This window comes from Nocardiopsis alborubida (genome assembly GCF_012396365.1).
In the GTDB taxonomy this organism is placed as follows: domain Bacteria; phylum Actinomycetota; class Actinomycetes; order Streptosporangiales; family Streptosporangiaceae; genus Nocardiopsis; species Nocardiopsis alborubida.
This window is the reverse complement of record NZ_JAAXPG010000040.1, coordinates 1-57671: the sequence shown is the minus strand read 5'-3', so window position 1 is coordinate 57671 and position 57671 is coordinate 1. Positions and strand designations below refer to the sequence as shown.

The window sequence follows — 57671 nt, the reverse complement described above, 5'->3', positions numbered from 1 at the left end:
GGCGTGTGCTACATCCACGATCCGTTACCCGACGTGGGACAGGCCGTCCAGAACCAGGTTGAGGGAGTGGACGCCCGACCGCTCCAGGGAATCCCGGATGAGCCGTATCTGTTCGTCATCCTCGTACAGAAGGTGATCATCGAACTCATCGATGCCGACGGCACCTGTTTCGACCAGCAGCGCCGCACCTCGGAGGGCTACCGTCAGATTGACGGTGTCGGGATGCCCCACGACGACGGCCTCGGGGGCCTCGCCAGTGTCCTCTCCAGGTGAGGGGAGAACGTCCGCCACCGCTTCGATCCCCCACAGGTCCGCCCCGAAGGTCCCGCCATCCTTGTCGGACAGGTAGAGGTAGTTCGAACCGAATTCTCCCGAGAGGGTGCGGGCGTAGGCGTCGGTGTCCGTACCGTAGTCGGTGCCGTAGTCGGCCAGGAGGAGCTCGGGTGGGGAATCCAGGCCTTCCGCAGTGAACTCCCGTTCCCACACCAGGTCACCGGTTCCGAAGTCGAGTGCCGCGATTCGCGCAGCCCCCTGTCCGTGACACAGAACGGACAGATAGGCGTTCGATGAACCACTGGCGAGACGGACGTCGTCTTCGGACGGCGGATCACCGCCGCAGAGGTCCGCTGGATCCAGACGCCAGAGCTCTTCCTGGTCCTGCCGCCGTTGAGCGACCAGGAACGTTTGCCCCTCCTCCTTCAGGAACAGGAGACGTGAGTGTTCGCTGCCGTGGGCGACCACGTCCTCCGGGGTCGTGGTTTCCCCTGCCGGGCTGAGGACCGTCCGGTTCTCTATCTCTCCGGTCAGAGGATCGAGGAGCACCTCGTTCACCTGGTCCTCGAACAGGCCTTCCTCGGTGTGGGCGACGGCGATGTACTCGCCTCCGCCAGGAAAACCCACGGCGACGTCGGTACCGGGAACGAGGTAGTGCCATCGCTGCTCCCCGTCGGATGGCCCGACGCCGGTCACTCCGTGGGGTGTCACGGCGACGGCGGACGCTCTCGCCCACACCAGTCGCGTGATCTCCACGTCGGTGTTCGGTTCGATGTCCTCAAACTCGCGTAGGTATCTGACCTCACCCGATGCACGGACACCGAGGTCGTCCGCAGTACGATGATCGATCATTGGCGGTTCCGGTGATAGGCGGGGAACCACCACCAGCCCGGCTACCAGGGCGGCTACGCTGACACCAGAAGCACCCGCTATCAAAGCGAGGTTCTTTTTTCTCATCGGTATCCTTAGTTGTTGCGCGCCTCGTAGGTGTTCTGGTAGGAGTTTATGTATTCCTCGATCACCTCTGACAGATTTTCCTGCCGAGAGGCTTCGATAATAACATCGAGCACTTAGTTTCTCCTGCTCGGGTGCCCTTTCGGTCAGTCGAGGATGGATTGCGGGAAGGTTTGGTTTCCGTTCTCGTCTGTTGCAAGAGCGGTTGTCCCGGTGAAGTCATTAACGTCGATCATCCCTTCCTTCCTCCTCATCGCTGTACACGTTCGGCGCATAATCGCCAGAGAGAAGTGCCCCGTTCAAGCTCCGATGCTCGTGATCGATGGCCGAGGTCAGGATATTGGGTGCCAGTTATTCGTTGATGAGCAGGATCTGTAGGAACTCCTGGCGTGCCTCTGAGTTTATCCTGAGAAGTGCGTCCCCAGGTTCGTGTATGGGAAGGTCATCGGCGATTTGTGCCTCTCCTCCCACGAGTGGGGTTCCGTAGCTTTGATCTCCGTTGTAGGAAGTGCAGGGATGTTCTGGGTTGGTCCCGCCCGCCTCTTCCAATGCATCATAGAAACCTGTTAGGAACTGGAGTTCCTCGCTGCTGAAGGTGCCTCCGTTTTTTTGTCCATCAAAGGCGACCAGGCCGATGTTATTGAGTAGGGCGATAGCTTCAGGGAGTTCACCCTTGTGCTCGTCGGGGTTTCTAGGGTATTCGACGAGAACATCTGCTATTTCATCAGGATCGACATCGGTGGGCATGGCCCCCACGTCTCCATCGAGGTTGAAGCAAGACCAGTTGATATATCCTTTCCCGATGAGTCGTTGAACTACCTCGGGGGTTGGTCCGTTGCTGAGGTCATTAGCCAGCTCAGTGGCTCTGGAGTCGAGTTAGCCATATTCCGTGGCCTCCTCAGTCTCAAGTTCTTCCTTGAGAGATGAAATCTGTTCTGCGGCTTTTTCGGAAGGCTTTTGTATTTGGACGCCCGCTTGGTTGCCCCTCCGGTGTGACTACGCAGACCACACGGGTTCGCGTGGCCACATCCGGCCACGGCGGCGGGTCCGCGCCCTGTGCGGGCCTCCTCGTGCCGAGCGAAGACACGTGTCGCGCGAAGGCCCGCGCCGCGTGCCACGGCGCGGGCCCCAGGGTCACGCGGGCGGCTCGCTCCACCCCACCTGGACCAGGTCCGGGCGCTGGCCGCGGCGGGCCAGCTGGGCGCGGCCGACCGGCAGCTGCTTGGACGCCGTGCCGTTGGCCAGGCGCCCCTCCATCCGATCGCCGGAGAAGAGCACGCCCGGCGTGGCCATGTCGCTGAGCGCCTGGAGCACCGGCTCGAACATGGCCCGAGCCGAACCGCCCGTGCGGCGCGCCGCGATGATGTGCAGTCCCAGATCGGAGCCCTGCGCGATGAAGGGCACCAGCGGCGCGAGCGGGTTCGCCCTCGCCCCCAGCATGTCCATGTCGTCCACGACGACGAACAGGTCCAGGCCCTTCCACCAGCTGCGCTCCCGCAGCTGTTTGGGGGTCACGTCCGGTCCCGGCAGGCGCTGCTTCAGCGACCCCGCGAGGTTCGCCGCGACCGCCTGGGTCTGCTCCGCGCTCGTGCAGTAGGCCAGCAGGTGGTCCTCCGGGACCAGCTCCAGGTGGCTGCGGCGGAAGTCCACCATGACCACGCCGATCTCCGTGGGCGGGCGCTGCACGACCTGCTTGACCAGCCCGCGCAGGAGGGCGGTCTTGCCGGTCTGCGGGTCGCCGTACACCACCAGGTGCGGGTCCCGGGACAGGTTCGTGGTGACCGGTGCCAGCGTGCTCTCGGCCAGGCCCACCACCAGCTCCGTGCTGCGGCCCTTCGGCGCCCGGCGGCCCTTGAGCAGGTCGGCCAGGTCCACCTTGGAGGGCAGTGTCTTGACGCCCTGGACGGCCTTCTGCGGCCAGCGCTCCCCGACGCGCTTGATCAGATCCCGGATCCCGTCGGTGACGTCCTCGTCGCTGGCCACCGCGTCCACCCGAGGCAGGGCCACGTGCGTGTGGTGCTCCTCCGCGGTCAGGCCGCGCCCCGGGGTGTCCTTGGGCAGCGCCTCGGCGGCCTTGCGTCCGATCCCCGAGTCCATCGGGTCGCTCAGCCGCAGTTCGAACCGGCCGCCGAACAGCGCCTGCAACCGGGACCGGATCTGCGAGGACGCGGCTCCGGTCAGGATCGTGTGCACGCCCAGGGACGGGCCCCGGGTGGCGATGTCCATCAGGACCTCGTCGGCCTCGTCGAAGGTGTCGCGCACCGATGACCAGCCGTCGACCAGCAGGAACAGGTCGCCCACCACGTTCGCGGGCACCGTCCCGTCCGCGCGCGCCTGGCGCAGCGCGGCGGGGGAGTCGAGCCGGTACTTGCGGAACACGCGCTGGCGCCGGTCCAGCTGGGCGCGCACGTCCACCAGTACCCGCTGCACCTTCTCCGGGTCGGCCCGCCCGGCCACGCCCGCCACGTGCGGCAGCTCCTCCATCGCCTGGAGCGCGCCACCGCCGAAGTCGATCGCGTACACGCCCACGCGGCCCGGCGGGTACCGCCACGCCAGGCTCGCGACCACCGTGCGCAGCAGCGTCGACTTGCCGGACTGGGGGCCGCCCAGGACGATGACGTTGCCCTCTGCGCCGGTGAAGTCCATCTCGGCCGGAACGACGCGCTGCTCCCGGGGGATGTCGGTCAGGCCGATGACGGCGCGCACGTCCGACGGGCGCGGTTCGGTTCCGGTGCCCTCCAGGTCCTCGCCCTCGCCCAGGTCCTCCAGCACCCTGTCGAGGGTGAGCAGCTCCGGCAGCGGCTCCAGCCAGATCGGCCGGACCTTCTCCGCACCGGAGGCCACCAGCCGGTCCACCGTGACCTGGAGCGTGGTGCGCTTGTCCGCCTTGGGCCCGGACTCCTCGCTCCTGCCGCGGGCCGACTCCATCAGCGACTCGACCAGCGAGCCCGCCCCGGTCACCTTGTTCAGCCCGTTGAAGGACAGCAGGGGCAGCACCGGTTCGTGCTCCTCCTGCTTCTCCTGGACCGGCGGTTCGTAGGGCTGCGACACCATCGCCGCCTTGAACCGCTCGAAGACCGACGTGTCCACCTTCAGGTAGCCGGAGCCCGGCTCGGGCGGCAGGTGGTAGGCGTCGCCCACGCCGATGGCCTCGCGGCTCTCCGCCTCGGAGAACGTGCGCAGGCCCACCCGGTAGGACAGGTGCGACTCCAGGCCCTTGAGCTTGCCCGACTCCAGGCGCTGGGTGGCCAGCAGCAGGTGCACGCCGATCGACCGGCCGATGCGCCCGATGGCCACGAACAGCTCGGCGAAGTCGGGGTGCGCCGTGAGCAGCTCGGAGAACTCGTCGATGATGATCAGCAGGTGCGGCAGCGGCTCCATGCCGGGGTCGTTCTCCCGGGCCGCCTCGTAGGCGTGCAGGTTGGGCAGGTTGCCCGCGTTCTTGAGGATCTGCTGGCGGCGCACCAGCTCGCCGTAGGTGGCCTCGCGGAACCGCAGGACCAGCGAGTCGTCGTCGGCCAGGTTGGTGATCAGGCCGGTGCTGTGCGGGAGCCGGTCGGTGTCGGCGAAGGTCGCGCCGCCCTTGAAGTCCACCAGCAGCAGCGCGAGCGACTCCGGCGAGTGGTTGATGACCAGCGACGCCACCATGGTCCGCAGCATCTCCGACTTGCCCGAACCGGTCGCGCCGACCACCAGGCCGTGCGGGCCCATGCCGCCGAACGCCGACTCCTTCAGGTCCAGCAGGACCGTGTTGCCGCTCGGTCCGACGCCGATCGGCACCCGCAGGTAGTCGCCGGTGCTGCGCCTGCGCCAGGTCTGCCGCGTGTCCAGCTGGGCGACGTCGGCCACGCCCAGGATCTCCGGGAGTCCCACGGTGGCGTGCATGGCGTCGTCGCCGTCGGTGACGGCGATGCCGTACGGGGCCAGGACGCGGGCCAGGGAGGTCAGGTGCGCGACGTCGGAGCGGTCCGCGCGACCCTCCAGCGGGACGCGCGGGGAGTCCTCGGAGGCGTCGGCGTGCTCGGTGACCTCGGTCAGCGTGCCGTCGGCGTCGATGCGCAGCCGCAGGTCCACCCCCTCCGGCTCCTCGCGCCGGTCCGCCACCAGGGCGATCACGTGGATGCCCAGGTCGGCCAGGGAGGTCACCGGCGGTTCGGCGTGCAGGCCGGACAGGGTCGACTGGTACTCGCCGTCCAGGACGACCACCAGGCGCTGGGTGCCCGGACCGGGCGGGGCGCCGCGGCGCCGCTGGAGGTCGACGGTGCGCCGTTCGATCTCGTCGGAGAGCAGTTCGGCGATCTGCACGGTGTTGACCGCGACGAACCGGGCGGGCATCGGCCCGTCCTTGGCCTCGTCGAAGGTGTTGTGCGGCAGCCACTTCAGCCACTCCCAGTGGGGGCGCAGCTTGTTGTCGCGCACCACGCCGATCCGCAGGTCGTGCGGGGAGTGGAAGGTGGCCATCTGCGCGACGAGCGAGCGGGCCAGCCCCCGCGCGGCCTCGCGGTCGCCCACGACCGACACCACGCCGTGCTCGCGCAGCGGCAGCACCAGCGGCATCTCGGAAACGTCCGCGTACAGCTCGATGAGCTGGTCGGCCGCACCCTGGCAGACGGGGTCGTAGACGATCAGCGGCGAGGAGGTGTCGACCTTGAGCCGGAGCCTCCGGGCCAGGGGGCGCGTCCCGGTGCCCGCGCGCAGGTCCAGGAAGTCCGGGTCGGAGGCCCGCCGCTCCCACCGGCGCGCCCGCGACCGCGCCGGATCGATGAGCAGTTGCGGGTCGGGGTGGCGGAACGCGCTGTCGGCGCGCTGGAGGGAGGCCACGTCCCGGACGATCTCGCGGAGCTGGTCGAGGTAGTCGACGTAGCGTTCACGCTGTTCGCGGATCCGCTGGCGCGGGCCGTTGTGCTGGGCCACGAACATGATGATGCCGACGACCACGCTGGCGATCATGATCATCACGCCAGCGACGGCCATCAGCGGCCGGTGGCCCATGGTGATGGACATCAGCAGGGAGCCCGAACCGGTGATGATCGGCATGATGATCATCGCACCGGAACTCGACGAGGGCGGGTTCTCCGGCATCTGGGGAGGGGTCGCGATGACGAGCGGAGTGTTCCCGGGGGCAGTCGGGACGCTGCGAGCTGGGCGGGGTACGGGTCTCGTCGCCACAGGGATCTCTTTCGGTCCGCCTACGGGGGCTGGTGTCTGGGTGGCTACGCTAGGAATGATCTCGCGATCCCCGCGAATCGCCTAATTCGCGTCCCTCCCTCCCCCCGAGGGCGACAACCGCCCATGACGAACGACAAAGGAATTCTTGGTGTGAGTGGATACTGCCGGGTCACGGTGACCGGACCGGAACGCTGGGCCGATCTGGCACTCCCCGGAACGGTTCCCGTGGCCACGCTGATGCCCCGGATCCTCGAGGTCTGCGCACCCGAGGAGGGGGGCACCGAGCCCGCCGGGTGGACGCTCACGACCGTGGAGGGCGACCCCGTCCACCCGGACCAGCCGCTGGAGAGCGCCGGCGTCTACGACGGCGACGTGCTGACGCTGGGCCGCCGCACCGCGCCGGGCAGACCCGCGCACGTGGACGACGTCCGCGGCGCGGTCGAGGACCGCGTCGACGCGACCGCGCACATCTGGAACCCGGCGACGACGCTGTCCTTCGGCCTCCTCGTCGCGGCCATCGGCCCCCTCCTGCTGTTGGGGCTGATGATGCGGCTGAGCCCGTCCGCCTGGCACCTGGGGATCGCCTCGGCGGGAACCCTGTTCACGGTCGCGGTGATGCTGCTCGCCGCGCGCAGGCCGCTGCCCGCCGTCGCCCACGTGCTCTTCGCGACGGCCTGCGCGTGGGGCGCGGTCACCGCCGTGCTCGCCGGCAACCTGCTGACCGACGCGAACCCCCTGGTGCTGGCGGCCTTCGCGCTGTCCGGCGCCCTGCTGGTGGCGGTGATCGGCTGGACGATGCACGAGACGGGGCTGGCCTACATCTGCGCGCTCGGCGTGGTCGCGGTGACGGCCGGAGTGCTCGTGGTGGTGGGCGTCTTCGTGGAGCCGGTGCAGGGGGCCCGGGCCATGGGGCTGGTCCTGGCGCTGTGCGTGGGCGCGCTGCCGCGCGTGGCGATGGTGATGGGCGGGCTGTCCGGGCTCGACTACGAGGTGGGGCGCTCGGGTCAGGTCACCACGGACCGGTTCGAGGACACCTTCGGCAACACCGACCGCATCCTGCTGGGCATCGTGCTGGGCGCGGCGGTGAGCGGCGGCGCGACGACCGTGCTGCTGGCCTACCTGGCCACGGGCCTGCCCGACCTGCTGCTGTGCGCACTGCTCTCGCTGCTGCTGGTGCTGCGCTCGCGGCTGTTCGACCGGATCCGGCACGTGCTGCCGCTGCGCCTGGCGGGGGTGCTGGGCCTGGGCGCGGCTGGTGTGGCGACGGTCGGCGAGTACGCGTTTCTGGCGCCGTGGCTGCCGCTGGTCGTGCTCGTGGCGGGGATCGCGCTGGGCGTGCTGAGCTGGGTGCGGCTGACCGACGTGCCGCGGGCCTCGCTGCGCCGCCTCCTCAACTGGACGGAGATCCTGGTGATCATCGCGATGTGCGCGGTGTTCGCCTGGGGGATGGGCCTGTTCGCGTTCGTGGAGCGGATGACCTCGTAGCGCTGACGGCCGGTTCCGCCACCTCGTCGAGAATCCGCGTCCGGCGCGACGCGGTTCCCGGTGAGGGGCCGGGGCCTCGGAGCGGCCCGGCGCCGTCCGGGGGGTGGTTTCCGGGGCGGCGTTCAGTCGGTGTGCTCGGCCCCGCGGGAGGTCCGCGCGGCCTCGCAGGACTTCTGCATCGCGGTCAGGGCGCGGCGGCGGCGCGCCTCGCGCAGCGACACGCCCACGATGCGGGTGGCCGCGGCGGCCGTCACCACGGCCAGCGGGATGACGAGCAGCGAGGCGGGCTGCCGGATGGGGCGGTACCGCGCTCCCTCCCGGTCGATCAGCAGGAAGCCCGCGGGCCGGACCCGGACGAAGCCGGTGCCCCCGGCGCCGTCCCCGCCCGCGGTGAACAGGCGGCTGGAACCCCCGCCCATCATGGTCAGCGCGGTGACCCGGGCCACCGGGACGACCGCGGACCCCTCCGCGACCACCGGTTCGCCGAACACCGACGAGGACCGCGCCGAGGCGCCGGTGTTCTCGATCAGCCTGGCCAGCGCGGACAGGGCGGGACTGGTGCGGCGGGCGCGGCGGCCCAGGACGTTGTCCGGCATGGCGGCGGGTCCCTTCGTGGCGGTTGCTTACCCGCCCCATTGTGTAACGCGGCCGCGGTGCCCGGGACGTTCCTGGCCTGTTCCGGACACCGGGTCGCAGCCGGTGGGAGGGTGCGTTCTCCGGGACGCTGTGTGACGGAATGTGAGGGGAGGGCGATATGGTGTCCGCCGTCCGCGTTCCCCAGGAAGGAAACCCCCGGTGTCCCCTGCGCCCCACACGACGAAGACCGCGACCGCGCTGGTCCTGGCCCTCCTGCTGACCGCCTGCGGCGGCGGCGAGCCCGAGCAGGCCGCGGACGCTTCCGACGCCGCCGCGGCCGACGCCCAGGACTCCCCGCCCGAGGGGACCTCAGAGGCGGCGGTCGAGCTGGTCGACCCGATGGATCTCGCCCCCGACGACCTGTGCCAGGTGCTCTCCGAGGAGACCAGCACCGAACTGCTCGGTCCGCCCGAGGACCGGGCCGGCAGCCAGGAGTCCGACGCCGGTATCCCCGACCCCGAGGACGTGGAGAGCTTCGGCGGCCTCTCCATGACGTGCATCACCGTGGCCACGAGCATCGGTCCGCCGCCGCGCAGCCACAGCATCACCTACCGCCTGGAGATCAACGAGGGCCTCTACAGGGAAGACACCTCGGCACCCGCGGAGGAGGACGCCGACCCCTCGGTCGAGATCGGTGACTACGCGGTCGTGGAGGTCGACCCGGAGGGCACCGACGTCGACCTCCAGGTGGTCCAGGGCCAGGTCGGTGTGAGCATCGACTACTCGGCGACGGAGGTCGTCGACTACGAGGGCGTCCCCTACGTCGACGAGGAGGAGATGGTCGCGCGCGCCCTCAGGGCGGCGGAGGAGATCCTCGCCGCCACCGGTGCCTAGTGGACCAGCCGGAACCGTCGCCGGTGTCGCGCGCGGGTTCTGAACTGCGATGACCTTGTACTCATAGCCGATGTCGGCGCTCGAACCCCGCTACAAGGACAAGAAGCGTCACGGCGCGTGGGGCGGGCCACCGGTGCGTAGCGTCTCCGGAGGTCACCACAGCGGCGGCCCCAGCGCCTCCAGGGTTTCGGGGTCCACCAGGACGACCCGCTCCTCGGGGGTGGTCACCGCCAGCACCTCGCCTTCGGGGTGGACGGACACGCGCCAGAAGGGGACGGCGTCCGGGTTCCCCGCGGCGAGGTCCTCGCCGGTCGCCGCGTCCCACACGTGGCTGGCGTGGTGGGTCTCCCCGTCCGCGGGATCACCCCCGACGCGCAACCAGCTGGCGTGGACCCTGGACCGGTCGGGGGAGAGCACGAGGTCCAGGAGGTGGGGCTCCTCCGCCTCGGCGAACCCGGGGATCGGGAAGGACGCCACCTCGGCGCGCTCGGCGTAGTCCCACCACACGATCCGGTCGCCGTCGAGGTGGAGCACCTCGTCGCGGCCCGGCACGACCTCGAACTCGGTGCCGGAGGTTCCGCGCACGGTGTACAGCTCCTCGCCGGTGCCCGCGTCCCAGACGGTGATCGTGCCGCCGTTGCCGGTGACAACGCGCCCCGCGCCCGCGAACGCCGTCCCGTAGGCGAGGTCGGGGACGAGGGAGCCGCCCCGCTCCCCGGTCCGCGTGTCCACCAGGCCCACGCTGTCCGCGTTCACGTCCGCGTTCCGTTCCAGGGTCACGCCCAGCAGCGAGCCGTCGGGGCTGAACGACACCCGCTGGGCGTCGCGCGGCGTGCCAGGCCAGTTCCCGTCCACCGGTCCCCGCTGCGGCCCCAGGTGTCCGGTGGTGGTCCCCGACGGCAGGTCGAAGGCGGTGGCCACCGCCACCGGGTACTCCTGGTCCCCGTACGCGGTGGGCACGACCGCGGCGACCATGCAGCCGACCGGGGCGAACACCGGGCCCGTTCCGAGGGCCGCCGCGTCCGAGAGCCGCGCGACCTCCTCGCGTGCGCGCCAGTCCCACACCATGAGTCCGGGGCCGGAGGCGGTGACGGCCAGCAGGTTCCCGTCGGGGCTGAACGCCGTCTCCCACGCGTTGACGGCCTCCCCGTCCAGCTCCTCCTCGGGCGGCGGGTACGCCGTGCCGTCCCGGCACGCGGCGTCGGTGATCATGCCGGTCCCCCGCTCGGAGCCCGCGGCCTCCTCCCCGGTGGGCTCGCGGTACCTCCACACGGCGATCCCGGCCACCACGGCCAGGGCCAGTCCGGCGGCGGACAGCGCCAGGAAGCGCCTGCGCCGCTTCTGTCCCCCGGCCGCGTCGGTGTCCCTGGAGGCTCCAAGGACTTCGGGGTCCTCGGGGGCGGTCCCGTCCACATCGCTGGCCGCGGGCCCGCTGGCGGTCCCCCTCCTGTCCGCGGGCGCACCGGTGTTCGGCCGGGTCGCGTCCGCGTCACCGGACTCGCCCGTCGCACTGTCCGCCGCACCGTCCAGGGCGCCTCGCTGGCGCTCCGCGACCCCCTGCACGGACGCGAGCACCTTCGGCGGCCACGGCACCGCTCCGGCGGTCCCCCCGCCGCCGAGCATGCGCACCAGGTCCGCCGAACTCGGCCGCAGCTCCGGCCCCCGCCGCAGGCAGGCCTCGACCAGCCCGCGCAGCTGGAGCGGGACCCGGGGCAGCCCGGACGCGCCCTCCACCCCGCTCGCCGCGAACGACACCGTGCCCGCCCAAGCGAACACGTCCGCTGCCGGAGAGGCCCCGCCCTCGGGAGCGGCGAACGACGGGTGGGGCGCGCGCTGCCAGAGCTCGGCCACGGCCCACTCCAGCCCGGGGTCGGCGAGCAACGCCGACCCGGGGGAGAGCACCACGCCCTCCGGCCACAGCGATCCGTGGACGCGGTCCGCCGCGTGCAGGTCGGCGATGCCCGACGCCAGTGCCAGGGCGAGGCCGTGCAGCGCGCCCGCGGGCAGCGGCCCGCGCTCGCGCACCAGGTCGGCCAGAGCGGGGCCGAGCGGCCGGTCCACCGCGGCCCACGGGACCGCGCCCTCGGTGTCGGCGGCGCGCACCCGGCACACGAACCGCGCCTCCAGGTCGTACGCGTCCTCCACCAGCCGGGCGAACGCCGCACGGAAGTTCGGGTCGACCGCGTACTCCGAGCGCACGACCCGCACCGCTACGGGGTCCTCCCCGGGAGCAGAGGCCAGGTACACGCGTGCGTACGCGTCCTCCCCGAGGCGTGCGCGCAGGCGGAAGGGGCCGACGGAGGGCGGGTCGTGGGGGTGCAGAGGGCGCATGGCGTCTCACGGGTCCGGGATGGCGGGCGACGGGGTCGGGGAGGCTGAGGACGGCGGGACCGCTGGTGGGATCGGGACAAGCGGGACATAGGGGGAGCGCGGGGCCACCACCGCTCCCATGGGAATCACCCGATGCTGTCGCGCAGGCTCAGGTCCTCCGGCTCCATGATCCACAGCGGCGCGTGGTCCAGGGGCAGCCCCGTGACCACCTCGCCCTCCGGGTGCACGGTGATCCAGCCGACGTACTCCGCGTCCTCCCGCGCGGTCAGCTCCCGTCCGGTGGAGAACTCCCACACCTTCGTCCCGTAGTGCTCCTCGCTCTCCTCCGTGATGATCACCTCCCCGGAGGTGTAGCTGGCGTACAGGCGGTCGGCCGCGGGGTTCAGGGCGATCTCGCTCAACCCGTTCTCCGGTACCTCGGCGGGTTCGAGGACGCGCGGCTCCCCGTCGTCGAGGAAGTTCTCGTGGACGACGCCGGTCCCGGTCATGTACACGACGTCTCCCTCGTCGTTGGGCAGCTCCAGGTTGTCGCCGAAGCCCGCCTCGGCCCCCTCGGCGGCCATGACCCGCTCCCCGCCGTCCGCCTTCCACACCTTCACCCCGCCCGCGTAGCCGACGGCGGCCACGTACGCCCCGCCCGGCGAGACCGTGAGGCTGAGGGCGTCGCCGCCCCCCTCGTAGGTGTCGGTGACCTCGCCGGTTCCCAGGTCCACCCGGAGCAGGTCGGAGTCGGCGCCTGCCCCGCCGTCGGTCAGCAGCAGCGAACCCCCGTCCCGGGAGAAGGCCATCGCGCCGATGTCCGTGCCCTGTTGGAAGACCGTGTGCTCGCCCGTCTCCAGGGTGTACACGTGCGCGCCGTCCCGGGCGGCGTACCCGATCCGGCACCCGTCTGGGCTGAGGACGGGCGTGCCGCCCATCGGGTCGATCTCCGCCTCGATCCGGGCGATCTCGGTCCCCTCGCGCCAGTCCCACAGGGCCAGCCCCTCGGTGCCGCCCGCCGCCACGACCCGCCCGTCGGCGGAGAACGCGGTGCTGACCATCGAGGTCGACGGCAGGCTCGGGGGGTCCTGGGCGGCCCGCGCGTACTCCGGCGCGATGTGCTCGGTGATCTCGCACCGCTCCCGCCCGCCCGGCCGCTCCGGCGCGGGCGGCTCCTCCGCGCCCAGGTTGGCCGCCGCCCACGTGCCCACACCGGCGGTGAGCACCAGCGCGGACCCCGCGGCCCCGGCCGCCAGCAGCCGACGTCCGGGACGCCGGCGGCCGTCCCCCGCGAACCCTCCGTCCCCTGCGGACTTCCCGCTCCCCGCGGCCCCTCCGCCTCCCGCGGACCTCCCGTTCCCCGCGGTCTCCGCCTCCGCCGCCCGCAGGGCCTCCCCGACGGCGGACCGGTACTCCCGGCCGATCCCCTCCAACACCTCGACCGCGGACGGCGGCAGCCAGGTGTCGGCGGAGGGCGCGGGTTCGACCGGCCCGCCCAGGGCGCCCAGCACCCGGGCGGCGGAGGGCCGCCGGTCCGGGTCCTTGTCCAGGCACGCCGAGACGATGGCGCGCAGCGGCCCGGGCACCCCCGTGAGCACCGGCTCCTGGTTGGTGATGCGGTACATGACGGCCGAGGGGTGTCCCTCGCCGAAGGGTCCGGTCCCGGTCAGCGCGTACACGACCAGCCCGCCGAGCGCGAAGACGTCGGAGGGCGGACCGCCGGGCTGCCTCCGGATGTTCTCGGGCGCCATGTAGCCGGGCGTGCCGATGATCCGGCCGTCCTCCCCCGCCTCGCCCAGCACACGGGCGACCCCGAAGTCGATCACCTGCGGACCGGCCGCGGAGACCATCACGTTGCCGGGCTTGAGGTCGCGGTGCACCAGCCCGCTCGCGTGCACGCGCTCCAGGGCCTGGGCGACGCCCCGGGCGGCGAACCGCACCGTGTGCTCGGGCAGCGGACCGGTGGCGTGCACGAGGTCGTGCAGGGAGGGCCCCGCCACGTACTCCGTGGCCATCCAGGGCGTCCGCCCGACGGGGTCGGCGTCCAGGACCCGCGGGGTGTGGGGGCCGTGTACCCGGCGCAGGAGTTCGAGCTCGCGGGCGAAGCGCTCCCGGAAGTCGGGGTCGTAGGCGTACTCGGCGCGCACCTCCTTGACCGCGGCGCAGGCGCCCTCCCCGTCCAGGCCGAGGTAGACGCGGCCCATGCCGCCGACGCCCAGCAGGGCGGCGGTCCGGTACGGGCCGACCCGGCGCGGATCCCGGGGGGAGAGGTCTCGCATGGGGCTCCTCCGGTCAGGTCAGCTCGTTGACGACGGTGTAGTCGGAGTCGAGGACGAGCACGCGCCCGCCGCCGTCGGCCACGGTGGCCAGGTACTCGTCCTCCGGATGGGCGCCCATGGGGGAGTACACCGTCACGTCGGCGTCGCGGAGGAGTTCGCCGCTCCGCGCGTCCCACACGCTGCCCCGGTCGTCGGCCCAGCCGTACTCCCCCGCGTACACCCGGCTGCCGTCGGCGGAGTACCCGATGCCGCTGATGCTCTCCTGGCCGGCGGAGGGCTCGGCGAGGGGCACGACCACCTCACCGGTGGCGAGGTCGACGACGTCGACCCGGCGCGCCCCGCTCTGGAGCGCCATGGTGCGGCTGTCGGGGGACAGCGCGAACGCGTAGTGGTCCCCGCCCCCGAACATGCGGAGCCGTTCACCGGTCGCGGGATCCCACACGGCGACGCCGACGTACTCCTCGTACCCGTGCTCCATGACGACCCCGACCAGCAGGGAGTCGTCCGGGGTGTAGTGCAGGTCGGTGAGGACCCCGTCCACCGGGAACTCCACGTCGGCGGTGCCCGACTCCACGTCCCAGACCTGGATCACCCGATCCTCGCGGGGGTCGCCGTTCTCGGCGGCGAGCACGGCGACCCGGGAACCGTCGGAGGTCAGCGCGGGCATGTCGTAGAAGCCGCGGCCGCCGTTGTCCTCGCCGAAGGTGTTGACCTCGTCGTCGCTGCCGCCGTCCCAGACGCGGATCACGTCGTCGTAGGTGGCGGCCACGTGGTCGTCCGCGCCGACCTGGGCGCCCCCCGGAGTGGGATCGAACACGTCGACGGGCTCGCCCGTGCGCCAGTCCCACGCGGACAGGGACATGCCGAACACGTAGAGGGTCTCGCCGTCGGCGGAGAAGTCCACGTCGTAGATCCACCCCTCCAGGTCGACCTCGGGGGCGGCGTCCGGGGAGGGTGCGGTCGGGGGGTCCCCCGGGGCGCCGGCCGCCGCGCCGGTCCCGTGCGCGCCGTCGGAGCCCCCGAAGGGCCGGAAGGTGAGGGCGAGGGTGCCGCCGACCCCGATGACCAGCGCGGCCGCCGCGGCGGCGGAGACGGCGGCGGCGCGGTGCCGCCACCACGGCCGGTCGCTCCGTTCGGAGGCGTCGCCCGGTGCGTCGGCGGGACCCCCGCTGTTCGGAGCGCCCGCGGGGCTCTCCCCGCCCGGAGCGCCCGCGGAACCCCCATCGCCCGCGTCCGGGCGCGGCCCGCGTCCGGACATCGGCACGGTCGTGCGCTCGGCCTCCTCCGCCCTGCGGGTCTCGTCCTCCCGCACGTCGATCTGCCGGGCGGCCGGGGAGGGCAGCCAGCCGTGCTCGGCCGGGGGCAGCGGCAGCTCGGACAGCACGCGGTGCACCTCCTCGGCGTCGGGCCGCCACTCGGGGTCCTTGGCGAAGCAGCGGGCGAGCAGGTCGCGCACCGGGCCCTCGGGGACCGCGTCCAGGTGCGGGTGCCCGGTCATGACCCGGCGCAGGGTCTCGGCGGAGTCCCCCGAACCGAAGGGCGCGCCGCCTCCGGCGGCGAAGACCACCACTCCGGCGAGCGAGAACACGTCGCTGCGCGGCGTGACGCCCTCGCCGACGACCTGCTCGGGCGAGGTGTAGGCCGGTGTGCCGAAGGTCTGGCCCGTGCGGGTGAGGACGGTCCCCTCCACGGCGCGGGCGATGCCGAAGTCGATGACCTGCGGTCCGCGGGGCGACAGCAGCACGTTGCTCGGCTTGAGGTCGCGGTGCATGAGACCGGCCGCGTGCACGGTGACCAGGGCGCGGGACAGTCCCAGGGCCAGGACCAGCAGCGACGGCGCCGGGAACGGGCCCCCGTCGTTCACGGCCTCCTTGAGGGTGGGGCCGGGCACGTACTCGGTGGCCATCCACGGGGGGTCCCCGTCGGGGTCGGCGTCCACGACGGCGGGGGTGAAGGGCCCGGTGACGCGCTGGGCGGAGCGGACCTCCCGGGCGAACCGCGCCCGGAACCGGGTGTCGTGGGCGAGGTCCTCCTTCACCACCTTGAGGGCGCACAGGTGGCCGCCGGGGGTTCGGGCCAGGTACACCCTGCCCATGCCGCCCTCGCCCAGGCGGGCCAGGAGGCGGTGCGGGCCGATGCGCTGCGGTTCGTCGGAGGCGAGGGGGGCCAGCACGGCGGTACGTGTTCCTCACTGCGTCGAGGCACGGGGCGGGTGCCTGTTCCAGCTGGGCCGGGGGCGGGGGAGCGCCCTCCAAGATAGCGGTTCGGCCCCGGGGCGTCCGGAGGACGGGTTCACCGTGCGCCCGTGGCCCGGCTCAGGGCGTGAGCACGTTGAGCAGGCTCAGTTCGGTGTCGTAGACGGCGATGTCACCGGTCCCCGTGCGCAGGCCCGCCACCCGGGAACCGTCCGGGGACAGCGCCATGGGGAACACACGGGGCAGGTCCGGGCCCAGCGCGACCTCGGTCGCCGAGGAGCGCTGCCACGCCACCATGTCGCCGCGGCCGGTGGCGGGGTCCAGCCGGGCGGCGAACACGCGGCCGCTCGCGGCGCTGTACGCGACGTCCACCAGGACGCCCTCGTCCGATTCGGGAACGAACTCGCGGATGATCGCCCCGGTCCCGGGCGCGACGAGGAACACGGAGCCGGAGCGGATGAGCAGCACGGCCGAACCGTCCGGAAGGAGGTCGAACGAGGCCGCGCCGACACCGGCGCGCTCGCGGATCAGGCCTCGCGGCGAGAGGCTCTCGGTGTCCCACACGGCGATCCCGCCGCCGTCCTCGCCGCCCGCCACCACGCCGCCGTCGAGCGAGTACCTGATCGAGCCCAGCACGCCCGAACCGGACAGCCGTGCCTCCAGCTCCCAGGTGCGGGTGTCGTGCAGGTGCAGGAGCCGTCCGTCGGGGTCGCTGCGCACGCCCAGCGCGAGTGAGGAGCCGTCGGGACTGAAGGCGATCGACCGCACGGCCCTCTCCTCACCGACGACCCGCCTCCTGCCGGTCTCCAGGTCGACGACGGAGGCGCCGTCGAGGGTTCCGTAGGCCAGCAGGCACCCGTCGGGGCTGAACGCCACCGGGGTCGGCGGCACGGCCGAGGAGTCGTGGTCGATGCGGGCGATGGCGCGCGACTCCCGCCAGTCCCACAGGGTCACCGTGTCGATCTGGGAGACGGCCAGGACGGAGCCGTCGGGGGAGAAGGACAGCGCGAGCGGAACGTCCCTGGAGAAGGCGGCCATCGGGTCCCCGGTCGGCGCGAGGCGGTCGGAGACGGCCGCCCCTGTCGCGGTGCAGCCGTCGGTGCCGTCGGCCGCCTCGGGGTCCCAGGAGGGAGCGGTGAAGGCGTACAGGCCCACACTCACCAGGAGCACCACCACACCGGTCAGCGCGAACGCGCGCAGCAGGGAGCGGCGGCGTCGTTCCCCGAGGCGTGAGGGTTCTTCGGGGTGGAGGGGGCGCATGGGTCCTCTGGGGGGTGTTACAGGGGTGAGCGAGGACGGCCCGCTGGCTCCGGGCCGGTGCGTGTGTGGTTGTCAGCAGCCACCGTAACGCGGGAAGACCGCTGGTGGGGAATGGTTCTGGAGGGTTAGGACAGGTTATGTGCCTGTCTGTCAGTTTTTGGTGCCTTAGGTCCGAAGATCTCTCGGCTGGAGGGGGCCGGAGGGGCACGTGGCGGGCGAAAGGTCCGCCGGGGCCCGCGGAACCGGGACGCGGGACGGCCCGCGTGCCAGGGGATCCCGGGCTTGTGCCGGATCGGGGCGTGTCGAGTCCTTCCGCACGGGTAGGGCGGAGAAGGAAGGAAACGTCCGCACGCGCGCCGGACAGGTGGCCGAGGTGCGTGTGCGGGGAGAGGGGGCCGTTCTCGCGGGACGGCGGCGCCGCGCGGGCGACGGTCCGTGCGCGGGGTCCGGAACCGCTGACAGGCCTCCAGGGCGCGTCCGGCGCTCGTACGAGGGCCGTGCACCGGGCAGGGGAGCGCACTGGCGGGTTCGCGTGCGGGGAGAGGGTCGCCGGGCGGGACCCGGTCCCTCGACGGCTCAGTCGGCCGCGGGGTCTCAGAGCTGGACGCGGAGCCTCAGGCGGCGACCGTGTGGCTGATGACGCTGCCGTGGCCGTAGACCGGCTCGGGCCCCTGTGCGAAGGGGTTGAGGAGTTCGGCGGCGCCGACGGGGTCGCTCGCGGGATGCGAGACGGGGCCGCCGTGGAACAGGTCGTTCCAGAAGAAGCGACCGTCGCGACACCAGACGTTGACGTCGCGCTGGACCGAGACGACGGCCAGCTCGGAGCTGCCGGACCAGTAGAACTGGCGGGAGGTCGCGGAGGCGAGCTCGCCCAGGAGCGCCGTGATCGCGCGCTGGGCGCAGAAGGCGTGGCGGGGCTTGTGCTTGATTCGCCTGGCGAGGGCCGATTTCGCCCGGGAGGCCCGGGGGTTGTTCAGGCGCCAGTGACTCAAGGTCGTCTCCAGTGGTCTAGGTTGCCGCGGTGCCGTGTTCGCTTGTGCGGCCACGTCGCCGCGGTTCGAGGTGCTCCGCCTCAGGTGGCCTTGGCGGGTCCCCTCCACAAAGTTGGTGAGGCGTGAACGATGTCGTTACCTCGTAGTTATTCTTTGCGCTCCGGATGCTAGCAGCAACTGACCCCCGGTAGTCGAGGCTTCTGCAAGTGACCAATATCACATTTAACGAATGTGTCTCGACTTCGCAAAACTAAGAACCAGCAGCTCAGGGCATGTATTCCGAACGTGTGGCCGGTTTTCGGGCGTCGCGAAAAGCCCGTCTGATTGCGGGGGAGATGTCGCCAGTGTCACCTGTTGTGGCAACTCTTGGCGTGTTTGTCGTGACTCTCGGCGACTTCGTGCAGGTTACGGGCCCTTGGCCCGGTCAAACCCCGGCTTTGCCGTCTGCGCGTCCTTCCGGCACGCCGGTGTTCCTGTCGGTTTTGCCCGCGCTTTCACCCCGGTGTATGGGCTGGTCCCGTATGTGGAGGACACTGGAACGGTCGTACGAAACGGAGAGAAGTCGCCCAGTGACACAGACCGAGACATCCGGTGACCGGACTACTGCACGGGAGGGCGTCATGGCCTCCGAACCCGCGGGCGGTGCCAGGGCCTGGCTCGTGTGGGGCGTCGCCGTGGGCGGGTACTTCCTGGCGATGCTCCAGCGCAACGGTCTCGGGGTGGCCGCCCTGGAGGCCCAGGCCCGCTTCGACGTCGGACCGGCTCTGCTTTCCCTGCTGCCGATGCTGCAACTCCTGGTGTACGTGGTCCTCCAGGTGCCCGCCGGACTGCTGGCCGACCGGCTCGGGCCCCGCTACACGCTCGTGATAGGCATGGCGGCGATGGCGATCGGGTCGTGCCTGTTCGCGCTCGCCCCCGGCATCGAGGTGGCGGTGGCCGGGCGGTTCCTCATCGGCCTCGGCGACGCCCTGGTCTTCCTCAACGTCATCCGGCTGGCGGCCCTGTGGTTCCCGCGTGCGCGCTACGCCCTCGTCAGCGGGCTCACCGGCGTGGTCGGCGGAACGGGGCAGGTGGCCAGCGCCGCGCCGCTGGCGTGGGCCCTGGAGGGGTTCGGCTGGGTGGCGGCCTTCCTGTCCACCACGGCCCTGACCGCGCTGATGGCCCTGCTGATGCTGGTGGTCGTGCGCGACCGCCCGGCCGGGGCGGCGGGCCGTTCCACGGTCGCCGACCCGATCTCGGTGTGGGCCGCGCTCAAGGAGGCGCTGCGCTCGCGCGGCCCGCAGATCGGCATGGCCCACCACGCGGCCGTCATGGCCCCGTTCACGATGATGATGGTGCTGTGGGGCTACCCGTTCCTCGTGAGCGGCCTGGGGCTGTCCGAGGACACCGCCGCCCTCACCCTCACCGCCCTGGCCGCGGGCGGGCTGTGGATAGCGCCGCTCGCGGGCGTCGTGATCGGTCGCAACCCCGGCGTGCGCCGATGGCTGGGGCTCACCCTGAGCACGGCGCTGAGCCTGGGCTGGCTGCTGCTGGTGGCGTGGCCCGGGGGAGTTCCGGTGGCCGTGGGGCTGACGGTGCTGGCGGCGAGCGCGATCGGGCAGACCCTGGCGCCGACGGTCTCCTTCGACTTCGCGCGCGACGGGATCCCCGCGAGCCGGACCGGCGTCGCCTCCGGGCTGGTGAACATGAGCGGGTTCACGACCGCCGTGGTGTGCACGGTGGCGGCGGGCGCGCTGCTCCAGACGCTGCCGGAGGGGCCCGAGGCCTACCAGCTGGCGTTCGTGCCGATGGCCGTCGCCACGGTGTGCGCGACCGCTGCGCTGTACTACTTCGTCCTCCGCCGCCCGCGGGCCTAGATCGTTGACGGGGGTTGTCGCGTGCCCTGGTCAGCGGTCGCAAGCGATCGATGACCGCTTGACCGGGGCGCTGACCAGCCAGTTGTGCCGGATCGCGGTATCGGGTACCACGACGATGCGCCGACACACCCGTGCCCACAACCCCTCCGCGGCCCACGCCGGCCCGACCTCGAACGGGGGTTCACGGCGCAGCGCGGTCCGTGCGGGGACATCACCCCGACCCTCAACGTCGACGCCGTGCTCGGCCTCCCATGATCTCCACGTCGCCTGCGCCGACGGCCTCTGCGCCGAAGACGGTCCGTTGCCGGGGCTGCGTGACGCGGACGGTTCCAGGCATGACCCGGGCCGGACGGGGCTCACCCGGCCTCTGGACAGGCGCTCAGCCCTGCGCCCGGTCGATCTGCTCCCTGAGCCAGTCGGAGAGCGCGTCGCCGTTCCGGGGGAACTTCCCCAGTTCGAAGGCGTAGCTGCCCGGTGACGGGGGGATCGGGTGGACCCCCAGTTCCTTGTCGTAGTGGAATTGCGCGTTGAACTTCCCCGGCCTGGTCACCGAGATCGACATGCCGAGCCAGGTCCCCTTGCCCTCCTGGTACATCTCACTCTTGAGGGACTTGGCCTTCTTGTCGACGGAGCGCGGATGGCGCTTCCTCTCCGTCTCTCCGTTCTCGAAGGTCACGAGGTTCTCACTCGCCGCGCTGCCCCCGATGTAGTCATACCTGTAGTTCATCGAGGTCCAGCCGTCCGGAGCGGCCTCGACCAGTTCAAGTGCCATGTCGCGCACCAGCTCCTGCTGCCGGGCAAGGTCCATCGAACTTCCTTCCACTCCTTCCTCGGGTTCCGCGTGGGACGGTTGTCGTAGTCCGGAGCCGCCTGCTCCACCCCATTGAGTGTCCAGTCCACCGGGGTTTCCGAAGGTAGGGCTCCCGTTCCATTCGTTTCCTCGGGGCGGTTCCTGCCGTGCCGCTCCGCGTGACTGTTGAGGTTTTCCTGCCTCCCCTGGCATCCCTTTCGGTCGAAATCCGGGAGTGAAAGGAGGGAGGGGGTTCGGTGGCGGGGCCGTGCGCCGGGCGTACGGCACCGGGGGGCAGCCGCCGACGCCGTCGAGGGCGTCGAGCCCGGCCTCGGTCTCGGGAGCCCTGGGCTCGTCCCCGAGGTGGTCGGGGAGCCTGCCCCGGTACAGGCCCGCCGTGTCGATGTCGATCGTGCCGGTGGTCGACAGGGAGAAGCCGCCGCCGCGCTCGTACATGCGGATCAGCGGTTCGAAGGGATCGGGCAGGTCCGGCAGGGGCACTCCGGCATCGCGGGCCGCTGCCAGGTGCAGCGCCCACACACAGCTCCTGCCCACCGTCGGGTACTGATCGATGACCACGGGGCTCTCCAGCACACCTTCGACCACCTCGTCCGCGGCGCGCACGCCCGGCGCCGCGAATTCCGCGATGTCGTAGAACGGCCATCCCCTGGTACCCAGGGCACGTGTCCACACGGCCGAGCGGCGCAGGTACTCGCGCATCAGCGCGACCCGCGACCGAGTGTGCTCCACGTCGCCGTCCCAGTCGATCGCGTGGATGCGGGCGGCGAGGTGGCTGACCGCGGTGGTGGTGCTCATCGGAATCCCTTTCGCAAGGGTCGGGGCGGCCGTCGGAGGCCGCCGGGGGACGGCTCCTGCTCGTCGTGAGCGGTCTGCGGCGGTTCCTCCGAGCCAGGGGGTTCGACCGGTTCGAACTTCATGGTGGCTCCTCCGGCGGCGCCTCTGTGCCCTCTCATCGGTCGTCCGCTCCCGGACGCGGGCACAGGTATGTGATGTTCCGACCGCGTTGGTGGTTCCACCGCCCGCGGACGAGAGGAAACCGCCTGTGCGAAAGGGTTTCGGCCGATCCGCATCCGACACCTGCCGGTGGACGTTCCAGGGTGGCCTGGTCCTGTCCGCGCGCGCGTGCGCGTGCGGACCGACCTGTACCGCTGTGGGGGGCACGGGGGCGTCCTGTCCGCGCGCGTGCGCGTGCGCGCGGGGACAAGGGGAGAAAAAGGGCGTGTGCGCCTCTTGTGCCGTCCGGGGCCGCGTGGGATTTTCTCTGTCATGAGGTGGAGTCCCGAACGGTCCAGGGAGATGTTCGCGCGGAGCCGCGTCGCCAGGCTGGCCACGGTGGGCGAGCACGGGCAGCCCCATCTGGTGCCCGTGGTGTTCGCGGCCTACGGCGACACGATCGCGATCCCCGTGGACCACAAGCCCAAGACCACGTACCGGCTCAGACGGCTGCTCGACATCGAGGGCAACCCCCGGGTGTCGCTGCTCGCGGACGAGTACTCCGACGACTGGGACCGGCTGTGGTGGGTCCGCGCGGACGGTGAGGCGCTGGTCCTGCACGGCGGCCCGGCCTGGACGGAGGCCCGCGGCAGGCTGGTTGAGCGCTATCCCCAGTACCGGGACACGCCGCCCGAGGAGGCGATCATCCTGGTGGAGGTCCGCCACTGGTCAGGGTGGTCGGTCGCGGAGGAGCCCGACGCGGAGCCCAGTACGTCGGGACACTGACGACGCGCCGGGACAGTCGGCATGCCGGGACATTGACGGCACGTCGGAACACTCGGCCCGTCGGAACGCTGACGACGCGCCGGAGCAGTGACGGCACGGGGCGCTGAGGCGCGCCGAAACAGCGACGGCGCGGTGCGCGTGCGTTCGGCGGCGGTCCCGTCCCCGGCGCCGCCGTCGACCGCCGACGGTAACGCCGGGGACGGGACCGCCCCCTGAGCGGGAGGAACCGCCGCGCACGGCCCACGGGGTGGCGCCGGGGCGGGCCGGAGCCACCCAGCGGGCCGCGGCGGCGGGTTCCGGGTGCGGGCGGGGTCAGCCCGCGCGCCAGGTGGCGTCCTGGAGCGCGCCCCCGGCCTGCGGGCCCATCAGGGAGAGCCCGCCGTCCACGAACAGCGAGGCGCCGGTGACGTAGGACGCCTCCGGTTTGGCGAGGAAGGCCACGGCCTCCGCCACCTCGTAGGCGTGGCCCGGCCGGGGCAGCGGGTACCCGGCGCGCGAGTCCAGCGCGGGCTCCTCCTCGTGCTGGCCGGTCATTGGCGTGGCGATCTCGCCGGGCGCCACCGCGTTCACGGTGATGCCGTACAGGCCCAGTTCCAGGGCCAGGACGCGGGTGAGCAGCTTCAGGCCGCCCTTGGCGGTGCAGTAGGCGCCCGCGGTCACCCGGGGGAACTCCTCGTGCACGCTGGTGATGTTGACGATGCGGCCGCCGCGACCGGCTTCGCGCATGTGCGTGGCCGCGATCTTCGAGCACAGAAAGGGCGCGTCCAGGTCCACGGACAGCACCTCGCGCCAGCGCTCGTAGCTGGTCTCCAGCAGGTGCTCCCCGGAGCCGGTGCCCGCGTTGTTGACCAGGACGCCGATGCCGCCGAGGTCATCGATCAGCTCGGCGACGGCCTCCGAGCCCCGCACGGGGTCGGAGAGGTCGTGCTGGCGGACGGACACCCGGCGGCCGGTCTCGCGGATCTCGGCCTCCGTGCGGTGCACGCCCTCCGCATCGCTGTGGAAGGTGACACCGATGTCGAAGCCCTGCTGCGCGAGGCGGATCGCCGTCGCCCGGCCGATTCCGCTGTCCGCGCCCGTCACCACCGCCACGCGGTCGTAGTCGTCGAACTCCCCTGCTCCCTCGACGCGGTCGTCGCGTGCCATGCCCTACCCCCTTCCGTGCGCCTCCCGGCGGCGCACGCGCTCGGGTGAGCGGCTACCCAGCGCCACCCCCCGTACACGTGGGAGCGGGGCCGCGGGCGCGCAGCGGAGCTGTCCGAGCGGGCGTGTCCCGTGCACGTGGGACCGGAGCCGGTGAGCCTCGCCCGGCGCGTCCCGTGCACGTGGGACCGGAGCCGGTGAGCCTCGCCCGGCGCGTCCCGTGCGCACGGGACCGTGGCGCGGGGCGTCCCGCTTGTCCACCGTCACGCTCCTTCGGCGATGGAACTTCGGGATGATCCTCGGATACCGCTTGGAGGTGGTCCCATGGCCGACGTGCTGATCCGGAACGTGCCGGAAGGCGTCCTGGAAGTCATCGACGCGGATGCCAGGAGACAGGGACTGTCGCGTAGCGAGTACCTGAGACGTCTGCTGGAGCGGACAGCGCACCCCTCCGGCGGTGCGGTGACCGTGGACGATCTGGCGCGCTTTTCCGAAGCCTTCCCCGACTTCGCTGATCCGGAGGCCATGAAACGGGCGTGGGAATGATCCCGGGGATCACGGGGCAGCCGGTGGAGCGGCTGAGAACGGTCTGACCTAGGCATCTGCCGGAGGCGGGATGACCGGAGGGCGGGGCGGCCCGGTGGCCGCCCCGCCCTCCCGCTGGGTCCGACGTGGTTAGAAGGCGGACTCGGGGACGTCCATCAGGTCCACCGTCACGCCCTCCGCGATGCGGCGCTCGGCGGCGATGCGCGGCAGGAACTGCTCGGCGAAGAAGCGCGCGGCGGCGATCTTGCCGGTGTAGAAGTTCTTGTCCTCGTCGCTGGCGCCGTCGATGCTGTTGAGGGCCACCTCGGCCTGGCGCAGCAGCAGCCAGGACAGGACGACGTCACCGAAGGCCATGAGCAGGCGGGTGGAGTTCAGGCCCACCTTGTACAGCTCGCGCGCGTCCTCGGTGGAGCCCATCGCGTGGCCGACCATGAGCTCGACGATCTTCTCGACGTTCTCGGCCGCCTCCAGGAGCAGCGCGCGCTCCTGCTTGAGCTGGCCGTTGCCCGCGTCGCTCTGCGCGAAGGCCTTGATCTCCCCGGCCAGCTTGCCCAGGGCCTGGCCGCCGTTCCTCACGATCTTGCGGAAGAAGAAGTCCTGGGCCTGGATCGCGGTGGTGCCCTCGTAGAGGGTGTCGATCTTGGCGTCCCGGATGTACTGCTCGATCGGGTACTCCTGGAGGAACCCGGAGCCGCCCAGGGTCTGGAGGGACTCGGCGAGCAGCGCGTAGGAGCGCTCGGAGCCCACGCCCTTGACGATCGGCAGCAGGAGGTCGTTCATGGCCTCAAGCTCCGTGGCGTCCTGGCCCGTGCGGTGCGCGATCTGGATCGCGTCCTGCTGGGTGGCGGTGTAGAGCACCAGGGCGCGCATGGCCTCCACGTAGGACTTCTGCGTCATGAGGCTGCGGCGCACGTCCGGGTGGTGGGTGATGGTCACCTTGGGGGAGTCCTTGCCCGCGGCCAGGTCGTTGCCCTGCACGCGCTCCTTGGCGTACTCCAGGGCGTTGAGGTAGCCGGTGGACAGGGTGGCGATCGCCTTCGTCCCGACCATCATGCGCGCGTACTCGATGACGAGGAACATCTGGCGGATGCCGTCGTGCTTGTCGCCCACGAGGTAGCCGACGGCGGGGTGCTTGTCGCCGAAGGTCAGCTCACAGGTGGTGGAGGCCTTGAGCCCCATCTTGTGCTCGACGTTGGTGACGTAGGCGCCGTTGCGCTCGCCGGGCGAGCCGTCCTCGTTGATGAGGTACTTGGGGACCAGGAAGAGCGAGAGGCCCTTGGTGCCGGGGCCGGCGCCCTCGGGACGCGCGAGCACCAGGTGGAAGATGTTCTCGGTCATGTCCTGCTCGGCCGAGGTGATGAAGCGCTTCACGCCCTCGATGTGCCAGGTGCCGTCGCCCTGGTCCACGGCCTTGGTGCGGCCCGCGCCGACGTCCGAACCGGCGTCCGGCTCGGTCAGGACCATGGTGGCGCCCCAGCCGCGCTCGATGGCCAGCTCGGCGAACCGCTTCTGCTCCTCGTTGCCCTCCGAGTGGAGGATGCTCGCGAAGCCGGGACCGGCCGAGTACATGTGCACGGCGGGGTTGGAGCCGAGGACCAGCTCGGCCGCGGACCAGACCAGGGAGCGGGGGGCGCCCAGGCCGCCCAGCTCCTGGGGGAGGTCGAGGTTGTACCAGCCGGCGTCCATGTAGGCCTTGTAGGACTTCTTGAGGCTCTCGGGGACCGCGACGGTGTTCGTCTTCGGGTCGAAGACCGGGGGGTTGCGGTCCGCGTCCTCGAAGGACTCCGCGATGACGCCCGTGGCGAGGCGGTTGACCTCGTCCAGGATCGTGCGGGCGGTCTCCTCGTCGAGCTCCTCGAAGGGGGCCTGGCCCAGTACGTCCTGGCGCCTGAAGACCTCGAAGAGGTTGAACTCGATGTCGCGCAGGTTGCTCTTGTAATGCGTCATGGACAGCTCCGCTGTGTCCCTGGCCGCGGTGTCTGTACACGCGGATCTACCGACTAGTAACAAGTCAATGTTACTACCCAGTAGCCACGGGCGCCAGTAGGGGGGAGGGAGTTGTGTCCCAGGGGATACCAAAACGGGGGGCGAGTTCCCGTGAGCCGCGCGGGGCGGGCCGGGCCGTCATCCCGGAGGCGGGCCGCCCTGGGTGCGGCGCCGCGCCCAGGGCGTGCGGTAGATGGCGAAGAAGGCCAGAAGCACCGTGAGCAGGAGCAGGGCGCCGCCGTCGGTCACCGCGGTGGGCAGCAGGCCGACCGGTCCGTACAGGTCGACCGAGGTGTGGAAGACCTCCGGCGGGATCAGTACGACACCCGCGGCCTGTCCGGCGTTGACCGCGACGACCAGCCAGAACACCCACGTGCGGCCCAGCGGGGCGAGCACCCCCAGTGCGTTGCCGACGATGAACAGGCAGCCGACCGCGCGGAACCCGAGGAGGAATCCGGGGGCCTCCCGCGCTGCCTGCGCCCCGCTCATCCCGGCCGCCTCCATGGTGTGGCGCATCATCTCCCCGTCCACGACGGCGAAGTTCTGGAGTGCGGTGCCGACGGCGAAGACGGCTGAGCAGACGGCGGTGAGCACCTGTAGCCGCCGTGTCCAGACGGTGTCGGTGGTCGGTCGTCGCTTCGGGGCGGAGGTGGTCTCCATGGCGTCTCCCGCATTGCCCTCTATCAGTGATAGAGAACTCTACCAGTGATAGGTTGCCGTGTCATGGACGCGCTCCCCGCCCCGGAACCCCGAAGACAGGCTCTGGACAGGCAGCGGATCATCCGGGCCGCCGTCGAACTGCTCGATGAGGCGGGGCTGGAGGGGCTGAGCACGCGCCGCCTCGCCGACAGGCTCGGTGTCCGCTCGCCCACGCTGTACTGGCACGTCCGCAACAAGGACGAACTGCTCGACCTGGTCGCCGAGGCCGTCTGCGCCGACGCGATCCGCATCGACGAGACCCTGCCCTGGCCCGAGCAGCTGGTCAGCGGGCTGAGACAGTTCCGCGCGCTCCTGCTCGCCCACCGGGACGCCGCGGCGCTGTTGCGGGAGCGCCCGCCCGTGGGGCCCCACCGGCTCGGGCACATCGAGACGACGCTGCGCGTCCTGCTCCGCGCGGGCTTCACCGAGGACGAGGCGGCGGCGGTCTCCCAGCTCCTCACCGCGCACGTCCTCTCCTCCGTCGAGGGCTTCACCTCCCGAAGGGACTCCGCTGGCCGGGAGGAGAAGACGGAGAACGCGGGCACGCAGAAGAAGACGGGTACGGGGAAGAAGACGGACGCCGGGCCCCGGCCCGGCCTCTCCGCCGAGCACCTGGCGGACCACCCGCACCTTCGGCGCACGCTCCCGGCCTTCGCGCGGCTCAGCGCGGAGGAGGTCTTCGAAACCGGTGTCGAGGTCATCGTCGGCGGCCTCGTCCAGCGCGCCAGCGGACGCGGGTGACGCCTGGACGCGGCCGCCGATGTTCTTTCCAGCCCTCATCGGCCTCCGGTCTCAGCGGGTGAGGACGTAGGGGCGCGTGACGGGTGGAGCACCGCCCGGGGGGACTGTGAAGGTGGCCCACACGTGGGTGCCCAGGTCGGCCCAGGGTGCGAGGCGGAAGTGTCCCCAGGCTGTGGACAGGTTCTGCACGAGCAGCAGCCCGCGCTGGCCCTCGGCCCAGCTCCACTCGTCCTCCGTCCGTTCCTTCGGGACGGCCGGGACTGCGCCGCCTCCGCCGCAGTCGCTCACCGAGAAGCGGAGCGTTCGCGCGTCGGGCATCGACAGCGCGCGGACGACCTCGCCGTCCCTCTCTCCTGAATCCGTGTACTTGACGGAGTTCGCGAACAGCTCGCTGGCGCACAGCCGCACGGTCTCGACGAGGTCGCCGTCGAAACCGGCCAGGTCGGCCGCGAGGTCGGCGCGGACCCGCGCGAGCTGGTCCAGCGCTCCCGGGTAGACGCGGTGCTCCCAGCGGACGAGGGGGCGCGGAATCTTGGGTGTGCTCAGGAAGATCATGCCGGGACCGCCTGTCGGTGGTGCTCCGCGCGGGGCTGAGGTGCCTGCCGTGCTCGCTGCGTCAGCTCGGCTCGTTGCTGCTGCTGGTCGAGCCAGACGCGGGCGAGCCGGGTGAACGCGCGCCAGTCCTCGGGGTCCTCGCACGCGGGGGACGGAGGACGGGGGGCGGGTACCGGGGCGGAGTCGGTCGCCAGGAGGTCGCCGGAGAACGGGGTGTTCGTGCTGGTTCGCTGGTCGAGGCGGATGGTCACCTCGCGCCGGACCCGCGCGGCTCCGGGCTCGCGGGTTCCCGCGCGAGCCTCTGCGCGGGCCTGTTCTCGGGCCGCGTAGTAGGGGCGGACCAGGGCGATGTCCTCGGCGGGGAAGCGCGCGCTCGGCGGGGCCAGACGGGGCGAGAGGGCGGGAGCGGGAGCGGCGGGGCGCTCGGGGTGCCTGGGTCGCTCGGGGCGTTCGGGAGCCCGGTCGTTTCGTGCGGGAGGCGTGGCGGCCTCGACCGGAACGCGGACCTGGGCGGGAACCGGGACGTAGCGGCGGACCCGGGTGGAGCGGCGGCGACGGCCGCCGGTGGCGGAGTGGCGTCCGCACGGGGGCGCGAAGAGGGCCTTGACCATGCCGAAGGCGCGGATCAGGGCCGCAGCGCTAAACTGGCGCATGCTGGCAATCCTTGTTGTTAAAGGGGTGAAGTTGCTGGCCACGGCCCCGGACGGTGACAACCGTCGCGGGGTCATTGTGTGGATGGAGTTGTGTGTCCGGTGCCAGATTAAGGGCAGGGGCGGAGTGGAAGCGAACTTTTCTGCGAACTACTCCAGGGTAATTTCGGGTTGACGGCATCGCCGCAGCTCAGGGTCCTGTGGGGGGTTATTGGCTGGCTCCGACGGGTTCACTTTGGTTGGTATCTAATGCCGCAACTAATGGCTTTTGTTGTGAATGTCCGGAATTATGTGGAGGCATAAAGAAGGAGCGGCACCACGTGAGGAGTGCCGCCCCGTAGCCTCCGGTGGCTAGCCGAGGCTCTTGAGCGAGTCCACGAGCGCGGTCCACTCGGTGACCGCGAACGACAGGTGTCCCAGCTCGCGGTTCTGCGTGTCCCGCACGGCCGTGGTGAAGCCCTCGGCGACCTCGACACAGTTGGTGTCGGCGATGCTGTAGCTGCTCTTGTGCCATGAGGGTGCGGTCGGACAGAACTTCACCTGGTCCACGTCGCCAGTGCTGTACGTGGGTTCGTGTCGTGTTCCTTCAGGGGTCACTCGATTTCTCCTAGCACTTTCTTGATCAACGACCGTGTCTGATTGGGAGGCAGAGCCAGTCCCCGCAGATCACTCATCAAAGAGATGTACTCATCGACCATTCCGGTATCAGATATCACTCCTCCGATGGGTCCTGTCTCCAGGTAGAGGAGCGTTCCGGAATCCGGAACCTTCAGCAATATAACCCCGTTGTCCAAACCTGGGTGGTTCCAGGTGTCTGCGGGGATGACCAGAACCTCCATGCGGCTCCGGGACGAGGCCTCCAACAGGTATTCGAGCTGACCTCGCATCGTGTCAGGGCTTCCGATGCGTCGATACAGCACGGTTTCGTCCAAAACGACCGAGTAGAAGGGTGGGTTTTCGCGCTTCAGGAAATTTTGACGCTCGCTCCTTTCTTCCACCTTCGCGTCTATGGCTTCCTGCTGTGCTGCCTTCTGGGGGGCCCTGATCGTGGCTCGCATGTAATCACGGGTTTGCAGAAGACCTGGGACGAGCAAGGGGTGGTACTGCTGGATCTGCGTGGCCCGCTGCTCCACGAGTGGCAGTTCCTTGTACCAGTCCGGGGGCTTGTACCCCTCGTACTGGTCCTCCCACACGGAGACTAGCCGTTCCTCGCTGTTGAGCGCCTGACCGATTCGTTGTGCGGTGACCTTTTTGGCGGGCGTCTTGCCCAGTTCGATATCACTGACCGTCGCCTGGGATGCCGGGATCAGGCTTGCCAGTCTGGTCTGTGAAAGCCCTGCCTGCTCGCGGATCCGACGTACCTCGGCGCCGAACCTCTGAGCCTTCGGATCGACCTCGTTCACCATGTATTGCTTTCTATCAGCCTGCTATCAGCCGCCAACGAGATTCACCGAGAAATTTCGGATATCCCAGAGGTTGGTAGCTGAAGAGGACTTCTGGTGGGACTGTGACGACGGCCGAAGAAAAGTCCCGGCGGCTGTACTGACAACCCCGGGACCTGGTCCGGAACCCGTGCTTCTCACGACAACAGGTACGAACATGAACCAGGCTATCCCTCGTCAGTCCACCCCGGAAGGCGTTACCGGCCGCCGAACGCCGACGCTCCAACCGCCCTGGCGGATGCGGTTCGACGACTCCGACCGCTGCGGCATCGTCCTGGGCAGCGACCCCCGCCACGTCGGGATCGCCCGGAACTGGGCCTACCGCAACGCCCGCTCCCCGCGCCGTGCGGCCTTTCCGCTGGTGCTTGCCGTGAGCCTGCTGGTCACCAACGCGCAGCAGCACAGCCGTTCCGGCGACCCCGGCGGCACCGTCCGGGTCACGCTGCACCGCAAGCCCCACACCTACACCCTGACGGTCACCGACGACGGCCCCAGGCCGGACCAGCCCATCCGCTTTCCGCGTCCGCGAAAGCCCACAGAACCGCTGGAGGCCACCGGCAACGGGCTGCTGATGCTGGACGAGCTGTCGGTGTCCTGGGACTGGACGGGCAACGCGGGCGAACCCCTGACGGTGCGCGCCCTCATCGACCGCGCCGGGCACCAGTGGACCGGGGCTCCCACCACCGAGGCCTGAGGAACGGCACTGCCTCGCGCCACGCCCACCCGCGAACACGGAAAGCGCCCCATGCCCGACTACAGCTACCTCCTCGACGGCCGCCCCGACGTTTTCACCCCCGGCGAAGTCGCCCAACTGTTCAACATCCGCCCCCGCAGCCTCCACCGAGGCGACTGGGACCGCGTCCTCCGGCCCTTCCGCACCCCGGGCGGAGCACGCCGCTACCCCAAGGAACACATCGCCGCGCTCCTGAACCAGCCGGACGCCTCCGGTCCCTACCTGTAGGGCCGCCACGAGCCGGTCCGCGCGTCCGCGACGGCCCGCCGACCTGGCCGAGACCCCGTGGGAGACACGGGCTCAGCGGCACAGCGAAAGCTCCCCGGTTCCGCTGGCACCGTCCGAGCGGAACTGGTGGAACCCCGCGCTGACCTGGTGCGGGGTATCCGAAGCAAGGAAGGAACTCCCTATGTCCTCCACGAACCTCACGACGCTGCTGGAGTCGCCCGACGGCGAGTCCCGCGCGCAGATCGCCCGCCTCGGTGACGCCTTCCCCCTGGACCCCTCGACGGCCGTCTTCGAAGCCAGCGACGAGCCTCCGACCGGGGTCCGGCCCTGGGGGCTGCGGCGCGCGGTCACTCCGAAGCCGCGCCCTGAGGTGGCCGCAGCGGTGGACCGCTACGTCTACGACCCCGTGGTCCAGCGGGGCATCGACCGCCTCACCGGAGCACCGGCCGTGGGCAAGCGCTCCAGCGGCACCAAGGAGACCACGGGCGAGCCCGACAGCGCGCGGCCGAGCACCGAGGAAACCACCACCGACTGATGGCCTCCTCCACAGCACGGAAGGCGGTGCTCGTCCTCACCCACATCGAGGACGCCACCGCCGACCCCGTGATCCACCACCTGTCCGAACGCGGCGTGCCCGTCGTGCGCATGGATCCTGGCGACTTCCCCGCCTCCATGACGGTGGAGGCCGCCTTCGACGGGAACTGGGAAGGAGCGGTGCACGACGCCTTCCGCGGCGTGGACCTGGGATCGGTACGGGGGGTCTACTACCGGCGCCCCTCCCAGTTCACGTTGGCCGAGGGCATGTCCGGCCCCGACCAGCGCTGGGCCTACCGCGAGGCCCGCATGGGTTTCGGCGGTGTCCTCCTGGCGCTGGACTGCCTCTGGATCAACCAGCCGTCACGCATGAGCGCGGCCGAGTACAAGCCCGTCCAGCTCGCGGCGGCGGCCAGGGCCGGGCTGAGGGTACCGCGCACGATCATCACGAACGTGCCCGACCACGCCGCCGACTGGGCCGCCGGTATCCCCGGCCCCGTCGTGTACAAGCCTGTCGGCGGCGCGCTGCACGTCGAACAGGGCCGTACCCGGATCGTCTACGCCAGCGCCGTCGCCGCCGTGGAGGAACTCCGCGACCCCGCCGTGGGCCTGACCGCCCACTGCTTCCAGGAGTGGGTGGACAAGGCGTTCGAGGTCCGTCTGACCGTCGTGGGCCGGACGATGTTCGCCGTGGCCATCCACGCCCGGTCACAGGCCGCGCACATCGACTGGCGCAGTGACTACGACGCCCACCGGTACGAGGTCGTCGGCATCCCCGACGACGTCCGCTCCAGCCTGGAGCGCTACATGCGCGCCTTCGGGCTCGTCTGCGGCGCCGCCGACTTCGTGGTCTCACCCGACGGCGGGTGGACCTTGCTGGAGGTCAACCCCAACGGCGAGTGGGGATGGCTCGCGGACCGCTGCGGTCTGCCCATCGGACAGAGCATCGCCGAACTACTGGAGAAGGGACAGGCATGACCCGAGTGGTACACGAACTGTCGTCCGGGCTCACCGACCGTCTGGTCGAGGAGGGCGCGCTGGTGCCCGGCGACCGCCTCACCGAGGCGTTCCGATGCGTGGACCGGGGCGTGTTCGTCCCGGCCTTCGCCCTGCACGAGGAAACCCCGCAGGGCGTGCGTTACAGGCTCCTGTCCGATGAGGACCCCGACCAGCGTGAGGAGTGGGTCCGCCACGTCTACGCCGACGAGACACTGACCATCGAGATCGCCGGAGAACCGGTGACCGACGCCCTGCCCGGGGGACGCGGTACCGGCCGGTGGACCAGCTCCTCCACGATGCCCAGCCTCATGGCGCGGATGCTTCACCAACTCGACCTGGACGGCGACCCCCGCGTTCTGGAGGTCGGGGTCGGATCGGGGTACAACGCGGCGATCCTGTGCGAGGTGCTGGGTTCGGATCGGGTGACAAGCATCGACATCTCACCGCGCCTGGTCTCCGACGCCTCCCGACGCCTCTCCGCCTTGGGGTACACACCTGTCGTGGCCGAGTACGACGGGCACAGGGGCTTCCCCGACCGCGCTCCGTACGACCGGATCGTCAGCACCACGGCCTTCACCCACGTTCCGCCGGAGTGGATCACGCAGGTGACCCCGGGCGGGAGCATCCTCGTCAACATCGCGGGAGGCACCGGGGGCGCCATGCTCGGGCTCCGGGTGCGCGACGACCGCACCGCGCAGGGGCGCTTCCTTCCGCAGTGGGCCGGGTTCATGCCCGCGCGGAGCAGCGTTCCCCGTCGGCGCGTCAGCGTGGACGACGCCGGGGAACGGAGCACGACCACGTTGGACCCCGCCCTCCTCCGTGAGGAACGGGTGATCGCGTTCCTGGCGCAACTGGCCACGACGGACGCAGACACCGTGGTCAGGACGGCCGACACCGGAGCGGACTTCCTCTTCATGGAGGGCGCCGACGGGGCCTGGGCCGAGATCGACACGGACGCGGACGAGGGCCGTTATCCGGTGGTCCAGGGCGGTCCGCGCCGTCTGTGGACGCGGGTGGAGGACGCCCACCGGTGGTGGCTCGCCAATGGCCAGCCGGACTGGAGCGCCTTCGGCGTCACCGTCACGCCTGGGGACCAGCACGTGTGGTTCGGTTCGGGGGAGAGCGACCAGCGCTGGCCGCTGGCGCTTCCGTAGGCAACGACCTTCCTCCCGCTGGGGACCGGTGTGTGCACGGCCGCCGCGCGAAACGGCTGTGGGCAAGCCAAAGGGGCGGCGCCCCGTGAGGGAGCAGCGCCCCTTTGGACCCGGTCACCCGCTGACCTGATTCCCCTGGATCAGGCCTGGAACTCGGTGATCGTCTGGGCGATGCCGTTCTCGACCTCGACCCCGGCCAGAACGACGGTCCCGTCCTTCAACTCAGCATCGAACTCCTCCATGCCGCACTCCACGGTCCCGGTCTCGTCGTCGTTGGGGACCTCGGGCGCACAGGTGTACAGGCCGCCGAGGATCTCGGTGTCCTCGGTGACGTAGAACGCCTGGTCGCCGACGATGTACTCGTACGGAGCCAGGTACACGACCTCGCCGGAGAGGGTTCCGGTGAACCCTTCGGCACCGGCCTCCACGCCCTGGGCCTCGGCTCCTCCCTGCTCGGCGGCCGCCGCCGGGCTGAAGCCGGTCGTACCGAGGGTGAGCAGACCGGCGGAGAGAACGGCCAGCGCGCTGGTGCGGATATCGCGATTCATCGCGTTCCTTTCCTGTGGGGAGCGGTGTGTGAATGGACTCGCCAGGGATCGGGGGATGAGTGCGTTATGTGTGGGCGTGCCCCCGAGCGGACTGCCCAAACGCGGTTCTGGAATATCGAGGAGATCCCGTGGGTGTTGGAGTCGCGTCGGTTCGGGGAGACCAGAGAGTTCGCCGTCGAATTTCAAGGATTGACCGTGGATGGGCGGTTTGTTCCGTCGAGGTGAGGGAAGTACTGACCCTCGCCTGGCGGGCGCCGACGTCTGTGCGGGCTGGCGCGCCCCGAGGTGTTCCGTGCCCGGGAGAAGCCCGAGGACCGCTTGTCATCCACGGCCGTTGTGCGGAATCGGAAACCGGTTGAGGGCACGGAAAGGGGCGGTATCCCCTGAGGGAGTACCGCCCCTTTGAAAACCCGGTCGTCCGCTGGCCTGTCCCCGGAGATCAGGCCTGGTATTCGAGGATCGTCGTGGCGACACCGTCCACGATCGCGACCTCGGCGTACACGAAGGTTCCCTGCGCAAGGGCGGTTTCGAGCTCGCCGTGGGGGCACGACAGGTTTCCGTGGCCGTCCTCGTGAAGGCCCTCCTCGCCGGGGCAGACGTAGATCCCGCCGATGTGCTCCGTGGTCTCGTCGACGTAGAACGCCTGGTTGCCGACGAGGTACTCGTACGGGGCCAGGTATGTGACCTCGCCCGTCAGGGTCGTGGTCACCCCTTCGGCCGGGGAGTCCCCGCCCCCGGAACCGTTCTCGGGGTCCCCGTGGCCGTCCGTCTGGTATTCGAGGATCGACTCGGCGAACCCGTCCACGATCGCGACCTCGGCGAGAACGGCGGTTCCCCCCTGAACGGCGGCGTCGAGCTCCTCGTAGGAGCACTCCACGGTTCCGTAACCGGTCTCGTCGACGCCGTCCTCGGCGGGGCAGACGTTGATCCCGCCGAGTACCTGGGTGGTCTCGTCGACGTAGAACGCCTGGTTCTCGACGAGGTACTCGTTCGGGGCCAGGTACGTGACCTCGCCCGCCAGGGTCGTGGTCACCCCTTCCGCGCCGTCGTTCTCGACGCTCCGGCCCTCGGAACTCTGGGCCTCCGCGTCGAACGCCTCCGCCTCCGCCTCCGGGCTGAAGCAGCCGGTCGCGCCGAGGGTGATCAGACCGGCGGAGACAAGGGCCAGCAGGGTGGAGCGGACGTCGCGGTTCATCGTGTTCCTTTGCTGCGGTGAATGGTGTGCGAATGGTTTCGCAAAGGGTCCGGGGTGGGTTCTTTGTGTGGTGCGTGCCCACCGCGAGGTTTTCGATGCTTCTCTTGGTGGAATGGTTCGCGTATTCCGGACGGGGGATTTGTTTGTCCGGTGGTCGGCTCTGTCTGTGATGGCCGCGTGAACCGAAAAGTTCTGCGGCGGAGAAAATCCCCCGCCGCCTGTGCCGACGATCAATGACGGAAACTGGGTATGCTGTCAAGCAACGCCGTTTCCTTCCTCGGAATGGCTGGCGCTTATTGCGCGGGTTCATGAGGCGTCAAAGTGTCTTACTCCCCCTCCGATGCGGGTTCGGTGCCCGTGGTTCTGGTGCCAGAGGAGATATTTGGGTTCTCCGGGGCGGGCCCGGTGAACCCGTGCCGCCCGAACGGTTCGGGGTCACCGGCCCGTGCGCTCCCGACGCGCTCGTATCCTCGGACCCGGACCCGTCACCCGAGGTGGAGAGCGACGACGCGATGCTGGAGATGCTGCCCGGACTCGTCCGGATCTACGAGGAGTGGGCGGAGCGGTACCCCGACGTGCAGCCGCTGACCGTCCAGTTCGCGCCGGACGGCGAGTCGGACAAAGGCCTCGACGGGGTCCTCGCCTACCCCCTGGACGGCCACTGGCTGCTGGTGTCCTTCGGTCTGACCGAGCTGGGGGAGAAGACCAGCGAGGAGGCCCGCGTCTCCGGGGCGGGCTTCGAGTTCACCTGCCGCGTCCCCCGCGATGACGGCGACGAGGCCGTGCCCGCCTGGATCCTGCGCGTCATGCACGCCCTGGCCGACCGCTTCGTCGCGGGCAGCGACCTGGACGTGGGCCACTGGATCGTCACCCCGTCCCCGCTCGGCGGCGAGCCCGCCAACGGTGACATGACCTCGCTGGTCATCGTCCCCGACACCGAGATCCGCGCCATGGACACCCCGAACGGGATCGTCCTCTTCTTCCAGCTCGTCGGACTGCTGGCCGAGGAGGGCGAGGCCATGCAGCAGGCGGGGACCGCCGCCCCGCTCGTCGCCCTCCTGCGCGATCGCGACCCGAGGATGGTCACCGACCCCTCGCGCGAACCCGTCCGCCTGTGACCCCGACGCCAGCGGGCCGCCGCCCGTAGGGGCGGCGGGCCGCACGTGTGACCCGGTCAGCGCCCGGAGCCCCGTCCCCGCCCGATCGCGGTGCCGATCGCGCCCATCCGGTCGGCCAGCAGGCCCATCGCGCCGGTCAAGGACGCCCTTACCGGAACCGGCCCGCTCATCGAGGCACGCAGGACCGGCTGGCCTGTCCCGCCACCGGGCCCCCGCCCTCCGCTCGGAACGCCGGAAACCTGCTCAGGACACGCAAAGGGCGGTACCCCTGGAGGAGTACCGCCCCGGCGGGCCCGGTCGCCCGCTCTCCCGGCGTTCCGGAGGTCGGACCTAGTATTCGGTGATCGACTCGGCGACACCGTCCACGATCACGACCTCGGCGTAAACGACGGTTCCCTCCTGAAGGGCGGCTTCGAGCTCGACCTCGGCGCACGGCTGGGTTGCGTAACCGCTCTCGTCGGCGCCCCGGGTGGGGGAGATGTTGTTCCCACAGAAGATCTGCGTGACATCTTCGACGTAGAACGCCTGGTTCTCGACGAGGTACTCGTGCGGGGCCAGGTATGTGAGCTCGCCCTCCAGGGTCGTGGTCACCCCTTCGGCCGGGGCCGCGTCCACGGAATCGCTCTCGGGGTCCCCGTGGCCGTCCGTCTGGTATTCGAGGATCGACTCGGCGAACCCGTCCACGATCGCGACCTCGGCGAGAACGGCGGTTCCGCCCTGAAGGGCGGCGTCGAGCTCCTCGTAGGAGCACTCCACGGTTCCGTAACCGGTCTCGTCGACGCCGTCCTCGGCGGGGCAGACGTTGATCCCGCCGAGTACCTGGGTGGTCTCGTCGACGTAGAACGCCTGGTTCTCGACGAGGTACTCGTTCGGGGCCAGGTATGTGACCTCGCCCGCCAGGGTCGTGGTCACCCCTTCCGCGCTGTTGGCCGCGCTCTGGCCGTCGGTGCTCTGGGCCTCCGCGTCGAACGCCTCCGTGTCGATCGCGTCCGGGCTGAAGCAGCCGGTCGCGCCGAGGGTGATCAGACCGGCGGTGAGAAGGGCCAGAAGGGAGGAGCGGGTGCTGCGGCTCATCATGTTCGTTTTCTTTCAGGAAGTAGGTGCGAGAAACGTTCACGCCGGGGTTCGAGAGCTCTGGTCTGCCGCTTCAGCGGGTCTGCCGGAGCTTCCCGAAACGCTTGGCGAAGGTAAGGGAGGGAGTCGCAGGGGCATGAGAACCGCGTCCGCCCTGACAACTCCTTGAATGTAGCACCGAATTCCGGATTCCCGTGTTTTGGAGTTCCCTTGTTTCTCCTCGGGTGCGGGCGGGTCGCAGCACGGGTCGGGGCGCAGCGCGGGACGGTCTGCGGTGTGGGGCCTGGTGGCGAAGAACCGGGGAGCCCGAACGCGGATTCCCTCATAAGGCCAGTTCAGGGCCTGTTCAGGTTCCGTGGAAGGGTCTCTTGCCGCGTGCCCGGACGGTCACGGTGCGTTTCACCGAAAAAAGTTCTGATAAGAATTGGTCAATATTTCGAGGCGTGGAGAAGGGATTTGGCTGCCCGGTGCCGGTTCCCCTTGTTTGTTACTGTGGAGCAGATCACTCCTGCTTTTTTGTCGCCGGTTCCCGGCTTTCCCCTTTTGTGGAGGGGCGCTTTAGACGGCTGTGCGGGCTGTGTGGTTCTCGCCTTCTGCTGATTTTCGGGGTCTCCGGGCGGCCCCGCGCGGGTCGGCCGCCGACGGACGCCGTGTCCGGATCGGCGCCCTCCTGCGCGACCGCGGCCCGCGGATGGTCACCGACCCCTCGCGGGAGCCCGTCCGCCTCTGCCCCCGTCCGCCTCTGCCCCCGTCCGCCTCTGCCCCCGTCGGCTCGACGGCCCGCGCCCACGCGAACGGGCCGCCACCCGTGGAGGTGGCGGCCCGGCCAGAAACGCTGCTGGTGTGGCTGGAGTGCGCCACCCCCGGATGATCTTGTACCTATAGCGAGTCTCGACCGTCGAAATCGGCTACAGGTACAAGATCATCGTTGGTCAGAGCCCCACGCGTCGCACCGGTCACACGTCCGGCCCGCACGTGTCACCCGGTCAGCGCCCGGAGCCCCGTCCCCGCTCGATCGCGGTGCCGATCGCGCCCACCCGGTCGGCCAGCAGGCCCATCGCGCCGATGGCCCTGGTCATCGGGTCGTCCTCGGCGCCGCCCAGCGCCCGGCCGCGGAGGAAGGCCTCCTTGACCTCCGCCCACCGGGCCTCCTGCTCGGGGGTCATGACCCCGCGCAGTTCCGCGAGCTTGAGCAGGTTGGCCTCCGCACCCGAGGTCAGGGTCTGCGCCTCGCCCAGGTAGTGGTCGTCGATCACGGCCTCCACCTCGTCGTCGTTCATGACCGGCACGATCCGCTCCGCCAGCCGGTTCATGTTCCGGTACGAGCCCTGGAGCCGGAAAGGCGGCTCGGTGCGCGCCTCCTCCGACTGCGCCGCGGAGGCGATGTAGGCCTGGTTGTTGGTCATCACGACCTCCTGCACCCGCAGCAGCTTGCGCAGCACAGACACGATCCGGTCCACCTCGACCGCCGAGTAGGGGTGGTCGAGCTGGTCCGCGCCCACCGAGTCGTCGCCCCGCGCCATCCGCACGAACCGGTACACGTCCTCCCTGTCCCGCGTGGACAGCGGGGCCAGGGTCGGGTTCGAGGTGAGCGCGTTCTCGATGTAGCTCAGCGCGAAGAGCTCCTCCCTGCCCGACAGCACGTCGCCCAGGTTGTACACGTCGGCGCGGTTGGCCAGCATGTCCGGGATCCGGAACCGCTTGCCCTGCTCCGTGTACGGGTTGCCCGCCATGCACACCGCGAAGCGCTTGCCCCGCAGGTCGTAGGTCCGGGTCCGCCCGTTCCACACCCCCTCCATGCGGCGCTGGCCGTCGCACAGCGAGATGAACTTCTGGAGCAGCTCTGGGTTGGTGTGCTGGATGTCGTCCAGGTACAGCATCGTGTTGGCGCCCATCTCCAGCGCGAAGGAGATCTTCTCGACCTCCTGGCGGGAGGTGGCGTCCGGCGCCTCGTCCGGGTCCAGCGAGGTCACCGCGTGCCCCAGCGCGGGCCCGTTGACCTTGACGAACACCAGCCCCAGACGGCTCGCCACGTACTCCATGAGCGTGGTCTTGCCGTACCCGGGCGGGGAGATGAGCAGCAGCAGGCCGCTCTGGTCGGTGCGCTTGTCGTCCCCGGCCGCGCCCAGCTGCTTGGCCAGGTTGTCGCCGATCAGCGGCAGGTACGCCTCGTCCAGCAGCCTGTTGCGGACGAACCCGCTCATCACCTTGGGCCGGTACTCCTCCAGCCGCAGCCGCTCGCGCTCTGCCGCCACCAGCTCGTTGCGGCGCCGCTGGAAGTCCCGGTAGGCGGGCACCTCCTCCAGCCGGAACCGGCGGGTGCGCGGCAGGAACTCGTCCAGCCGCAGCTCCAGGGAGCGATCGCGCACGCGCGGGTGCGACCCCAGCAGCCCGTCCACGCTCTCCGCGACGGCCGCCGACGACTCGTACCGCTCCACGGCGGTGCCGGTCAGCTCGATCGCGGCGGCCTCGGGCAGGTCGCCCGGGTCCACCTCCTCCAGCGTGGCCGCGAACGCCTCCAGCCAGGCCGCCACCAGCTGGTGCCGCGCGGACAGGTCGCCGTCGAGCGCGCGCAGGTCCTCCTCGAAGGCCCTGCGCGTGCTCTCCCGCGCGCTGCCCATGGCCCGGTGGAACCGGTCCAGCAGCAGACGGGCGCCCGCGCCGGTCACGAACCCCCGCTCCCCGGGCCCCTCCGCCGCGACCTCCTCGAACAGGTACTCGCCCACCAGGTCCAGGTCGGCGTCCTGGTGGAGCCCGGTGTCGGTGAGGAACCCGTCCACGGCCGCCGCCAGCTCCGCGCGCAGCGCGTCGACCGCGGCCGACCCGCGCATCCCGAACACCTCGCGGGCCCGCGCCAGCGAACCGGCCCGGGTCCGCCACGCCGACCGCCGCTCCTCGTCGGCCCCGAAGGCCCAGAACACCTGCGCCGCGGCCCGGGTCCCGCCCGGATACCGCAGCAGCCCGGCCCCCGCGTGCAGCCGCAGCAGCACCGACAGGATCCGCGCGGCGTCGTGGTCGTGCACGCCCCGCTCGTACCCCTCGTCGTAGCGGGCCTCGGCGAAGCCGCGCACGAGGTCCAGCAGCGACGACCCGTCCTGCGCACCCGCCTCCGCCCCGCCCAGCCGCTCCGGCGACAGGCCCTCCGCGCCGTCCTCGGCCGCGGCCAGCACCGACGCGGCCAGGTACTCGGCCCGGTACACCTGCGGGCTCTCCGACACCAGCACCCGGTCCCACAGGTGCCGCGTCCGCCCGAAGGCCTCGTCGGTGACCGGCGCACGGAAGTCGGTGCCGGTGATCGCCACCGACATCTCCCCGCCGTGGGGGGTGAGGGTGAGGTCGATCGGCTGGGTGTTCACGGCGAAGCGGTGCCGGCCCAGCCGGATCGTCTCGCCGCCCGCGCCGCCCTCGAACAGGTCGGCGCGGTCCCGCAGGGCCCGGCCCGCCTCCTGGCGGGCGGCCAGGACCTGCCCGTCCAGCTCCTCCGCGCGCACGGTCTCGCCGAGCGCGCGCAACTCCTCGGAGGTGCGGCGCAGCCGCGCCACCATCGCGTCCGACGCGAAGTAGGTGTTGACGTCCTCCAGGGTCTCCAGCGCCGAGATCCGGCGGTGTACGCCCTCCAGCACGCGGGCGGCCGACGACGCCAGGCGGTCGGCCCGACGCGCCCGCTCGTCCACCAGTCCCTGTTTGCGGGTGGAGAACGCCTCGTACACGTCCTCGCGCTTGTCCGCCAGCTCCCCGAGGAAGTCGTCGAACTCGGCGAACCGCGTCTCCAGGTTCTCCAGCTGGAGCATGATCCGCCCCAGCTGCTCGTCGCACCGGTCCGGGGTGTCGGCGGCGGCCAGCGCCCCCGTGATCGCCTGCCCGAGCAGGGCGAACTCGGCCGCGAACTCCGCCCGCCCCTCCAGGGCGAGCAGTTCACCACGCCGCGCCTCCAGCGTGGCGCGCGCACGGTTGATCCCGGCCAGCACCTCGCTGACCCGTTCCAGGATGCGCGTGCGCACCTGGGCGTCGCCGATGTCCAGCGAGCCGACGACCTCGGTGACCACCTGCAGGCCCTCGGTCTGCTCGGCGATGCGCTCCCCGACCGCCGTCGCCGCGCTGACCGCCCCGATCTCCTCGGCGTCGGCGACCAGACGCGCCACCTCGTCGTGGTACCCGGCGAAGGCGTCGTCGCGCTCCAGGAAGGCCACCGTGCGGCGGCCGGTGGCGTCGACCTCCTCGGCGAGCCTGCCGTCCAGCGCCTCCAGGCGGGCGGTGTCCACGTAGCGCGTCTCGCGCAGCGCGGCCGTCTGCCCCTGGGCGCGGCGCAGCCCGGTCAGCCGCGCCACCCAGCCCTCCGCCGTCCGCGGGGCCTCCCCGCGGGCGGTGCGGATGAGCGAGGCCGCCCTCTCCTCGGCCTCGGCCAGGGTGTCGGCGGCCTGCCGGGTCAGGGCCTGGACGGTCTCGAACTCCTCCAGCACCCGCGCGGCGGTGTCGCGCACCTGCGACAGGGGCGCCGCCAGGTCGCCCAGCTCCTCCTCGCCCAGCCAGTGGAACCGGTCCGACACCCGGCGGCAGGCGGCCATGAGCGCCTCGAACACCTCGGTGGAGGGCCGCATGTCCTCGGCCATGCGCGCCACCGACAGGCACTCGGACACGCCCCGCACCAGTTCGGCGTTGCCGATCCGCTCCAGCGGGCCGGTCCCCACCGGCTGCGCCGCCGCGTACACGTCCGACGCGTACGGCGTCCGCCACACCTGCATCGGGTGCACCCGGGTCGGCTCTCCCGAGTTGTCGCTGAACACCGTCATGGTGCCGTCGTCGAACAGCGAGTACCCGTGGCAGACGATCGGGGTGGCGACCTCCTTGCGGATGGTGTTGTAGGGCAGCAGCAGGCTGCGGCCGTCCGCGCGGGAGTGGAAGACGTAGAGCACGTCCTCACCGTTGGGCGAGCGCACCAGGCGCTCGAACTCCAGGTCGGTGACGTCGGTGTCGAAGGTCCGCGCCACCCCGGTGGCCAGGTAGTAGCCGCCGGGGAAGATCAGCCCCTGGTCGTCGGGCAGGCGCTGGCAGGACTGGCCGATGCCGTCGAGGCGCTCGACCTCCTTGGTGCGCGTGTTGAAGACCAGGTGGCGCCACTCGGTCTCGTTGTAGGGCAGCACGCGCAGCAGGATGAGCGAACCCACCCGCGCGTGGTGCACGGACGCGTCGGCCAGACTCTGCAACGGCTCGTCCACGGGCTCGCTGTAGACGCCCTCGCCGACCTCGGTGTTGTTCTCGACCTTGATGGTGAGGTCGCCGCCGACCGTCTCCACGAACAGCTCGTCGAGGATCGAGATGTGCGGGTGGCGGCCCGCCACGTGGTCCTCGCGGGTGGCCTCCACCCACGCGAAGTCGTGCGAGGGCGGGAACACGTGGTCGCGCTCGCCGCGCGCGTCGAGGTAGGCGATCTCGCCCGTCGGCGACACCGACCACCGCAGCACGCGCACGTCCTCGGTGCGCGGGCCGGTCTGGAACACGGCCAGCAGCCGCTCCTCGACCCGGCGCAGCTGGAGCAGGCGCGCGTCGCGGTAGTACCGGTAGAGCTGGCCGAAGTCCTGCTGGAACCGCTCGTCGTCGAGCAGCCCGGGGACGGCGTCCCCGGCGGCGTCGGCGAAGGTGAAGCCGTCACCGGTGCGCTCGTGGCGGTGCAGCGAGAACACGTCGGGGACGTGGGTCTCCCGCTGCATGCCGATGAACACGTTGTAGCCGAACAGGATCACGGCGCCGTCGGCGCCGTCCGCGGCCGTGCGCCCCACGCTCACGATGTCCCGGGGCACGCAGTTGTGCTCGGTGCGGACGCGCTCGGTGCCGAGCAGGGTCAGCTCGGTGCCGCCGAACACCTCCAGGCGGCGCGCGTTGAGCTGCTCGGTCCGCCGGGCCAGCTCGCCGGTCTGCTCGCGCAGCCGGGCGCGGAGCACCTCGTAGGTGCCCGCGTCCAGCGAACGCGCGTCCCCGGCGTCCGGCCCCTCGGTCTCCTGGGGCAGGGCCTCTGTCACGAAGTTTCCCTACTGCTTGGCGAGGGCGGAGGCGGGCAGCTGGTCCACGCCCAGCGACCGGGCGGTGCCGAGCAGGCCGTCGAGCCTGTCGGCCTGCGGGCCGCCCGCGCCGATCAGCTTGAGCAGCAGCGCGGAGACGGTGAGGTTCTTGACGTCCTCGGTGTCCACGGAGCTCAGCACCCTGCGCATGTCCGCGGCGAAGTCGCCCTCGCCGTTGAGCCAGTTGCCGCCCAGCGCCTGCACGGTCTTGGAGTTGCCGACGAAGCCGTCCACGGCCTTGCCCAGGCCGATGGAGCCCACCATGCGGTCGAAGAAGGCGCCGTCGCCGCCGACGATGTTGATGTCGGCGTTCTCCAGGCCGGTGGCCAGCACGGTGGCCTGGGCCTCGGCGACCTCGCGCTGCACGTTGATCCCGGCCAGGCGGATCTCCTTCTCGGCCTCCAGTCGCAGGCGGTACTCCTCGTGCTCGCGGCTGACCTGGTCCAGGGCGGCCATGGCCTCGGCCTTGTCGGTGAGACCGGCGGCCTCGGCGCGCAGCCTCTGCTCCACGCCCTCGGCCTCGACCCGGGCCTTCTCGCTGGCCACGACGGCCTCGGCGCGGCCGACCTTCTCGATGGCCTCGGCGTCCTGCTGGCGGACCTGCACCTCGGCCAGCCCGGCCGCGGCGGCCTCGGCCTGGATCCCCTCGGCGAGGCGGATCTTGGCCCGGGTGTCCAGTTCGGCTGCCTGCTGGCGGGCCTCGGCCAGGGTGAGCTCCTCGGCGGCCTTGTGCTTGGCGGCGGCCTCCGCGGCCTCGGCGGCCTTGATGTCCTTGACCAGGTTCTCCTGGGCCTCGGCCTCGGCCTGGATGATGACGGCCTGGCGGGTGCGCTCGGCCTCCTCGACGGCGCGCAGGCGCTTGATGGCCTCCTCCTGCTCGGCCACGGTGCGGTCCACGGCGATCCGCTCGCGGACGACGTCGGCGACCTCGCGCTTCTCGGCCTCGACCTCCTTGTCCTTGGCGATGCGGCTCAGCTCGGTCTCGCGCTCGCGCCCGATGACCTCCAGCAGGCGGTCCTTCTCGATGCGCTCGCTCTCGATGGCGATGACGCGCTCGCGGTTCTTCTCGGCGACCGCGATCTCGCGCTGCTGGTTCTGGTGCTGGACGCCCAGCGCCTCGGAGGTGCGGATGTTGGCGGTCTCGGCCTTGAGCCGCTCCTCGGCCTGCACGCGGGCGGTCTCGGCCTCCTCGCGGGCGCGGATGATCTCGATCTCGCGCTTGGCCTTGGCGGCGGCCTCCTCGCGGCGCTTCTCCAGCTCGGCGAGGGTCTCGGCGGTCTCGGTGTTCTGCCGGTCGAGTTCCTTGCGGCGGTCGTTCTCGAACTCGTTGGTGCGCTTGTGCTCGATCGCGGTGCGCTCGGTGATCTTGGAGATGCCCTGCGCGTCGAGGATGTTGTTGGCGTCGTGCTGGTGCAGCGGGGTCTGCTCCAGCTCGTCGATGGCCACGTCCTCCAGGCTGTAGCCGTTGAGGTCGGTGCCGATCAGGGAGATGATCGCCTGGCGGAACTGCTCGCGGTGCGTGAACAGCTCCTCGAAGTCGAACTGCTTGCCGACGGTCTTGAGGCCCTCGGAGAACTTGGAGTTGAACAGCTCCTGGAGCGTGTCCTGGTGGCTGGCGCGCTCGGTGCCGATGGACTTGGCGACCTTCTTGACGTCCTCCGCGGTCTCGTTGACCCGGACGTAGAAGTACACCTTGATGTCCGCGCGGATGTTGTCCTTACAGGTCAGGCCCTCGCGGCCGCGCCGGTCCACGGTCAGCGTCTTGAGCGAGATGTCCATGATCTCGGCCTTGTGCAGGACCGGGAGGACGATCGAGCCCGTGAAGGTGACGTGGACGTCGCGGACCTTGGAGATGATCAGCGCCTTGCCCTGCTCGACCTTGCGGAAGAGGCGGGTGACCATCAGGAGCAGGGCGATGAGGACGACGACGCCGACGGCAAGGGCGACGCCGACGGTCAGGAAGGCCGCGTTCGCGGCCTCCTGGCCGTTCGCGGTGGCACTCAGCAACACGTGGGGTCTCTTTCTGCAAGGGGATGTGCGTAAGAGGGGGGAAAGCGCGTCGGGAGCGGGGAGTACTGCGGCGGGGATCCGGCCCCCGGTCGGGGGCGCTCGACAGATGTGACGCGGCGCGGACGCGAACGGTTCCGCGTACCACCCCGTGCCCGGGTCGGGCGGAGCGGAGCCCCCGGGGGTGCTGTCCGGGCGTCCGCGGGGTTCCCGCTCTCCGGGCGTCCGAACACGGGGTGGGTCGGCGTCCCGGGGAGACGGGTGTCAGTCCTGGCCGGGGTCCAGCGCGGCGTCGAAGTAGGTGACGAGGAAGACGTCCTGCTCGGCGCTGTGGTCGAAGATCAGGGCGGTGCTGCCGACCGGCAGGACCTCTCCGCCGGTAGTGCGCACCGGGATGGAGATCGCCGCGCCGCCCGCGGTGGTGATCTCGGCCTGGCCGAAGCCCTCGCTGGCCTCGCCGATGCGGATCGTGCAGGTGCGTCCGACCAGTTCGTTCTTGGAACCGCTGCCGCGGCTGGGCAGGAAGCGCTGCACCGACATGACCAGGCCGCTGGTGACCGCCCACGCGGCCACGAGCGCGATCAGCAGGACCACCAGGCCCAGGGCGATGAGCAGGGGGGTGGAGGTGGTGTGGAGGAGGCTGGTCATGATGCTTCCCATCATGCTCACGAACCAGGCGACGCAGACCAGCGAGCTCAGCGCCACGGTGGCCGGGACCCTGCCCAGACCCACACGGTGCATCAGGGAGCTCAGACCCGCGGCCTCGCCCGAGTCGTCCACGCTGTCGAGCGCGTCGGAGTCGGTGGCGCCGACCGAGACGAGCAGCCAGTAGACCGCGACGACGATCAGCAGCGGGGTGAACAGCACGGTCGGGAAACCGAAGGCGGTGTCCAGGAACATCCCCACCCGTCACCCTCCTCCGCGCCGAACCGTGCCGGAACTCTACCGAACCGCCCGGTCCGCGACGCGGGCGGGCGGCCCCTTGGCCGTTTGCGGCCACCGGGACGCGGGGAGCCCGCCAGGCGGACGGCTGCCGGGCGGGCGGAGCCGACGCGGAGAGAGCGCCGACGGGGGAGGGGGACGAGGAGCGGTTCCCGGCCCCCGGCCCCCGGCCACAGGGGACCGGGGAGAGGGAGCGCGGGGGGGAGGCGGCGCCGCGTCCGCACACGGCGGTGCGTCACACGTCCCTGCGCACCACGGACCAGTACCCGGCGACCAGGGCGGCCACCGTCCACGCGCCGAGAACGAGTCCTCCGGTGAGCGGGGTGAGGGCGTCGTCGCCCGCCCCGCCGAGGAACATCCGCTGACCGGCCAGGTCGGGCAGGAACCGCGCGACCTCGCGGACGCGCGGGATGGCGCTGAGGACGGTCGAGACCATGAAGAGCATCGGCACGAGGATGCCCACGGTCAGGGCGGTGCTGCGCAGCACCGCGGCCAGCCCCATCGAGAACACGCACAGCAGGACCACGTACAGCACGACGGAGGCCAGGACGCGCAGCACCCCCTCCTCCCCGAGGGAGACGCCGAAGTCCCCCATGGCGGCCTGGGTGGCGAGGAAGGCCACGAGCACCGTGGCCGTGGCCAGGACGGTCACCACCGCCGTGACGGTCAGGAGCTTCGAGGTGTAGAACACCACGCGCCGCGGCACGGCCACGAGCGAACCCTGGACGCTGCCGGTGGCGTACTCGCTGGTGACGGACAGGACGGAGAACACCACGAGCGCGATCAGCGCCAGCTGGATCCCGCTGTGGCCGATCGCGACCGGGTCCAGACCCGACGCCGCGGCCTCCTCCGGGCCGTCGAACCCGCGCACGGCGAAGTAGCCGGGCACGGCGCTCAGGACCACGCCCACCACCACGAAGAGCGCGAAGCTCCACCCCGAGGTCCTCACGGTGCGGATCTTCGCCCACTCGGACGCGACTGCCGCGGTGTTCACACTGCCTCCTTCGCCCGGTACTCGACCGCGCTCGCGGTCAACTGCATGAAGGCCTCCTCCAGGGACGCCGCTCTCGGGGTGAGCTCGTACAGGGTCACCCGGTGCTCGGCCGCGAGCTCGCCGACCATCCGGGAGGTGGTGTCGTCCACCTCCAGAGCGTCGTCTCCGCTCTCTCGGACCGTGTTGCCCTGCGCCACGAGCAGGTCGCGCAGGCGGTCCCTGTCCGGGGTGCGGACCAGGACGTAGGAACCGGAGTTGTTGCCGACGAACTCCTCGGTGGGCAGGTCCGCGAGCAGTCTGCCCTGGCCGATGACGATCAGGTGGTCGGCGGTGAGCGCCATCTCCGCCATCAGGTGGGAGGACACCAGCACGGTGCGGCCCTCGGAGGCGAGCCGGCGCATCAGGCCGCGGATCCACTGGATGCCCTCGGGGTCCAGGCCGTTGACGGGTTCGTCGAACAGCAGCACCTCGGGGTCGCCGAGCAGGGCGGCCGCGATGCCCAGGCGCTGGCCCATGCCGAGGGACAGGCCCCTGGTCCGCCGGTCCGCCGCGTCACCGAGGCCCACGGTGTCGATGACCTCGTCGACGCGCGCGAGGGGGATCCGGTTGGACCTGGCCATGACGACCAGGTGTCCGCGCACGGTGCGGCCGGGGTGGACGCCCTTGGCGTCCAGGAGCGCACCGACCTTGCGCAGGGGCTCCCGGTACTCCCGGTAGTGCCTGCCGTCGATGAGCACGGTGCCCGACGTGGGGTGGTCCAGGCCGACCATGGCCCGCATGGTCGTGGACTTCCCGGCGCCGTTGGGGCCGAGGAAGCCGGTTACGTGGCCCGGTGAGACCGTGAACGACAGGCTGTCGACAGCGGTCTTGCGGCCGTACCGCTTGGTGAGCTGGCGTATCTCGATCACAGGAACCTGCTTTCTCAGGGTGTGGCGGGCGGGTGCCCCGGCCCGGGGCACCCGCCCACAGACCGGGAGGCGGCGCCTCCCGGCCTGTGGTCAGGCACCGCTCCGGTTGGCGAACCAGTAGCTCAGGGCGCCGAGGAGCAGCGTCGCACCCAGGAGGGCGAAGGTGACGGGGTTGTTGTCCGGCTGCTGGGCGGCGACCCCCGTGGCGGCGATGCCGAGGACGAACACGGTCGCCGGGAGCCCGTAGCGCTTGCCGTCCTTCTTCTTCGTGTTCATGTGGAGCATTCCTTCGTCTCTCCCTGTCTTCTCTGTCGGTCTCTCACGCCATCGTTTCCCGTCTGCTTCACACGCGCTTCTCACAGGGCGAGGGCCGCCGGGATCCGGGAGTCCTCGTCGTACGTGCCCAGGAGGAGGTCGGTGTCGCCGACGCCGGACCAGCCGAGCATGTAGCCCAGGAGCGAGGTGCGGCCCGCGGCGCCGGTGTAGAAGCCCTCCCGTCGGATCCGCGCGATGACGGCCTCCTGGTACTCGCGGGCCCGGTCGACCAGGGCGGGCGCGTCCAGGGAGCGGGCGGCGGCCAGGAGGGACTGGACCACCCCGCTGGTGCCGTGGCACACCGACAGATCGACCGGACCCTCGCCGAGGTCGGTGGCCCGGTCGACCAGACCGGACAGGAGCCTTCCGGAGAGCCACTCCCCGCGGTCGGCGGTGGCGGCGATCTCGGCGGCGGCAAGCAGTAGTCCGGCGGTGCCGTTGCACCAGCCGCGGGAGGGGCTGTGCTCCCCCTCCTCCACCCGGGCGCGGACCCAGTCGGCCGACTTCCGGACCAGCTCCCTGTCGCCGAGGGCGCCCCCCGCTCGGGCCGCGGCCCACCGCAGGCCGAGCTCGCCGTGGGCCAGGTCGAACCAGGGGCGGTCGCGTTCCAGCCCGACGTGGGGGACGGCCAGGTCGCGCAGACGCAGGAGCAGCGGTACCGGGACCGTGCCCTCGGGCTTGGCCAGCAGCGTCATCAGGACCCCGGCCGGACCGCTGACCAGGTCGGTGTCCACGGCGCCGGCGGCCGCGCGCGCGTCGATCCTGTCCACGAGGCCGGTGAGCCAGTCCTCGTCCAGGCGGTCGGGCCGGGTCATGAGCAGGGATGCGTCGCCGGTGAACACCGATTCGGGCACCTGGACCAGGGGCGCGCCGTAGGTCGCGAGCAGGGAGTCCAGCCCCCGGTCGGCGCTCCCGTGCACCGGGCGCCAGCGCTCGTCGCCGCGCGCGGCCCGCTGGAGGAAGGCGACGGTGCCGCCGAGGTCGTGGAACGACACCAGGTGGCCGGGGTTGACGGTGAAGGCGTCCCGGTCGGGGCCCGCGCCGCACAGCCACCCCGTCTCGGGGCCGTCCCCGCCCTCGAAGGTGACCCCGATCCGGTGGATTCGCTCGGCGATCCCCTTCCACCACGAGCCCGGCACGGGTGCGGGGCCCGTCTGCCGGAACACGCTGTGCTCCCACAGGCCCGCGGGGGAGTCCTCCCCCAGGACCTCGCTGAAGCACTCCTCCATCACGAACCGGTGGTAGAGGTCGCTGCGCTCGGCGTTGAGCCGCAGGCCCTCGCGGGCGTAGTCCAGCGGGCTGGTCGCGTAGGCGTCGGGGAAACTGCTCTCGGGCGTGGCCAGCTCCCTCGACGCGCCCCGTGTCATGAAGTACGGGATGTTGCCTGTGGCGAGGGCCCGCAGTTCCTCTCCGCGGATGTAGTCGGCGCCCTCCCGGGGCAGGTGCTTCGGGTAGTGGCCGAGGAGGCCGAGCACGCGCTCCGCCTCCTCCGGCCGGACCAGGTACCTCGGATGCGTGGCCGCGTCGGCGAAGCGGCTGTAGACCATCGTGGAGCGGACGAGCACGCGGACGGGGAGGTCGGGGTAGTCGTCCAGGACGGCCCGCAGCCCGTCGCCGCGCACCGCCCCGAGCGCGTCGAGGTAGCCCTCGATGATGTCGCCGTAGTGGTCGGTGGAGCCCAGGGCCTGGTCCCCGAGTCTGGGCAGGTTGTCCTTGTGCCGGTAGGTGACCTTCTCCCACCGGACCTGGACGGCGTCGCTGCGCTGGTGGACGATGGCGGGGCGCTCCAGCTGGGAGGAGGCCTGCTCGCCCTGTACGCCGACCCCCGCCATGAGCACGTCGATGCGTGATCCCGGGTGCCTGTTGGGCACCAGCATCGTGGAGACCACGGACAGCTTGAGCTGGTTGCCCAGGGTGGTGGTCAGACCGTCGTCGCCGGCGTCGGGGTTGGGGCGCACCATGGTCTCGGTGTCGAGGACGCAGGGCGTCTCACCGTGCGCGAGGACGTTCTCGTCGTGCAGGTCGCCCGCGCCGATGGAACCGAACAGGGCGCACAGGGCGCCGAAGCGGTAGTAGTAACGGGGCGGCTGGTCCGCGGTCTCCATCGGCTCAGGAGCCACGAAGCTCTGCCATCCGTGGTCCCCGACGGTCACCGACCGGGGCACGCACCCGAGCAGGGAGTGCCTCAGGTGGGGTTCGGCGACCCGGTACAGGTCCCGGACGAAGTCGTCGGCGACCAGGGGCCGGGGCTTGAACACGATCCGCCCGCCGTCCGCGAGGCGCAGACCGAACACCTGCCGGTTGTCGTTGTGCGGGTCGGATCCGGTGGCGAAGACGTCCGTGACCCGTCCCTCGGCGCTGACCAGGCCGTTTTCGCGCAGGACCGGGAGGTCGCGGGCGTAGGAGGTGAACAGGTCGGTGTGGGCGTCGAGGGAGTTGGCCAGGATCGTCTCCAGCCGCTCCCGCAGGACGGGGTGCGCGTCGAGCAGGGCCCCGGCCGTGCCGTCCCGGTCCAGGTGCGCGGTGAAGCGCCTCAGGGCGGTGTCGCTCTCCGTCGACATCGGCAGCCCCTCCGCCTCGCGGAAGGAGTGGAAGGCGCCGATCAGGGTCCGGTACGCCTGTTCTTCGACCGTGTCGGCCAGGCCCTGCCAGACGGTGTCGAGGACGCCGTCGACGTGTCCGGGGAGGGCGACCTCGCAGACGGGGCCGCGGAGACGCTCGGCCACCCGCTCGCGGGGCAGGACCCGCAGGTGGAAGGGGGCGAAGGCCGGGACCATGAAGTCCGGGACCTGGGTCTTCACCGGGTACCTCCGGGGGTGTTGGCGGAAAGGTCGGCGTAGAGGTTCGCGTACACGGAGCCCTGTCTGATCAGGTGCTCGTGGTTGCCCTGCTCGACCACGCGGCCGTGGTCGAGGACGTAGATGTCGTCGGCGGACCGGATGGTCGCCAGCCGGTGGGCGATGATCAGCTGGGTGGCTCCGATCTCCTGGAAGATGCGGGACACGCGGCGCTCGTTGATGGTGTCCAGCGAGGCTGTGGCCTCGTCCAGGACGAGGATCTTGGGGCGCTGGAGGAGGGCGCGGACGATGGCCAGGCGCTGCCGCTGCCCGCCGGAGAAGTTGGCCCCCATCTCCGACACCACCGTCTTGAGGCCCATGGGCAGGTCCTCCAGGAAGTCGAGGATGCCGACCGCCTCGCAGTACTCGCGGACGCGGTCCTCGGAGATGTCCTGGCCGAAGGTGAGGTTCTCCATGAGGGTGCGGTTGTGCAGGTGCACCTCTTGGGGGATGTAGCCGACCATCCGGCGGAACGCGTCGCGCCGGTACTCGCGCACGTCGCGTCCGTCGAGCTGCATCTGGCCGTGGGTGGGTTCGTACAGGCCGCAGACGATGCGGCCCAGCGTGGACTTCCCGGATCCGGAGGAGCCGACGAGGGCGACCTTGGCGCCCGCCTCGATGTCGAGGGACACGTCGCGGACGACGAAGTCGCTGTGCTTGGTGTAACGGAAGTTCACGTTCCGCAGGCGGATCGAGGGCTTGTCGATCGTGGTCAGGGAGCCGCCGGGCGACTCCGAGGGGGTGATGGCGATGTCGTTGATCCGGGCCATGTACCGGGACGCCTCGGTGAACTCCGTGTAGGTCTGGAAGACCGACGAGGCCAGGGAGAAGTACGTGGCGGACACCGCCTGGACCGCGATGGCCGCGCCCAGGGTGATGCTGCCCTGGCCGACCATGTAGAGGCTGGCCATAAGGAGCAGCAGCGGGCCGAACATCTGCGTGGTGCTGGTGACGCCGCCGATACGGCCCTGCTGGAGCCGCATCCGCGCCTTCATGGCCTCCACCGAGGCCGCGTAGGTCTGGCCCCAGGAGTCGAGGAACTCCTGGGAGTAACCGCCCATCTTGATCGACGGCACCGAGACGATCGCGTCGAGCTGCGTCGACTGGCTCTTGCTGAGCTGGGCCAGTTCCGCGTCCACGACCTCCAGCACGCGGGTCCGGGTCCTCAGCAGGTGGAAGGCGTTGAGGAGGAAGAGCGTGAACGCGATCAGCCCCAGTCTCCACTCCACGACGAACAGGTAGACGGTGACGCACACCAGCGTCCCGGCGTCCAGGATCCCCTGCGCCAGCCGGGAGGACAGCAGGTCGCGGACGGAGTTGACCGTGCTCATCCGGAACAGCAGCTCACCCGGTTGCCGCGTGGTGAAGAAGCGGTAGGGCAGGGACAGCAGCTTCGTGAAGGTGTGGGTCATCAGGTGCTTGCCGAGCAGGCCGACCAGCCCCGACAGCACCGTGATCCGGACCAGTTGGAGGGCGAAGAAGCCCACGGCGACGCTGAGGATCACCGCCACCACGGTCGCGAGGTCGCCCAGGCTCTGCCAGGTCGTGTACCTGTCCACCGCCCACTGGGTGAGCGTGGGGATGCCGAGCACGGCGCCGTACCCACCCAGGGACAGGAGGGCGACGAGCAGGATCCTCCTGCGCGAGCCCTCCGCGAGCAGCGGGATGTTGCGCCACTCCGCGAAGGGCCTGGCCCGGAACCGTTCGAACTCCTCGGTGGGCTCGGCGGTGATCAGGATGTTGCTGAACCCCTCCTCCAGCTCCGCCCGGGTCAGGTGGCGCCGTCCTACGGCCGGGTCCATCACGACCGCGCGCTTGCCGTCGAAGCTCTCCAGGACGAGGAAGTGGAAGTTCTCCCAGTAGAGGATCACCGGGCTGTCGAACTGCTCCAGAGGGGTGACGCTCTCGGCCCGGAACAGCCGTGCGTCCATCCCGCGGCTGCGCAGGAAGCGGGCCAGCTGGGTGGCGCTGAGCCCGTCCCGCCCGGCGTCCATCGACGCGCGCGCGGTGGACAGGTCCTCCTCCCGCCCGTGGTAGCGCAGCATGGCGATGGAGGAGCACAGGCCGCACTCGGTCTGTGTGACCTGCGTGATCGTCGGCACGCGGGGTCTGAACAGGGACAGGGGGTCAGGTAGCACTTTCGCCTCCGGGGGTGAGGGTGACCAGGGACAGGGCCAGCGCGGGGTCGACGCGGCGGAGCAGGTGGAGGAGGATCCCGGCGGTACCGACCATGAGACTGGAGGTGTGCGCGTAGCGGCTCCTGGTGTCGGCGTTCTTGCGCTCGATCACCTCCGCGTTCAGCCACCGTTCCTCGGCGGCGGCGATCTCGGGCAGGAGCCACTCCCCGCCTGCGCCGCGCGAGATCTCGGTGAGGATGGCGTGGTTTCCGAGGTCCCCGTGGCACCAGGTGAGATTGCGGCCGAAGCCGTTGCGCAGGGTGGTGCGCACGGCGGTGTCGCGCAGGCGCAGGACCCCGGGGTCGCCCGTGAGCCCGTGGAACGAGTTCAGGGCGAGGGCGATACCGGCCGATCCGTGGCACCAGCCGCTGGAGAACGACCGGGGGGTCGCGGTGTTGGAGAACCAGTTGTCCTCCTCCGGCACGTGGAAGCGCCCGAGGCCGTCGACGAGCCCGTGGAGGGTCCGCGTGACCGCGGGGCGCCGGTCCTCGGGCAGCAGCGGACCGACCCTGACCAGGGTGTGGATCAGACCGCTGACTCCGTGGGCGAATCCGGACTGGTTCAGGACCGGGTGCCGCCCGCCGTCGGCCAGGGCGGTGAGGAGCCTGTCCGTCAGGGAGGCGGTCGCGGCCTCGGCCGCCGGACCGCCGACGGCGGACAGGCAGAGCAGGACGCCGGCGAGCCCGTCGACGACGTCCAGGGCGGTCCCCTCGGAGGGGAGCGGCGCGATCCGCTCGGTGACGAGCGGCACGGCGTCCCGAGCGGCTTCGACCCAGTCCGGCCGTTCCATGAGGCGGCCCGCGGCGCACAGGCCGAAGAGGAGGCTGGCCGAGCCCGTGTACCCGCTCCAGCCGAACGCGTCCATGTCGCGACTGTCGCGGGGGATCGTCCGGACCAGCTCCGCGGTGGCGGAGAAGACCCGCTCCGCCAGCTCCCCGTGGTCGGCACGGCCCAGCACCCGGGCCGACGCGGCCAGCGCCAGGGCGGGGCCGGTCCGGCCGGTGTACAGGTCCAGGCCGAGCACGCCCGGAGGCCAGGGGCGGTGGGCAGCGGCGGACACGCGGGGCCCGATCCAGGTCGGGGGCAGGTACGTGAACCGGTCGGGCAGCGACGTCTCCACGAGGCGGTCGGCGATGCGCCCGGCCAGCTCCGCCGGGCCGGTCCGGCCCCGCGGTCGGGACCGGCCGCCGGGGCCGCCTGTGCCGGCGGAGGCCGGGAGGAGGTGGTTGTCGGGGAAGCGTGAGGCGAAGGCCGAGTGGATCAGCGTCCGCTGGAGGGCCAGGTCCTTCTCGCCCATGCCCCGGAGCTTGTCGAGCGCCCGCTCCAGCGGGGTCTGCGCGAACTCGACGCCCACCGGGTTCCCGTCGCCGTCATCCAGAGCCGTGCCCGTGGCGGCGGTGGTGAAGTAGGGGACGTCCCGCTCGGCGAGCTGTCGGATCTCGGAGCGGACGATCTCGTGGCCCGCGCTCCTGGAGGGGATCGCGATGCGTTTGAGCAGAGCGGTGTACACCTCCCGGTCGTCCATCGGGTTGGCCCCGGCGGTCATCCGCAGGGCCTGGCCGTACAGCGCGGTCGGGTTGTGCACGTAGCGGACCCGGACCCGTGCCGCGACCCGGCGCAGCAGGTCGGCCCACGGTCCGGGGTCGGCGGCGACGGCGCGGTAGACACGCGTGAACCCCTCGGCCATCTCCTCCCCGATGTCCTGCGTCTCCTCCGGAGACAGCGTCCCCACGACGCTGCTCCGCTCCTCCTGGGTCCCCGAACGCAGGACCAGGCGCATCTCGTCGGTGAAGGGCCGCTCGAAGAGCATCGACCGGAAGGGTGCCACGCCGCTGCCCTGGCCGCCGAGGAAGCCGAAGTCGACGTGTCCGGACTCGGGGTCCCTGCCGGACATCACCAGGGGCAGGAGCCCGGTGCCGTACACGGACCGGCTGATCACCGAGTGCGCGTTCCCCGGGGTCTCGGGGACGGGGCCGGTGTAGACGCGCGCCTGGTGGAAGAGGGTCTCCAGGTCGATCGGGAGCGGGCCCCTCCGGGTCGGCAGCACGTTCTCGAAGTGCATGTCGCGCGCGTCGAACAGGTACAGCACCGCGGCGAGCTCACCGCTGGCGCGCATGAACCCGGGGATCATGTCGGAGACGTCCTCGGACTCCACGTGCTCGACGTAGCCGTAGCCGTCCCGTTCCAGGACCCGGGCGCAGGGCAGGCTCGTGCCCAGACGCGTGTTGAACACCTCGGCGACGGTCCGGTAGGCGGACTCGCAGGAGACGTCGCGGGGCTTGTGGACCAGGCGTCTGCCGGAGCGGAAGGTCAGCACGGAGACGCTGCGTCCGTGGTGGTGGGTGTCGCCGTCGGAGGAGCCGAGGGACACGAGCCGGTCGTCGGCCGCGATGCCGAACACGTCGGCTATCTGGTCCCGGTCGGCGGCCAAGCGGGCACAGGCCTCGCGCGTGCTCTCGGCCGCGTTGCGCAGGACCAGGCGCGTCACGTCGGTGAGGACGGGCAGCTCCAGACCGCTGACCTCCTGGACGGAGGAGCGCAGGGACCGCTCGACGAAGTCGGTGTAGCGTTCGGCGGGCGTGTCCCCGACGAGCACGCCGCGGACGCGCGCGCGGTTGAGGGCGGCCACGAGCGGGCGCGCGTGGAACGAGCCCAGGCGCGCCTCCGTCCGCTCCAGGAGCTGGACGAGGGCCTCCTCCGGATCGTCGAACAGGTCGCGGTGCCCGTGCAGGGGGTCGGAGTCGACGATTCCGGTGGCCGCGTCCCTGACCAGGCGCTGGAAGGGGTAGCGCTCGGGTTGGCCGGCCCACACGCGTGCGGTGGTGAGCACCTCCCCGCTGGGGGGCGGCGTCCCGTCGACGGGGCCGGGGCGGGAGAGCAGGGCGGTGACGTCCCCGTCGTACCGGGCCAGCGGCGTGATGGTCTCCTCGACCTGGGCACCGTCGAACTCGGGGTAGAACTTCGCTGGTGATATCAAGGCTTCTCTGGCTCCAATGTCCGGGTGGTGCCGAGCGTGGCGGCCCGGGTCCCGGGGTAACGGGACCTAGGCGGAGTGGGGCCCGGAGGGGCGCCCACTCCGCCTGGTCAGGAACGCACCGCCAGGCCGGTCGTCAGCACTTGCTGGTGCACTTGGTGGTCGGGCAGAGCGCGACGCTCACGGCGACGCCGCAGGGGACGGTGGTGCCGCCGTAGGCGTCGGCCTCGCCCAGCTCCTCCAGCTGCTTCTCGTCGACGCTGGCCAGGACGTCCTCGACCTTGGCCCGGGTGCTGTTCTTGTCCTCGCGCGACATGTCGTCTCCTTCTGGGGGTGGGGGTGG

Annotated in this window: 42 protein-coding genes and 1 pseudogene; 12 read left to right on the top strand and 31 right to left on the bottom strand. The window is 71.0% G+C overall.

The features are described from left to right. Positions 1-24: 24 nt before the first annotated feature. From HGB44_RS28795 to eccCa, 3 genes are all read right to left on the bottom strand, one after another. The gene (locus HGB44_RS28795; RefSeq protein WP_168444190.1) at positions 25-1230 is read right to left on the bottom strand and encodes a hypothetical protein; all 1206 of its coding nucleotides are present in this window, start codon (positions 1228-1230) and stop codon (positions 25-27) included. Between the two features lie 348 nt (positions 1231-1578). Beyond that, on the bottom strand, positions 1579-1974 hold the full coding sequence (locus tag HGB44_RS28790; RefSeq protein ID WP_168444189.1) for a hypothetical protein: 396 nt from the start codon (positions 1972-1974) through the stop codon (positions 1579-1581). A gap of 387 nt (positions 1975-2361) precedes the next feature. After that, positions 2362-6327 (bottom strand): type VII secretion protein EccCa, encoded by a 3966-nt coding sequence (gene eccCa, locus HGB44_RS28785; protein WP_394327808.1) that lies wholly within the window; start codon positions 6325-6327, stop codon positions 2362-2364. Between the two features lie 219 nt (positions 6328-6546). On the opposite strand from eccCa, the gene eccD reads away from it, so the two are divergent. Next, positions 6547-7881 carry a type VII secretion integral membrane protein EccD gene (eccD, locus tag HGB44_RS28780; protein WP_061079674.1) on the top strand — a complete coding sequence of 445 codons (1335 nt, stop codon included), beginning with the start codon at positions 6547-6549 and terminating at the stop codon, positions 7879-7881. Positions 7882-8003: 122 nt separating this feature from the next. Here the strand turns inward: eccD and HGB44_RS28775 are convergent, their stop codons facing one another. Next, a complete protein-coding gene (locus tag HGB44_RS28775) occupies positions 8004-8477 on the bottom strand; it encodes a GerW family sporulation protein (RefSeq protein WP_061079675.1) in 474 nt (157 codons plus the stop codon). Between the two features lie 199 nt (positions 8478-8676). Here HGB44_RS28775 and HGB44_RS28770 point away from each other — a divergent pair, with 199 nt between their 5' ends. Further along, a complete protein-coding gene (locus HGB44_RS28770; RefSeq protein WP_061079676.1) occupies positions 8677-9351 on the top strand; it encodes a hypothetical protein in 675 nt (224 codons plus the stop codon). Positions 9352-9504: 153 nt separating this feature from the next. Here HGB44_RS28770 and HGB44_RS28765 read toward each other — a convergent pair whose 3' ends face one another. The 5 genes from HGB44_RS28765 to HGB44_RS28745 form a co-directional block, all read right to left on the bottom strand. After that, complete coding sequence (locus HGB44_RS28765; RefSeq protein WP_061079677.1) at positions 9505-11682, bottom strand: WD40 repeat domain-containing protein kinase family protein; 2178 nt, start codon at positions 11680-11682, stop codon at positions 9505-9507. Between the two features lie 125 nt (positions 11683-11807). Then, entirely contained in the window at positions 11808-13940 is a 2133-nt protein-coding gene (locus tag HGB44_RS28760) for a serine/threonine-protein kinase (protein ID WP_061079678.1), read from the bottom strand. Positions 13941-13953: 13 nt separating this feature from the next. Next, positions 13954-16110, bottom strand: coding sequence for a protein kinase domain-containing protein (locus HGB44_RS28755; RefSeq protein WP_061079722.1), 2157 nt, complete (start codon positions 16108-16110; stop codon positions 13954-13956). A gap of 145 nt (positions 16111-16255) precedes the next feature. Next, the gene (locus tag HGB44_RS28750) at positions 16256-17395 is read right to left on the bottom strand and encodes a WD40 repeat domain-containing protein (RefSeq protein ID WP_061079679.1); all 1140 of its coding nucleotides are present in this window, start codon (positions 17393-17395) and stop codon (positions 16256-16258) included. Positions 17396-18009: 614 nt separating this feature from the next. Then, positions 18010-18387 carry a hypothetical protein gene (locus tag HGB44_RS28745; protein WP_061079680.1) on the bottom strand — a complete coding sequence of 126 codons (378 nt, stop codon included), beginning with the start codon at positions 18385-18387 and terminating at the stop codon, positions 18010-18012. A gap of 620 nt (positions 18388-19007) precedes the next feature. Between HGB44_RS28745 and HGB44_RS28740 the strand changes: the two genes are divergently transcribed. Then, positions 19008-20243 carry an MFS transporter gene (locus HGB44_RS28740; RefSeq protein WP_210752311.1) on the top strand — a complete coding sequence of 412 codons (1236 nt, stop codon included), beginning with the start codon at positions 19008-19010 and terminating at the stop codon, positions 20241-20243. 30 nt (positions 20244-20273) lie between these two features. Here HGB44_RS28740 and HGB44_RS32920 read toward each other — a convergent pair. Together HGB44_RS32920 and HGB44_RS31660 are read right to left on the bottom strand one after the other, a co-directional pair. Then, positions 20274-20396, bottom strand: a pseudogene (locus HGB44_RS32920) (IS982 family transposase); the annotation flags it as partial. Between the two features lie 226 nt (positions 20397-20622). Continuing rightward, positions 20623-21849 (bottom strand): antitoxin YezG family protein, encoded by a 1227-nt coding sequence (locus tag HGB44_RS31660; protein WP_061079682.1) that lies wholly within the window; start codon positions 21847-21849, stop codon positions 20623-20625. A 471-nt stretch (positions 21850-22320) separates the two neighbouring features. On the opposite strand from HGB44_RS31660, the gene HGB44_RS28730 reads away from it, so the two are divergent. Continuing rightward, a complete protein-coding gene (locus tag HGB44_RS28730; RefSeq protein ID WP_061079683.1) occupies positions 22321-22773 on the top strand; it encodes a TIGR03668 family PPOX class F420-dependent oxidoreductase in 453 nt (150 codons plus the stop codon). A gap of 312 nt (positions 22774-23085) precedes the next feature. Here the strand turns inward: HGB44_RS28730 and HGB44_RS28725 are convergent, their stop codons facing one another. After that, positions 23086-23919, bottom strand: coding sequence for an SDR family oxidoreductase (locus HGB44_RS28725; protein WP_061079684.1), 834 nt, complete (start codon positions 23917-23919; stop codon positions 23086-23088). 321 nt (positions 23920-24240) lie between these two features. Here HGB44_RS28725 and vapB point away from each other — a divergent pair, with 321 nt between their 5' ends. Further along, entirely contained in the window at positions 24241-24462 is a 222-nt protein-coding gene (vapB, locus tag HGB44_RS28720) for a type II toxin-antitoxin system VapB family antitoxin (protein ID WP_061079685.1), read from the top strand. A 129-nt stretch (positions 24463-24591) separates the two neighbouring features. On the opposite strand, the gene HGB44_RS28715 is transcribed toward vapB, so the two are convergent. Both HGB44_RS28715 and HGB44_RS28710 read right to left on the bottom strand, forming a co-directional pair. After that, a complete protein-coding gene (locus HGB44_RS28715) occupies positions 24592-26409 on the bottom strand; it encodes an acyl-CoA dehydrogenase (RefSeq protein WP_061079686.1) in 1818 nt (605 codons plus the stop codon). A gap of 177 nt (positions 26410-26586) precedes the next feature. Next, positions 26587-27108: a hypothetical protein gene (locus HGB44_RS28710; RefSeq protein ID WP_061079687.1), complete on the bottom strand. Its 522-nt coding sequence runs from the start codon at positions 27106-27108 to the stop codon at positions 26587-26589. Between the two features lie 63 nt (positions 27109-27171). Between HGB44_RS28710 and HGB44_RS28705 the strand changes: the two genes are divergently transcribed. Next, positions 27172-27888 (top strand): TetR/AcrR family transcriptional regulator C-terminal domain-containing protein, encoded by a 717-nt coding sequence (locus HGB44_RS28705; protein ID WP_061079688.1) that lies wholly within the window; start codon positions 27172-27174, stop codon positions 27886-27888. 51 nt (positions 27889-27939) lie between these two features. On the opposite strand, the gene HGB44_RS28700 is transcribed toward HGB44_RS28705, so the two are convergent. The 4 genes from HGB44_RS28700 to HGB44_RS28685 form a co-directional block, all read right to left on the bottom strand. Continuing rightward, positions 27940-28443 (bottom strand): ATP-binding protein, encoded by a 504-nt coding sequence (locus HGB44_RS28700; protein WP_061079689.1) that lies wholly within the window; start codon positions 28441-28443, stop codon positions 27940-27942. Beyond that, entirely contained in the window at positions 28440-29096 is a 657-nt protein-coding gene (locus tag HGB44_RS28695; protein WP_061079690.1) for a hypothetical protein, read from the bottom strand. Before HGB44_RS28695 ends, HGB44_RS28700 begins: the two co-directional genes overlap by 4 nt. A gap of 348 nt (positions 29097-29444) precedes the next feature. Then, the gene (locus HGB44_RS28690; RefSeq protein WP_061079691.1) at positions 29445-29642 is read right to left on the bottom strand and encodes a DUF397 domain-containing protein; all 198 of its coding nucleotides are present in this window, start codon (positions 29640-29642) and stop codon (positions 29445-29447) included. A 44-nt stretch (positions 29643-29686) separates the two neighbouring features. Continuing rightward, the gene (locus HGB44_RS28685) at positions 29687-30499 is read right to left on the bottom strand and encodes a helix-turn-helix domain-containing protein (RefSeq protein WP_061079692.1); all 813 of its coding nucleotides are present in this window, start codon (positions 30497-30499) and stop codon (positions 29687-29689) included. A 193-nt stretch (positions 30500-30692) separates the two neighbouring features. On the opposite strand from HGB44_RS28685, the gene HGB44_RS28680 reads away from it, so the two are divergent. The 5 genes from HGB44_RS28680 (at position 30693) to tgmC (ending at position 34183) form a co-directional block, all read left to right on the top strand. Further along, positions 30693-31229 (top strand): ATP-binding protein, encoded by a 537-nt coding sequence (locus tag HGB44_RS28680; protein WP_231972359.1) that lies wholly within the window; start codon positions 30693-30695, stop codon positions 31227-31229. Between the two features lie 51 nt (positions 31230-31280). After that, complete coding sequence (locus HGB44_RS28675) at positions 31281-31496, top strand: hypothetical protein (protein WP_061079694.1); 216 nt, start codon at positions 31281-31283, stop codon at positions 31494-31496. Between the two features lie 181 nt (positions 31497-31677). Beyond that, complete coding sequence (tgmA, locus tag HGB44_RS28670) at positions 31678-32031, top strand: putative ATP-grasp-modified RiPP (protein ID WP_061079695.1); 354 nt, start codon at positions 31678-31680, stop codon at positions 32029-32031. After that, entirely contained in the window at positions 32031-33008 is a 978-nt protein-coding gene (gene tgmB / locus HGB44_RS28665) for an ATP-grasp ribosomal peptide maturase (protein WP_061079696.1), read from the top strand. The genes tgmA and tgmB overlap by 1 nt, the downstream gene beginning before the upstream one ends. Beyond that, a complete protein-coding gene (gene tgmC / locus HGB44_RS28660; RefSeq protein WP_061079697.1) occupies positions 33005-34183 on the top strand; it encodes an ATP-grasp peptide maturase system methyltransferase in 1179 nt (392 codons plus the stop codon). The genes tgmB and tgmC overlap by 4 nt, the downstream gene beginning before the upstream one ends. Positions 34184-34323: 140 nt before the next feature. Here tgmC and HGB44_RS28655 read toward each other — a convergent pair whose 3' ends face one another. Next, positions 34324-34731: a hypothetical protein gene (locus HGB44_RS28655; protein WP_061079698.1), complete on the bottom strand. Its 408-nt coding sequence runs from the start codon at positions 34729-34731 to the stop codon at positions 34324-34326. Between the two features lie 439 nt (positions 34732-35170). Beyond that, positions 35171-35926, bottom strand: coding sequence for a hypothetical protein (locus tag HGB44_RS32215; protein ID WP_231972360.1), 756 nt, complete (start codon positions 35924-35926; stop codon positions 35171-35173). Positions 35927-36438: 512 nt separating this feature from the next. Between HGB44_RS32215 and HGB44_RS28645 the strand changes: the two genes are divergently transcribed. Beyond that, entirely contained in the window at positions 36439-37044 is a 606-nt protein-coding gene (locus HGB44_RS28645) for a suppressor of fused domain protein (protein ID WP_061079723.1), read from the top strand. A 330-nt stretch (positions 37045-37374) separates the two neighbouring features. Here the strand turns inward: HGB44_RS28645 and HGB44_RS32210 are convergent, their stop codons facing one another. The 11 genes from HGB44_RS32210 to HGB44_RS28585 all read right to left on the bottom strand — a co-directional run bounded on the left by HGB44_RS32210 (position 37375) and on the right by HGB44_RS28585 (position 57644). Next, positions 37375-38118, bottom strand: coding sequence for a hypothetical protein (locus HGB44_RS32210; RefSeq protein ID WP_231972361.1), 744 nt, complete (start codon positions 38116-38118; stop codon positions 37375-37377). A 986-nt stretch (positions 38119-39104) separates the two neighbouring features. Further along, on the bottom strand, positions 39105-44135 hold the full coding sequence (locus tag HGB44_RS28630; protein WP_061079699.1) for a DNA repair ATPase: 5031 nt from the start codon (positions 44133-44135) through the stop codon (positions 39105-39107). 9 nt (positions 44136-44144) lie between these two features. Then, positions 44145-46184, bottom strand: a complete 2040-nt coding sequence (locus tag HGB44_RS28625) for a flotillin family protein (RefSeq protein ID WP_061079700.1) — start codon at positions 46182-46184, stop codon at positions 44145-44147. A 261-nt stretch (positions 46185-46445) separates the two neighbouring features. Continuing rightward, positions 46446-47087: an OB-fold-containig protein gene (locus HGB44_RS28620; protein WP_061079701.1), complete on the bottom strand. Its 642-nt coding sequence runs from the start codon at positions 47085-47087 to the stop codon at positions 46446-46448. 271 nt (positions 47088-47358) lie between these two features. Next, positions 47359-48117 carry an ABC transporter permease gene (locus HGB44_RS28615; protein WP_061079702.1) on the bottom strand — a complete coding sequence of 253 codons (759 nt, stop codon included), beginning with the start codon at positions 48115-48117 and terminating at the stop codon, positions 47359-47361. Then, complete coding sequence (locus HGB44_RS28610) at positions 48114-49025, bottom strand: ABC transporter ATP-binding protein (protein ID WP_061079703.1); 912 nt, start codon at positions 49023-49025, stop codon at positions 48114-48116. Before HGB44_RS28610 ends, HGB44_RS28615 begins: the two co-directional genes overlap by 4 nt. A gap of 90 nt (positions 49026-49115) precedes the next feature. After that, positions 49116-49301, bottom strand: a complete 186-nt coding sequence (locus HGB44_RS28605) for a hypothetical protein (RefSeq protein WP_061079704.1) — start codon at positions 49299-49301, stop codon at positions 49116-49118. A gap of 80 nt (positions 49302-49381) precedes the next feature. Further along, a complete protein-coding gene (lanM, locus tag HGB44_RS28600) occupies positions 49382-52141 on the bottom strand; it encodes a type 2 lanthipeptide synthetase LanM (protein ID WP_061079705.1) in 2760 nt (919 codons plus the stop codon). Further along, positions 52138-54279: a peptidase domain-containing ABC transporter gene (locus tag HGB44_RS28595; RefSeq protein WP_082768273.1), complete on the bottom strand. Its 2142-nt coding sequence runs from the start codon at positions 54277-54279 to the stop codon at positions 52138-52140. Before HGB44_RS28595 ends, lanM begins: the two co-directional genes overlap by 4 nt. 25 nt (positions 54280-54304) lie before the next feature. Further along, a complete protein-coding gene (locus HGB44_RS28590; RefSeq protein ID WP_061079706.1) occupies positions 54305-57331 on the bottom strand; it encodes a type 2 lanthipeptide synthetase LanM family protein in 3027 nt (1008 codons plus the stop codon). Between the two features lie 133 nt (positions 57332-57464). Further along, positions 57465-57644, bottom strand: coding sequence for a class II lanthipeptide, LchA2/BrtA2 family (locus HGB44_RS28585; protein ID WP_061079707.1), 180 nt, complete (start codon positions 57642-57644; stop codon positions 57465-57467). Between the last annotated feature and the right edge of the window lie 27 nt (positions 57645-57671).

Coding starts and splice junctions, on each gene's coding strand:
- HGB44_RS28685 (WP_061079692.1), bottom strand. CDS start 30,499: ATGGTGAACGAGGTCGATCCGAAGGCTCAGAGGTTCGGCGCCGAGGTA.
- HGB44_RS28680 (WP_231972359.1), top strand. CDS start 30,693: ATGAACCAGGCTATCCCTCGTCAGTCCACCCCGGAAGGCGTTACCGGC.
- HGB44_RS32215 (WP_231972360.1), bottom strand. CDS start 35,926: ATGAACCGCGACGTCCGCTCCACCCTGCTGGCCCTTGTCTCCGCCGGT.
- HGB44_RS28705 (WP_061079688.1), top strand. CDS start 27,172: ATGGACGCGCTCCCCGCCCCGGAACCCCGAAGACAGGCTCTGGACAGG.
- vapB (WP_061079685.1), top strand. CDS start 24,241: ATGGCCGACGTGCTGATCCGGAACGTGCCGGAAGGCGTCCTGGAAGTC.
- HGB44_RS28795 (WP_168444190.1), bottom strand. CDS start 1,230: ATGAGAAAAAAGAACCTCGCTTTGATAGCGGGTGCTTCTGGTGTCAGC.
- HGB44_RS28730 (WP_061079683.1), top strand. CDS start 22,321: ATGAGGTGGAGTCCCGAACGGTCCAGGGAGATGTTCGCGCGGAGCCGC.
- HGB44_RS28775 (WP_061079675.1), bottom strand. CDS start 8,477: ATGCCGGACAACGTCCTGGGCCGCCGCGCCCGCCGCACCAGTCCCGCC.
- HGB44_RS28765 (WP_061079677.1), bottom strand. CDS start 11,682: ATGCGCCCTCTGCACCCCCACGACCCGCCCTCCGTCGGCCCCTTCCGC.
- HGB44_RS28790 (WP_168444189.1), bottom strand. CDS start 1,974: ATGCCCACCGATGTCGATCCTGATGAAATAGCAGATGTTCTCGTCGAA.
- HGB44_RS28740 (WP_210752311.1), top strand. CDS start 19,008: ATGGCCTCCGAACCCGCGGGCGGTGCCAGGGCCTGGCTCGTGTGGGGC.
- HGB44_RS28645 (WP_061079723.1), top strand. CDS start 36,439: ATGCTGGAGATGCTGCCCGGACTCGTCCGGATCTACGAGGAGTGGGCG.
- HGB44_RS28750 (WP_061079679.1), bottom strand. CDS start 17,395: ATGCGCCCCCTCCACCCCGAAGAACCCTCACGCCTCGGGGAACGACGC.
- HGB44_RS28700 (WP_061079689.1), bottom strand. CDS start 28,443: ATGATCTTCCTGAGCACACCCAAGATTCCGCGCCCCCTCGTCCGCTGG.
- HGB44_RS28710 (WP_061079687.1), bottom strand. CDS start 27,108: ATGGAGACCACCTCCGCCCCGAAGCGACGACCGACCACCGACACCGTC.
- HGB44_RS28695 (WP_061079690.1), bottom strand. CDS start 29,096: ATGCGCCAGTTTAGCGCTGCGGCCCTGATCCGCGCCTTCGGCATGGTC.
- tgmB (WP_061079696.1), top strand. CDS start 32,031: ATGGCCTCCTCCACAGCACGGAAGGCGGTGCTCGTCCTCACCCACATC.
- HGB44_RS28725 (WP_061079684.1), bottom strand. CDS start 23,919: ATGGCACGCGACGACCGCGTCGAGGGAGCAGGGGAGTTCGACGACTAC.
- HGB44_RS31660 (WP_061079682.1), bottom strand. CDS start 21,849: ATGAGCACCACCACCGCGGTCAGCCACCTCGCCGCCCGCATCCACGCG.
- tgmA (WP_061079695.1), top strand. CDS start 31,678: ATGTCCTCCACGAACCTCACGACGCTGCTGGAGTCGCCCGACGGCGAG.
- HGB44_RS28655 (WP_061079698.1), bottom strand. CDS start 34,731: ATGAATCGCGATATCCGCACCAGCGCGCTGGCCGTTCTCTCCGCCGGT.
- tgmC (WP_061079697.1), top strand. CDS start 33,005: ATGACCCGAGTGGTACACGAACTGTCGTCCGGGCTCACCGACCGTCTG.
- HGB44_RS28760 (WP_061079678.1), bottom strand. CDS start 13,940: ATGCGAGACCTCTCCCCCCGGGATCCGCGCCGGGTCGGCCCGTACCGG.
- HGB44_RS28585 (WP_061079707.1), bottom strand. CDS start 57,644: ATGTCGCGCGAGGACAAGAACAGCACCCGGGCCAAGGTCGAGGACGTC.
- HGB44_RS28715 (WP_061079686.1), bottom strand. CDS start 26,409: ATGACGCATTACAAGAGCAACCTGCGCGACATCGAGTTCAACCTCTTC.
- HGB44_RS28605 (WP_061079704.1), bottom strand. CDS start 49,301: ATGAACACGAAGAAGAAGGACGGCAAGCGCTACGGGCTCCCGGCGACC.
- HGB44_RS32210 (WP_231972361.1), bottom strand. CDS start 38,118: ATGAGCCGCAGCACCCGCTCCTCCCTTCTGGCCCTTCTCACCGCCGGT.
- HGB44_RS28675 (WP_061079694.1), top strand. CDS start 31,281: ATGCCCGACTACAGCTACCTCCTCGACGGCCGCCCCGACGTTTTCACC.